The organism is Ensifer sp. SL37 (genome assembly GCF_026672675.1).
GTDB lineage: Bacteria > Pseudomonadota > Alphaproteobacteria > Rhizobiales > Rhizobiaceae > Ensifer > Ensifer adhaerens.
Genome location: NZ_JAPPRN010000006.1, coordinates 954,860 through 1,012,075 on the forward strand (window position 1 = coordinate 954,860; position 57,216 = coordinate 1,012,075).

A 57,216-nucleotide genomic window follows, 5' to 3' on the forward strand; every position below is an offset into this window, starting at 1 on the left:
GCGCGCGCATGTAGGTATCGTAAAGCGGCGTGGTTGCAGTCATGCGAGGCTCTCCTTCACTCCAGATCGACATCGATCCCGCGCCTCACGCGGGCCGATAAAAATCAAAAATGCCGCCTTTCGGCGGCGCAGGCACTATTCCCATTTCGCGCTGCAATGTCAACAAAACCAAGCCTTGCAGCGCAACATGAAGGGTCGATTCCTGGCAGCAGAAAAATCGTCCGGGAGGGCTTGCAAAAATGCAACGCTGGCCGAGCAAGTTGGGGAAAACTACGAAATCGATTCGGCCTGATTCCTGGGACTCTTGCCACAGAGTCCAGCGGTCAGTACGTTAACATTCAATTACTAGACGCATGCGGCGGACCTAGTCACCAAAAGAGTTATCGCGTTTGCAACCCCGGGGTTTAGCCGGGGTGCGGTGAGGGATTCTGCCATCCCCAACGCTGAGAACGGAGAGTGCAGAAATGAACTGGACTGACGAGCGGGTGGAGAAACTGAAGAAGCTTTGGTCCGAGGGCCTGAGCGCAAGCCAGATCGCGGCGCAGCTCGGCGGCGTCAGCCGTAACGCTGTCATCGGCAAGGTTCACCGCCTGAGCCTGCCAGGTCGCGCCAAGGCCGGCGGCAGCACCACGACGGCAGCCCGTCCGAAGCGCCCGACTTCGGCACCGCGCGCACCGAACTACGCTTCGCGCGTTTCGACCCGCCCGGTTGCACGCGCGGCCGGCGCTGTCGTTCTCAAGGAAGAAATCGAAGTCGATCTCGTTGCCGAGCAGGATTTCAGCACCCGCACCGACGTTGTCGTGCCGATGTCGCGCCGCCTCGAGCTGACCCAGCTCACCGAGCGCACCTGCAAGTGGCCGATCGGCGACCCGCTGAAGGAAGAGTTTCACTTCTGCGGCAACGATTCCCCGGAAGCCTCGCCTTACTGCACCTTCCATGCTCGGCTGGCCTACCAGCCGTCGGGGGAGCGCCGCAGGGCTCGCTAAGAAGCTGGACCGCATTGATAAAGGAAGGGGCCGATCGGCCCCTTTTTTTGTTGGCGACTTTCAGACCGCTCAGCTTTCGAGCGAATAGCCGGCGCCGCGAACGGTGCGGATGACGTCGGGCATGTTCGAGAAGTTCAGAGCCTTGCGCAGACGACCGACATGCACGTCGACGGTGCGCTCGTCGACATAGATGTCATGCCCCCAGACGCCATCCAGAAGCTGCGAGCGAGAGAAGACGCGGCCCGGCGAGGACATGAGGAACTCCAGAAGACGGAACTCGGTCGGGCCGAGGCGCACTTCGCGGCTGCGGCGATGAACGCGGTGGGTCTCGCGGTCGAGTTCGATGTCGCCGCAGCGAAGCAGCGTCGAGAGCACCTCGGGCTTTGCCCGGCGCAGCATCGCCTTGACGCGCGCCATCAGCTCCGGCGTCGAGAAGGGCTTGACCACGTAGTCGTCGGCACCCGTCGCCAGACCCCGGACGCGCTCGCTTTCCTCGCCGCGCGCCGTCAGCATGATGATCGGCAGACGTTCGGTCTCCGGACGCTGGCGCAGCCGACGGCAAAGTTCAATGCCGGAAACACCGGGCAGCATCCAGTCGAGGATAAGCAGGTCGGGCAGCCGCTCCTGAAGCCGGATCTCCGCCTCGTCGCCCCGCAGGATCGTATCGACGTCGAAGCCCTCGGCTTCCAGATTGTAACGCAGCAGAACGCTCAGCGCCTCTTCGTCTTCGACTACGGCGATTTTTGGCAACATCAGGTAACGTCTCCTTACCGCGGGCGGCCTTTGGGCTCATCGGCCCGGCCGGCGCTCAGACACTCTAAATCTGGAGCACATCCGCCGTTTTCAAAGGCGGGGCGAAAACCGCATGCTTCAGATACAGGAATTCGGGGCCGCGACCGAAGCCGCGACCGGATCAGATTTCAAGGGGCATGCATGCTTACGGCGCGCTTGGCGCTCAGTCGTTGACCGAGCCCAGCGTCGACGTGGTGTCATCCTTCGGACGCTCGCCTTCCGGCTGAGCACCCGTCGCCATGTAATAGATCGTCTCAGCGATATTGGTCGCGTGGTCGCCGATGCGCTCGATGTTCTTGGCGCAGAACAGAAGATGCGTGCAGGGCGTGATGTTGCGCGGATCTTCCATCATGTAGGTCAAGAGCTCGCGGAACAGCGAGGTGTAGATCGCGTCGATCTCCTCGTCACGCTCGCGGATGCTGTTGGCCTTTTCCGGCGAGCGCGAGGCGTAGACGTCGAGCACTTCCTTGAGCTGGACGAGAGCGAGCTCTGCCAGATGCTCGAGGCCACGGGCGAGCTTGCGCGGAATGCCGGAGCCGGCGACCGCGATCACGCGCTTGGCGGTGTTCTTGCCAAGGTCGCCGACGCGTTCCAGATCGGAGGCGATGCGGATCGACCCCATGATCTCACGCAGGTCGGCGGCGACCGGCTGACGCTTGGCGATCGTGACGATCGCCTTCTCACCGATCTGGCGCTCGGCGTCGTCGAGGACGGTGTCGTCCGAGATCACCTTCTGTGCGAGAGCCAGGTCGGAGTTGACCAGCGCGCGAACGGACTCGGCGACCATCTGTTCGGCGAGGCCGCCCATCTCCGAGATGCGGCGCGTCAGGTACTTCAGTTCTTCGTCATAGGCGGACATGATATGCATGGACATGATCGTCGATCCTTACGGGCGCTTTGCAGTTACTGTTGCAGCCTTATGCGGCCTCAGCCGAAGCGGCCCATGATGTAATCCTGGGTGCGCTGGTCATCCGGATTGGTGAACATCTTGTCGGTGTCGTTCTCCTCGACGAGATTGCCGAGGTGGAACATGGCGGTGCGCTGCGAAACGCGGGCGGCCTGCTGCATCGAGTGGGTCACGATGACGATCGTGAAGTTCGTGCGCAGCTCGTGGATGAGCTCTTCGACCTTGGCGGTCGCGATCGGATCGAGAGCCGAGCACGGCTCGTCCATGAGGATGACTTCCGGGCTGACGGCGACGGCACGCGCGATGCAGAGGCGCTGCTGCTGACCACCGGAAAGGCCGGTGCCGGGCTCCTGCAGACGATCCTTTACCTCGTTCCACAGACCGGCCTTCTGCAGGCTGGTCTCGACCACTTCGTCAAAGTCGGCCTTGGTGCGGGCAAGGCCGTGAATCCGCGGGCCGTAGGCGACGTTGTCGTAGATCGACTTCGGGAACGGGTTCGGCTTCTGGAAGACCATGCCGACGCGGGCGCGAAGCTCGACGACGTCGATCGTCGGGTCGTAGATGTCGTCCTCGTCGAGCGTGATCTTGCCGGTGACGCGGCAGTTCTCAATCGTGTCGTTCATGCGGTTCAGCGTGCGCAGGAAGGTCGACTTGCCGCAACCCGAAGGACCGATCAGCGCCGTGACCGTGTTCTCGCGGATGTTGAGGTTGACGTCGAAAAGCGCACGCTTCTCGCCGTAATAGACCGACACATCCTTGCCGATCATCTTGTAGGGCACGGTGTTCATTTTCTGATCCAGAGCCTTCTCGACTGCTGCTTCTGACATGATGTTCATAGTAATTACCTCACTACCAGCGGCGCTCAAAGCGACGTCGCAACAGAATGGCTCCAAGGTTCATGACGACCAGGAAGATGAGAAGAATGATGATTGCGCCGGAGGTGCGCTCGACGAAGGCGCGCTCCGCCTCATTGGCCCACATGTAGATCTGCACCGGCAGTGCCGTCGACGGTTCCATCGGCGAACCGGGAAAATCGACGACGAAGGCGACCATGCCGATCAGGAGCAGCGGCGCGGTTTCACCAAGCGCGTGGGCAAGACCGATGATGGTGCCGGTCAGGATGCCCGGCATCGCCAGCGGCAGCACGTGGTGGAAGATGGTCTGCATCTTCGACGCACCGAGACCGAGGGCCGCCGAGCGGATCGACGGCGGGACCGCCTTCAACGCCGCACGGGTGGCGATGATGATCGTCGGCAGGGTCATCAACGTCAGCACGAAGCCGCCGACGACGGCTGCCGAGCGCGGCATGCCGGCGAAGTTGATGAAGACGGCGAGACCCAGGAGGCCGTAGACGATCGACGGAACGGCCGCGAGGTTGTTGATGTTGACCTCGATCAGGTCGGTCAGCCGGTTCTTCGGCGCAAACTCCTCGAGGTAGATCGAGGCGGCGACGCCGATCGGAAGCGACAGCACCAGCACGATCAGCATCATGTAGAGCGAGCCGAGGGCAGCGACGCCGACGCCTGCCGCTTCGGGACGGCTGGAGGCGCCGAAGGTGAAGATGCCGGTGTTGAAGCTCTTCTTCAGGATGCCGGCGCTCGCCAGCTCGTTCATCCAGGTGACCTGCTGGTCCTTGACCTTGCGCTTGCCCTCATCGACCGAGAGATCGATCTGGCCCTTGAAGGCGGAGTCGATGTTGGCCTCGGCCAGCAGCGTGACAGGAACCGTCTTGCCGATGATCGACGGGTCGGCGGCGACCATGTCGCGCAATAGCGTGCGGGAGCTCGCGGAAACCATGTCGGTCGCCTGCTTGACCTGCGGCCGCTTGGTGGCGTCGATGCCGAGCTGCTTGACGAGCGCGTCGCGCACCAACAGCGGATAGTTGGCGGTCATCAGCACCTTGCCGTCGGTCGCGCGTTCGCCTTTGGGGTCGATGACCTTTTCGGTGAATTCGATCGGCAGCGTAATCGTCGTCTGCTGGAATGCGGTGTAGCCGTTGGAAAAGACGGTCCACAGCAGCAATGCCAGGAAGAAGAGACCGGTGCTGATCGCGGCCATGCCGTAGAAGCGGAACCGGCGTTCGGCAGCATAGCGACGCTTGATGCCGATATCGCGCTTGGCGGATGCGGGACGGGCGGAGATCCGGACGGTCGGGGAAGCGATGTCGGTCATTCGTACTGTTCCCGGTATTTGCGCACGATGTAGAGCGCATAAATGTTGAGGCCGAGCGTGATGACGAAGAGCGTGATGCCCAGTGCGAAGGCCACCAGCGTCTGCGGCGAGGTGAACTCGAGGTCACCTGTCAGCTGGTTGACGATCTTAACGGTCACCGTCGTCATCGGCTCGAAGGGATTGATCTGCATGCGGGCCGCCACACCGGCTGCCAGCACCACGATCATGGTCTCGCCGACGGCGCGCGAGGCGGTGAGCAGCAGCGCGCCGACGATGCCCGGGAGGGCTGCCGGAAGGATGACCTTCTTGACCGTCTCCGAGCGGGTGGCGCCAAGGCCGAGCGAGCCGTCACGAAGTGCCCGCGGCACCTGGGTGATGATGTCGTCCGACAGCGACGACACGAATGGGATCAGCATGATGCCCATGACGATGCCCGCCGTCAGAACGCTCTGTGCCTGGATGAAGTTCTGGTAGTTGCCGGTCATGAGACCGTTCATCTGGGCGGAGATGTCACGCAGGAACGGGCCAACGGTCACCAGCGCAAAGAAACCGTAGACGATGGTCGGGATGCCGGCGAGCACTTCGAGCAGCGGCTTTGCGGTCGAACGCAGGCGCGGGCTTGCATATTCCGCCATGTAGATCGCCGCGAAGAGGCCGATCGGCACCGCAAACAGCATGGCGACGAAGGCGATGTAGAGCGTGCCGGCAAGAAGCGGGATGAGGCCGAACTGGCCCGAAGCGCCGCCGCTGCCGGCAGCGGCAAACCGCGGATCCCAGACCGTGCCGAAGAAGAACTCGAACGGCGAGACCATGGTGAAGAAGCGTCCGGCTTCCGACAGCATGGAGGCGACGATGCCGACCGTCGTCAGGATGGCGATGGAGGACGCGACGATCAGTGAGCCGAGAATGACCCGCTCGACCTGGTTGCGGGCGCGGAAGCGGGTCGCGACGTTGCGGATGGCGTAGACGCCGCCGGCAATCGCGATCAGCAGAACGGCGACCGTCATCAGCCAGCGGTTGGTCGCGGTCATCGCGTTGAAGTGCTTGGCGACGGTGACCATGTAGGGATCGCCTTCGCCAGCAAGGGCAACGCCCTTGGACGCAAGCGTCGCGCGAAGATTGGCGGAGCCGCTCTCAAGGGCTGCGAGTTCCTCGCCGCTCAGGCGCAGAAGGCCACCGGCAACGGATTTGACCTGACCGAGCGCGAGCTGCACGGCGGCAGGGCCCTGGCTCTGGACGGTATCCGGCAAGGCCGCGCGCGTGCTTCCGTCGATATACACGGGAGCGGCGAACAGCCAGGTGCCGAGAACGAGTGCGGCCGGAAGCATCGCCCAGATGGCGACGTAGCTACCGTGATAGCCCGGCAGTGAATGCAGGTTGGAGAGCTTGCCGCCGGACTGCGCCAGCGAACGGGCGCGGCCTGCAAAATAAGCAATGAAACCAATAACAATAATGAGCAAAAGAAGGAGCGAAGTACTCATCCGCACGTCTCCCCGGCATCGCCCGTCATGGGTGCCGGCAAATCGAATGAAGGCATGCCCCGGCGCGAAGACATCGCGCCGGGGCTTGTCATTATCAGAGCATGTTGCCGGCAGAGAAAGCCTTGCGGATTTCTTCGCGCTCAGCGTCCGGAGCGGCAACGAGGCCGTATTCGGCGAGCGGGCTTTCCGGGCCGATCATCTGGTCGTCGAGGAAGAACTCAACATATTCCTTGAGGCCCGGGATAACGCCGAGATGTGCCTTCTTGACGTAGAAGTACAGCGGGCGGGAAACCGGGTACTCGCCGGAAGCGATCGTTTCGGTCGACGGTACGATGCCGTTGACGGTCGCGACCTTCAGCTTGTCGGCGTTGTTTTCGTAGAATGACAGGCCGAACACGCCGATGCCGTTCTTGTTGGCAGCGATACGGGCGAGCGTTTCGGTGTAGTCGCCGTCGATGTCGACAGCCAGGCCGTCCTTGCGGACTGCGACGCACTTGCTGTGCTGCTGCTTTTCATCGGCAACGGCAGCCTTGATCACGTCAACGGCGCCAGCGTTCTTGCAGCCTGCAGCGAGGATCTTCTCTTCGAAGACTTCGCGGGTGCCGTGCTTTTCGCCCGGGATGTAAGCGGCGATTTCGACGGCCGGCAGGGCGGCGTTGACTTCGGACCACTTCTTGTAGGGGTTGGCGACGATCTTGCCGTCGACGACGACTTCAGCAGCGAGCGCCTTGTAGAGGTCTTCCGGCTTCAGGGCGAGGTCGGCATTGCCGGCGTCGGTCGCAAAGACGATGCCGTCATAACCGATCTTCACTTCCTGGATTTCGGTGACGCCAGCGGCCTTGCAGGCCTCGACTTCGCTGTCCTTGATCTTGCGCGAGGAGTTGGCGATGTCGATGGTATCAGGGCCGACGCCCTTGCAGAATTCCTTCAGGCCAGCGGAGGAGCCGCCGGATTCGACCACCGGGGTCTTGAAGTCGGGGAACGTCTCGCCGAACGTCTCGGCGACGATTTTGGCGTAGGGAAGAACGGTCGAGGAGCCAGCGACCTGAACCTGATCGCGAGCAGCGGCTGCGCCGGCAAATGCGGCCGAAGCGACCAGCGCCGCGACAGTGAGTTTAAGAGCTTTCATAAAAGTTCTCCCGGAATGGGCTTGTGTTGGTGTGCGCCAAGCGTTGCAGCGCTCTTCGCCGTCTTATCGGCTGCCCCTAACTAGCTGCCGATGGCCACACCTTTTATGTCAGTTCGACGAAACATTTATGACAGCTCATGTCATTGAAAATGCTAATGAAAAATGAACACCCCCGGGTTTTCCCGCGCCAATATGTCAGAAGCGGACCGTAAAGGTCGTGCCTTTGCCGACCTCTGAATGGATGAGGAGCCGGGCACGATGCCGCGTGAGAATGTGCTTGGCGATGGCAAGGCCCAGGCCGGTGCCCTTCTTCGAGCGGCTGGCCTCGACATTGACCCGGTAAAACCGCTCGGTGATGCGCGGCACATGCTCGGCCGGAATGCCCGGGCCATAGTCCTTCACGACGACTTCGGCCTCGCCTCCCTCGCCGCCATGCAGGATTACGTCCACCTTCTTGCCTTCCTGGCCGTACTTGCACGCATTCTCGATCAGGTTCTCGAAGACCTCGATGAGTTCGTCGCGTTCGCCGCGGACGACCACGGGCTTGTCCGGCACCACGAGCGAGACGGTGACATCCAGATCCTTCGCCAGCGGCAGCAGGCTGTCGCGGACATGCCCGAGCAGCGGCGCCAGATCGACGGGGTCATCGGGCGCGATATGCGAGCGCAACTCCAGCCGCGACAGCGACAGCAGATCGTCGACAAGCCGGCTCATGCGCGTCGCCTGCTCGTGCATGATGCCGAAGAACTTTTCCTGCGCCTTCAGATCGTTGCGCGCCGGACCCTGGAGCGTCTCGATGAAGCCGCGCAAGGATGCCAGCGGCGTGCGTAGCTCGTGGCTGGCATTGGCGACGAAGTCCGAGCGCATGCGGTCGATACGGCGCGCCTGAGAGATGTCGCGATAGGTCAACAGGAAGATCCGCTTGACCGGCCCGTCGCCCGGAATTTCAGCCGGAGCGACCCGCACCACATAGACGGCGTCGGACGGCAACTGCTCGTTATGCTCGATCTGGTTCGCCTTGCCGGTCGCCATCGTCTCGCGGACCATGTCGAGGATGCCGGGCGAACGCACCCGAGCGGCAAGATAGGTGTTTGGCGGAATGGTCCCGAAGGCCTTCTCGGCTGCAATGTTCTGGAACACCACCGTCTCGTCGGCGGCAATCACCAGAACCGGCATGTCGAGCGCGTTCAGCGCGGGCACCAGCGGGTCGCTCGCCGGGCCGGCAGCGACCACCGCCTTGGCCGGGCTCAGAATAACCGAGGTTGGCGCGCTACGGTTGAGCAACGCGGCGACGAGAACGATCCAGAAGGGCAGGACAATCAGGAAATGAATACCCGCGACGGTCGCAAGGATCGCCAGGAGCACGGTGAGCCCCAGCAGCCAGCGCTCTGCTTTCAGCCGCGGAACCAGGTTCCGCCAGAACGCCTTCGAACCGTCCACCTCGACATCCTCATGAATCACTTTCTTTTCCTCCCGGACCAAAATGGTCGAGGAATAGCGATCCTTCATGACATGATTTTCACGACCGGCTTGAATCCGCAACGCAATTATGGCCTCCTCCAACGAAATCGGGTCGCGAGCGCCTTGTATATCCGATGACAGGCGCAGGCCCGAAAGTTTGAAAACGCGCATGATCCTTCCGATGATCGAAGCCGGTTTTCGGGCCCGTGCGCCAAGCCGAAAGGGCGAACCGATGGCAGCGACGGATACGGCGGACAAGGCGGAGAACCGCGCGGTGGAACTCGAAATCGGCGGCAAGAGTCGCGTTTTCGACATCGACAATCCCGAGTTGCCGAAGTGGATCGACGACGCGGCATTTTCCTCCGACGACTACCCCTACAAGAAGAAGCTCGACGACGACGAATATCTGGAAACGCTGGAAAAGCTGCAGGTCGAACTGGTCAAGGTTCAGCTCTGGCAGCAGAAGACCGGCAAGCGCATGATGGCGTTGTTCGAGGGCCGGGACGCCGCCGGCAAGGGCGGTGCGATCCATGCGACTATGGACAACCTCAACCCTCGCTGGGCGCGTGTCGTCGCTCTGACCAAACCGACCGAAACCGAACGCGGGCAATGGTATTTCCAACGTTATGTCGCGACCATGCCGACGGCCGGCGAATTCGTGCTGTTCGACCGCTCCTGGTACAACCGCGCCGGCGTCGAACCGGTCATGGGCTTCTGCACGCCCGAAGAGCACAAGCAGTTCCTGAAGCAGGCTCCCCGCTTCGAGAAGATGATCGTGCATGAGGGCATCCAGTTCTTCAAATTCTGGATCAACATCGGCCGCGAGATGCAGCTGAAACGCTTCCACGATCGCCGCCACGACCCACTGAAGATCTGGAAGCTGTCGCCGATGGACATCACGGCGCTCAACAAATGGGACGATTATACCGCCAAGCGCGACGAGATGCTGAAGGAGACCCACACGGATCATGCACCCTGGACGGTGGTACGCGGCAACGACAAGCGGCGAGCCCGACTCAACCTGATCCGCCACATCCTTTCCTCGCTCGATTACGAGGGCAAGGACAAGGGCGCGATCGGCGAGGTCGATGACAAGATCATCGGATCCGGCCCCGGTTTCCTGAAATAGACGCCGGCCCTGTCAAAACCGATGACGCCGATGGGGCCGGCAGGTTTTCCCGCCGCCCCACCTCGGAAAGCCTTGGCGACCGGGCTTATTGCCCCGGCAGGACGCGGATGGCGTAGAGGCTGAGGCTCTTGCCCTCACCGCTGATATCGCTGTTGATCACGATCTGGCCCGGCGAGCTCGGCGCCAGGCTACGGTCGAAGGTGATCTTGAAAAGCATGTCGAGCCGCTCGTCATGCACGGTAAAGCGATGGCGCCCACATTCGCCGAGCGAGGAGAAATTGCACTCGACCGCGAACTCCGTGGTCTTGCCGGGCTCGGCCTGCACGGTCAACGCCAGCGTCGACGTCTTGCCGGAGAGTTCCGCCAGGACCGCGGCCGGGATTTCGATGGTGATATCCCCTTCCGCGTCGGCGACCGCCGATGTCAGCTGCACGCGTCGCCCGCCTTCGTCGTCCACCGGCTCGACCTTTGCCTGCGCTCCGGGTGCGATCACGCCGGTTTCCTTGGGCGTGAAGACCTCGACCCAATCGCCGGTAAAGCCCTGCTGCGCGCCGAGTGTCCGCAATCCCGCCGCGCCATCGAAGTCTTCCGACGCAACCGATGCCGGGGGATTGGCAACATTCGTGTCGCGTTCGGCGGCAGATTTCAGCAGGTCATTGGTCTGCACCCACCAGGCCGCGGCCCCTGCTGCGGCGGCAAGCGTGACGACGACCATGGTGAAGGACAGAAAGCGGCTGCGCTTACGCCGGCGTTTGCGCGTATCTCCGCGGACCGTGGGCGCGATGCTCGCAGCTTCGCCAGCATCTGCCGTGCTCTCGGCGGCTGCACGCGTCGATACCACCGGACCGTCGCGATCGGCACGCAGACCACCGAGACCGCCATCGCTCGCCGCCTGGCGCGGCGCGTCGCCGGCAAAACCGGGTTCCCGACGACCGGCCGCCGGGGCCTGTGGCTGGCTCTGGGGCGGAGTCTGGGCTTGAGGTTGGGGTTGGGCCTGCGTCGGTGACCGGACTTGCGGCTCGACCCGTGGCTGTGCCGGCCCGCGTGCCCGCGCGGCATCGTCGAGACTGACCACCGGAGGTGCCGGTTGTCGCGTCCTCAGTGCCGCTCTCTCTTCCGTTTCGATCGCATGGATGACGGCTTCGAGCCGATGGCGCTGCTGGGCGATGACGTTGCCGTCCTCGATCCCCTGTTTCTGCAACCCGGTTTCGAGCGCCTGACGGGCAGATTGATAGATGCGCGCCCGCGTTTCCGCATTGGCGCGATCGGAGCGCTCAAGGGCATTTCTGATTGCAGTCTCAAGTCCGCTCACATCAAGTCCTTCTGTGTAGGCAGGGCTTTGGACCTGCCGGCGCGCCGCGGTTGACCACCGCTCTCGATCCAACCGCAAGGGCATAAGGGTTAAATCTGGAGGCACGCCGTTGGTTTTGTTAACAATTGCGTAACCGCTGCTGCCAGAATCCGCAAGTCCGGCGACGGGCGCGACCGGCCAAGGCCGGGGAAAACGCTTTCCTTCACGGCGCCTGTGCGAAAAAAGAGGCGGCGACATCGCGGCCAAACCACCCTTTGCAAGCGGCAAACTTGCTGCTATCTATTTTGACGTTTACGCAAACGTCAAAAATTTGGCGCGCCTTACCGAGGGATGGAGAAACCGATGCCGCTTCCGCCAATTCTTTCCGGAACGACGAGACTGCCGGTTGTCGGCGCCCCCCTGTTCATCATTTCCAATCCGAAGCTGACGATCGCGCAGTGCAAGGCTGGCGTGATCGGCGCCTTCCCGGCGCTGAACGCCCGCCCGCAATCGCAGCTCGACGAATGGCTGGCCGAGATCACCGAGACGCTTGCCGACCACGACGCCAAGAATCCCGGCCGGCGGGCCGCCCCCTTTGCCGTCAACCAGATCGTGCACAAATCCAATGCGCGGCTCGAGCAGGATCTGATGCTCTGCATCAAATATAAGGTGCCGGTCGTCATCTCCTCGCTCGGCGCCGTGCCCGAGGTTAATGCCGCCATCCATTCCTATGGCGGCATCGTGCTTCACGACGTCATCAACAACCGTCACGCCAATTCGGCAATCCGCAAGGGCGCCGACGGCCTGATCGCGGTGGCCGCCGGCGCCGGCGGCCATGCTGGCACGCTTTCCCCGTTTGCGCTTGTCCAGGAAATCCGCTCCTGGTTCGACGGGCCGCTGCTTCTCTCGGGCGCGATCGCTACCGGCGGCGCCATTCTGGCGGCCCAGGCGATGGGCGCCGACATGGCCTATATCGGCTCACCCTTCATCGCGACGGAGGAAGCGCGCGCCAGCGACGCCTACAAGCAGATGATCGTCGACAGCAACGCCGCAGACATCGTCTACTCCAATTACTTCACCGGCATCCACGGCAACTACCTGAAGCCCTCGATCTCGGCCGCTGGCATGGATCCGGACAATCTGCCCGAGGCCGACCCGTCGAAAATGGACTTCGGCGCGGCGACCGACGGCGCCAAGGCCTGGAAGGACATCTGGGGATGCGGCCAGGGCATCGGCGCGGTCAAGGAAGTGACATCCGTCGCCCGCATGGTCGACCGGCTCGAGCGCGAATACGATGCGGCGCGCACCCGCCTCGGCCTGCACTCCGCAGCCGCAGCGACAGCCAACAAGGAATTTTCAAGTTCTCGCAACTGATGGCTTGAAATCTCGGCGCTTTGCGTTTATCAGCGCCTCACATTCGTTCCGCGGGCTTCCGCGGAACTGCCTCCGGGCCGCTTTAGCTCAGTCGGTAGAGCACATCATTCGTAATGATGGGGTCACGTGTTCGAGTCACGTAAGCGGCACCATTCCTCCTTGAAAAGAAAAGCACGATCGCCAACGGCGAAAGTACCACTCTGTCGTCGGACAATCGATTGCCGAGATTGCCCTATCTCGCTCGGACGCTCCAGCCGTGCTGGGCATCAGACACGGTTCCAGGTGACTTCACGTCGGTCACCCAAATCTCCAGTCCATTGGCACCCGGTCGTTGACGCTTTTGCGGAAACCACGGCCGGTTCGGGTCGACGGCAATCAGCATGCCTTCATCATTGCCGATCGCGGCAAAGCTGGACGAGGCTGGCCCCACCGTTCCGACACCGAACGTCCAAGCCGCCTCGGCCACCATGCCCTCGACATCATCGGAGGGAACGCCGACCTCGCTCAGGCAGGACAGGTCAGCGCCGCTGAACGGTCGCTTGTCCGCAGGATGGATCAGCCTGCGGCGGCCGATCAATTCGAGCACGGCATTGTCGGGGCCGTCGAAGTAGATCGACTTCGATTGCCAATCTCCTTCAAGGGCAAAGCACGCGTCTCCACCCGGCTCCTTTTGGAGCAATGTCCGCCCCTCCAGCCAAGCGACGGCCATGTCAAAACGCGCAAAGGGGACGTTGAAGGCCAGGTGCACGCCGTGTGGCGCTCCCTCAGCGGCCGGGATCAGCTGGATTTCGCTCCAGCCCACCTGGATGGAGTTCCCGGCCGTCGGCAGTTCGAGGACATCGCGAAAGAAGGCAGCACTATTGGCGACGTCCGATGCCGGCAGAATTAATCTGGAGATGTGCATGAAGTCCGATCCGTCACATGGCAATTGGCTCTATCGGACAAGTTCATAAGACCTCAACTTAAGTTGAGGTCAAGACGCTTCCCCATCCTGGACCACGGAAAGCCGGATTTTCTGTTTCGAACCTCACCACAACGGGCCCAAACAGACAGGCCGAGCCTGATCGGGGTACGGCCTCCCCGACGAAGCGACGCTCGTCACAGCAGCAACAGCTTCTTCAGCACCGAAAACACTTCCTTGTAAGGCAGCCTTGTCGCGCCGGCGACGGCGAAGGGAATGAGAGCGGCGGCGGCGACCGGCACGACGGCGTCGCGGCTGATGAGCATGGTCGAAAGCTTCTTGGTCGCATCGAACAGTTTGCCGGGGTCGGCCACGTCGTCGTCGGGTTCCTCGGTCGCGTCGGCTGCCACGTTGCGGCCGAGCACCTTGCGCTCTGCTGCGCGCTGGAAGCGGGTCGCCTGCACGCCGAACATCAGCAGCCCGGTTTCCTTCAGCCGTGCCAGCGGCTTGGAAAAGGCCGACAACGGATAGGCGAAGAAGGCGATCACGATCGCCAGCCACCCGCTCATGATCATGCTGAACGTCGTCATCGACAGCGTCTCCTGCAGCAGGTGCTTCATGACCGCTGCCGCGATCGCCGCGCTCATGCCGAAGACGAAGAACATGTAGGCGTTCGGATATTGCGACAGAAAGCCGAGGCCACCCTTGCCATCGGGATGGGCGGCGACGAGGCGAAGCTCCAGTTGAGCGATCTTGCGCAAAAGTCGCGCCCAGACGAGGTGCCGCCATACGCCGCGCAGGAACAGGAAGACGAAGAGCGGTAGGCTGACGCAGATCGACCACCAGCCGGCAGCGGTAATCCTGTTGCCCTCGGCCGTATGCTCGACGGCCCAGAACGAGGCGTCTGTCGTATGGAAGTTCAGGAAGGAAAGCAGCGCCGCGACCGCGGCGAGTGCCAGGCAGACGGTTTCCGCCAGCCCGGAATCGCGTTGTTTCAGCGCGTTGGAAATCGCGCGCGCGGCTGATGGCATCGAGGTCGGAGCGATGAGCGGCGCGCGCGAAAACTGTCCGAGCTTGATGCGAAGCCCCCGCTCGACCTGCTGTTCGGCCAGCACGAAAGCGGCAATCGCGACGAAGAACTTTGCCCACACGCCCGGATCGGTCAGATAGGCGCCCTGGCTATGGTCGAGCGACAGGCTGTCGGGCAGGCCAAGCAGAAAGGGAACGCCCCAGGCAAGCGCGACGAAAAGCAAAGCCCGCTTTCCTGACTGCAGCGCGTTCGCACGCAACAGCTTCAGCCTTGCCTGCAGCTCGAAGAACGGGCCGCCATGGGACGCGAGGTACTCGGCGATCTTTCCCTGCCGAGCTGCCGGCGCGGCATCCGCCGCGTCGCCGCCGGATGCCTTGGCGCCTGGGTCCGCTCCGCTCATGGCGCTCAATCCTCCACGACCTGCCAGTTGTCGTTGGGATTGAACTGCCGGATCCCTTCAGCAACGCTCTCGGTCTTGTCGCCCAGATCGGCCTGGTAGACGGTGCCGTTACGGTTGACGACGAAGGTGTGGACGCCCGTTGCGCCATACTTCACCGGCCAGGCGACCAGAGCGAAGCCCGCAATCATGTTGCCGTTGATGATGTAGTCGAACTTGCCGCCGGCGATGTTGTCGCCCTGGCTCGTCAGCACGCGGTAGCGATAACCGAAATAGCCCTTGCCGGCCTGGGCCCTGGCAAGCACTGCGCCATCGGCGAGCGCTTCACCCGCGGGGCTCTGTGGCTGGCCCTCGCCCGCGGGCCAGTAGAGCCCGTCGGTCTTGCCCTCGCTGCTGATCAGCTTCTGCGCGTATTCGAGCACGCCGTCGCCGTCATGATCTTCCTGCGCATATTCCTCCTGCGCCTCGACATAGGCGCGGACCGTCGCGATCGTGTCGAGTTCGTTGCGGCCGACCAGGCGATTGGCGATCTCCTCGAGACCGGTATAGGTGTCGAAGGCCCATTTTCCGTCGTCGCCCTTGGCAATCGGGAACGGGAAGGGCCAGAGCACTTCGCCGATCTCCAGTACTTTTCGGTTTTCGACGTCCTGTACGGCCACCTTCTTCTTTACGCCCGCCTGGATATCGGCGTAGGCGTCCATCACCCCGTCGCTGGTCTTGGCCTTGGCCGCATCCAGCCCCACCAGGTTCGCGAGCTTGTCGAAATCGCCCGAACCAACGGCGGCCTTGAACGCATCGATTGCCTGTTCCGGTGTGTCGAACGCCGGCGGATCGCTTGCGGCCGCATAGTCGGAGAGCGGCGTGTGCGCCGCGGGATCCTGCGCAGAAGCGACCGTCGCCGAGCCGCTGGCGAGCACGGCGGCTGCAAAGGAAGACAGGAGCAGATCATGTACGCGCTTGGTCATTTTCGTTCTCCTCCCTCGAGTTACCGGTGCCGTCCGCCGCCGCCGCCACCACCACGCCTGATCTCACGGTGCGGCTGGCCACCGCCGCGCTGGCCGCCACCAAGCGCCTGGCGGCCGCGGTCCGACTGCATCTTGGTCACCCGTCCGCTCTGGACCTGACCAAGGGCGGATGGTTTTCCGCCACCGCCACGATCGATCTTGCCGCCCGGCTTCGGCTTGGCGACCTGGCGATCGGCCCGGGCCGCCGGCTTGGCATTGCCGATCTTGTCGCCCTGAGGCCTCTGCTTGACCTGGTTGCCCGGTTTGCGGTCGCCAGGAGCTGCGTTGGTTCGCCCGAGATTTTCCCGCTGGCGCGCCTCGACCTTGCTCTTGCGGACATCGTCGACCGAGATCCGGCTACCGGATCTATTTGCCGCCGCGCCGATCTCGTTGGTGCGGGCCACCTTCGCCCGGTTGGCGATGTTGTTGCCTTTCGCCGACTTGAAGTCCCGCTCCATGGAGGTGCGATCGATCTTGGCGAACTGGTTCTTGTCGAAGCTGATCTTGCTGCGGTCGACATTTTTCCAGTCGACGTCGTTGAATTTCACCTTGCCGTTGACGTTGTTGAAGCAATTGTTGCAGTCGATATCGACATCGCCGCCGTTCCAGCGCCCGCCCCAGACGCCCCAGTCGTCCCAGTCGACGACCGCGGCAAAGGCAGCACCCGTGACCACGCCGGCAAAGAAGGTCGCCGTCGGATAGTAATAGTTCGGATAGGGCTCGGGATAATAGGCGATCGGGGCCGGCTGATAGCCCGGATCATAGAGCATCTGCGGCTCGTATTGGGGGACGTAGATTTTCTCCGGATTGGCGGCCTGGATCACGACGTTGTCGTTTTCCTGCTTCACCACCACCTTGTCGTCCGACTTGATGACGCCGTCGGCGACCGCCTTGTCGCGCAATTGCTGGATGGCGACGAGCACGTCCTTCTGCTGATAGGCGAGCGCGTCGCTGAGCGACTGGGTCCAGTCGAGGTCGTCGCTCATCATCTTGACGATCTGAGGATAGTTCAGAAGCGAGACGATGCTGCCGTCCCAGCTGTCCTTCGGCTTCATGTCCTTCTTGGTCTGCGAAACCTCGAGGAAGCGCTCGGCCTCGACGATCTGCAGCGGGTAGAGCGAGGCAGAGGTCACGAGTGCGACGAGTTCGTCGGGATAGAGCGCAATGCGCGCGACGAGGACCTCGAGCTCATCTTCGCTGAGCGGTTGCGGCGCCTCTTCGGTCGCCGCCTGGGCGGCGGCCTGCTCCTGCGCCAGCGCAGTGCCCACCGCAAACGAACCCGTCAGCAAGGCAAGCAACGCCACCGTTGGCGCACGCAAAGAACGAGGTCGGTCGAACATGGTCTCTCCTATCCAGGCACAACGATCAACAAACGAGCCCGGGAGATCCCCCGGCTTGGACGTCACGGCGCCGGCCATACGCGGCCGGCGGGGCAATCGCGAGAATTCCCATTCGCTGTCATCGACGTCCCCTTCCGCACGCTTGCGTGGAGAACCTGGTCGCTTGTCAGAAAGCCGAATGGGACAATCAGGAAGAGCGGCATGAGCACCGGCAGCCAGCTGGCCAGCTGCCGGTGAATTTTAGACATGAGAAACAGAACGCCCGGCAATTGCAACCGGAAAATGAGGACGTGCGCGCGCGCACGCCGTCTTTGCTTGCGCGAGAGCCGGGCCGAAGCCCGTGCCCGCCAGCCGCGAACGTCCCGGATCAAGGGCGGTCGGCATCGGCTCCGAGCATCATTTCAGGCTGCCGTCGCCGCTTCGATCCGCGGTCTTGAAATCCGCCATCACCCGATCAAGAAACTCGTTCCGGCTGATCTTGCCGTCACTGTTGGTATCCGTGGCGGCAAACTGCTGAGCGTTCAGCGCCTGCTTCGTCTCATCGGACGTAAGATTTCCGTCCTTGTTCTTGTCGAGATTGTCGAAGGCGCTCGCCATGAAGGCCTCGTACTCGGACCGCTCGACCGCGCCGTCCTTGTCGCTGTCGAGCGCGCTCATCTGTCCCTGGTTCATCGTCGCAGCTTGCTGCGCGATCGCCGGTGTGATCTGGCCGAGCGCAAGCACGCTCATGAGAACGATTTTCTTCATTCTGCTCTGTTCCTCGATCAATAATAGCGGCATGTCAGCGCGTTGCCGGCAGCAGCGCCGAGTGTCGCTCCACCACCAACGGCCCATAGCTGACCGGTGCCTGAACCAATGGTCGAGCCGATCAGGCCGCCGACAATGGCCCCACCAACGGTTCCGGCAATGCAGCCGAATTCGTTGCCGGTCGAACCGCTCTTGGACATATAGGCCGATTGGCACCCCGATAAGGCTAGGGCGCCGGCAAGAACGATAGTTATGGTCTGCTTGCTCATCTTATCCTCCAATATGGCCGTCTGATTGCAATAGAGATCGGCGGAGGCGCCATTGAGTGGCGTCGGACGTAAATAAGCTTCCGAATATTCTCCCGGAATCGGGGGAGACTCTTCTGTTGGATCAGAAGCAGCTCGCGGATAGACATGCAGTCTGGCAACAACAGGGCCTTGAACTGCCGGCGAATACTACGCCCGAGAACCCCCGATGACAACGGACAGCGTGATTTTGTAGATTGCACGGCGCCGGCGCCCCTCCCCGCCGCCCTTTCGACCTCTGGAAATCGTCTCCCGCACGGCGACATCTCACCTTAGATTTTCTAGGGTCTCCCTCGAAATATCGTCATTTGTGCCGTCGGGCCGGGCGGTCTAGCTCTTTGCCGTCCCGTTGGGCACTTCTTGCAGGGTCTCCATGGCCTGGCGGGACATGGGCCAGCAAAGCGCCGGCTCGGATCCGACACACCATCTCCGACCGTGGCCGGCCGGCCTCCCACGCCCGCGCCACCGACAGCATACCTATCGAGAGAGAACACATCGAATGGATAGAATGGCGACAATTAAATTAGGTCTTTCTACTGCAATCCTTGCGACCCTGGCGTCCAGCGCCTTCGCCGAAGGCGGCGAGCGGGCGCAGATTGCCGCTGCCGTGGACAAGGCGATCCGCCCCATCATGCGCGAACACAAGGTGCCGGGCATGGCCGTCGCCGTCACCGTTGAAGGCCGGCACTACTTCCTGAACTACGGCGTCGCTTCCAAGGAAACGAACGCACCGGTTACCGAGAATACGCTGTTTGAACTGGGCTCGATCAGCAAGGCCTTCGCCGCGACACTGGCGTCCTATGCGCAGGTCACCGGCAAGCTCTCCTTCGACGATCATCCCGGCAAGTACATCCCGGCCTTTGCGGGCACGCCAATCGACAAGGCGACCCTCCTGCATCTTGCCACCTATACGGCTGGCGGACTGCCGCTGCAGTTTCCCGATGCGGTCAAGAGCAACGCCGACATGGTCGGCTATTTCAGCACATGGAAACCGGAGGCCAAGCCCGGCAAGAAGCGTCGCTATTCCAACCCGAGCATCGGCCTCTTCGGCCACACCGCGGCTTTAGCGATGGGCGGTAGCTTCAGCGCGGTTCTCGAAAGCGAGATCTTTCCCAAGCTCGGCCTGAAGCACAGCTATGTCCGCGTTCCCGATAGCCAGATGGGCAGCTACGCCTGGGGCTACGGCAAGGCCGACAAGCCAATTCGCGTCACTGCCGGTACGTTCGACGCGGAGGCCTATGGCGTAAAGTCATCGGCGATAGACATGATCCGCTTCGTCGAAACCAACATCCAGCCTGAACTTCTCGACGGCGCGATCCGCAAGGCGGTCGAAGGCACCCATGTCGGATATTTCGATAGCGGCAAGATGGTGCAGGGGCTGGGCTGGGAACAATACCCCTACCCCGTTTCGCTGGAGCGGCTGCTCGACGGCAATTCGCGCGACATGGCCCTGAAAAGCAACCCGGTCAAGGCATTGGATCCCCCGAAGCGGCCCGATGGCTCGACGCTCTACAACAAGACCGGCTCCACCAACGGCTTCGGCGGCTATGTCGCCTTCGTACCGGAGAAGAAGATCGGAATCGTGCTGCTTGCCAACCGCAACTACCCGAACCCCGAGAGGATCAAGGCTGCCCACGCGATCCTGAAGTCGCTGGAAGCGGCGGCGAAGTAACGGCAGATCGCCCGCGTCGGTTTCGTGTCGCGGCAAGCCCGCGACACGGGAAACGACATCCATCAACAACTCTGTAGCGAATCTTCAATCAGCGCCTGCTTGCATATTGACGCCGAGTATTGTCATCTGCATTTCGCGAAAGCGCGATCAGATGCAGTCGAGTTCAGGCGTATGTGGGGATGCCGATGTTCGAATGGGTGGGAGTTCAGGGTTCGTTACATCGGGGAGGCGCAGGCAGGGGGCGGACAATGTTCGTGCTTGCTGCGCTGACGCTGCTTGCCGGCTGCGGCGGCCATGCCAAGGGTGTGATGGCGCCCGTCGCACTCACCACTCCGGTCCCGGGCGCATCCACCGTCGACATGCTTGTCGCAACCACGCGCGAACCCTCCGGCGATCCGGCAACGCTCTTTTCCGGCGAGCGCGACGCCAATACTTTCCTTACCGACGTCGCGGTTTCGATCCCGCCGGAAACGGCACGCAAGTCGGGCACGGTGCAATGGCCGCGCAAGCTGCCGCCGGATCCGGCCAAGGAATTCGCCGTCACGCGGGTGAACGAGCTCAAGTCGCTCGATGAAGCCAAGTCCTGGTTCCTGCAGCACGATGTCGGCGGCAATGCCTTCGTCTTCGTGCACGGCTTCAACAATCGCTACGAGGATTCGGTCTACCGGCTGGCGCAGATCGTGCATGACTCGGAGGTCCAGGCAACGCCGGTTCTCTTCACCTGGCCTTCGCGCGCCAACGTGTTCGACTACAACTACGACAAGGAAAGCACGAACTATTCGCGCACGGCGCTCGAAGACATTCTGAAAAAGCTATCCGACGCGCCGAAGGTCAAAAGCATAACCATCCTCGCCCATTCCATGGGTACCTGGCTGACGATGGAATCGCTCCGGCAGATGGGCATCCGCGACGGCAACGTGCCGTCCAAGATCGAGAACGTCATCCTCGCCTCGCCCGATATCGATCTCGATGTCTTCGCCAAGCAGTTTGTCGAGATGGGCAAGAAACGGCCGAAGTTCACCATCTTCGTTTCGCAGGACGACCGCGCCTTGGCGCTTTCGAGCTTCATCTCGGGCGACGTTTCACGCCTTGGCGCAATCGACCCGTCGGCAGAGCCTTATCGCACTCAGCTTGAAAGGGCCGGCATCACTGCCATCGATCTGACAAAGGTCAAGTCTGAGGACGGCCTGCACCACGGAAAGTTTGCGGAAAGCCCCGAGATCGTCCAGCTCATCGGCACGCGGCTCGCCACGGGGCAGACGCTCACAGATTCCGATATCTCGGTTGGAACCGGCATTGCCGCGGTCGTTGCCGGCACGGCGAGAAACGTCGGCAACGTCGCGGCCGTGACGGTCTCGGCGCCTGTGTCGATCCTCGAAAACCCGCAGCCGGCGAAGAAGAAGAAGGTGGTCGTCGGAGACACGCTCGCAACCGACATGCCGACGCCGGTGAAGATAAAGTAAGGGCTTGGCGGCAGCCCGCCGTCAGCCCTCGTCGCCGACGAAGCGATAGCCGACGCCCGGCTCCGTACGGATGATCTGCGGATCGGCCGGATCGCGCTCGATCTTGCCGCGCAGCTGGCCGATGAAGACGCGCAGATAATGCAGGTCTTCGCCGTGCGCGACGCCCCAGACCGAAGTAAGCAGCGTCTTGTGGGTGACGACACGGCCGGCGTGATGCGCCAGCATCACCAGGAGGTCGTATTCCTTTGGCGTCAGCCGGACGGGCTCGCCGTCCTTCGTCACCACCCGCTTGATCGTGTCGATCGCCACGCCATCGGCGGAAAGCTGCGTCTGGCCACCTTCCATCTGCACCCGGTGGCGAAGGGCCGCACGGATGCGGGCCGTCAGTTCGCCGATACCGAAGGGCTTTTCGATGTAGTCGTCGGCGCCGAGATCGAGTGCTGCGATCTTTTCGCTTTCCCGGTCGCGGGCCGACAGGATGATGATCGGCACCTGCGACCAGCCGCGCAGGTTGGCGATGACCTCCTTGCCATCCATATCGGGCAGGCCGAGATCGAGGATGACGACATCCGGCGCCATCGTCGCCGCCGCCTTCAGCGCCTCGGCGCCGGTCATCGCCTCACGAACGTCATAGCCGGCAGCACTCAGCGCGGGTTTCAGGAAACGCTGGATCTGGGGTTCGTCGTCGACGACGAGGATACGCTCCACGCTCATGCACGGTCCTTTTCGGAGATTTCAGCCTTGGCGGCGGGAAAGCGCATGGAAATGCGCGTGCCGCGGCGGCGAAGCGCCGGGCTCTCCGCCTTAATCTGCCCGCCCATCGCTTCGACGAAGCCCTTGGCGATCGACAGTCCCAGCCCCGTTCCCGGAGTGCGGCCATCCGCCTTGCCGCGGCGGAAGAATTTCTCGAAGACCTGCTCGAGGTCCCGCGGCGGAATACCCTTGCCGAGGTCGGTCACTGACAGCACGATCTCGTTGCCGTCGGTACGGGCATAGATGCTGATCGGCTCTTCGCCGCCATATTTGTTGGCATTGTCCAGCAGGTTGAAGAGCACCTGGCCGAGCAGCACGCTGTCGCCCCGCATCAGGGGCAAGTCAGGGGCGATGCTGGTTTCGATCTCGCGCTCGGGAAAATATTTGCGAGCGCGATCGACCGCCGCCCGCACCACGTCGGCGACATCGACCCAATCGCGCTTGGCATTGACGGTACCGGCCTCGATGCGCGTCATGTCGAGCAGGTTGGCGACAAAGCGCGTCAGCCGACCGCCCTCCTCCTCGATCGACTGCAACAGGTCGTCGCGGCTTTCCGGCGGCATGCGATCACCGAGCTGGCGCAAGCTGGTGACGGCGCCGGTAATGGTCGCAAGCGGGGTTCTCAGATCATGCGAAATGGATGAAAGAAGGGCAGCGCGGAAGCGCTCGCCCTCGAGCTTTGCGGCCTGGTCGAGGCTTTCGCGTGACAGGCGGGCGCGGTCGACGGCGATCGCCGTCTGGTCGAGGATCGCTGCCAGCGCCCGCTCCTCGTTGATCTCCAGTGGCTTGTCGGCCTGGACGAAGCCGCAGACGCCGACGACGCCGTGCGGGCTCGTCAGCGGCCGGAAATGGAAAGGGCTGTTCGGCAGGGTTCCCGTGCCGTTGCCGGCCGGCTCGCGTTTGTCCATCGCCCAACGCGCCGCCATGATGTCGGTGACGTCGAGCTCGGTGTCCGGCGGCCAGGCGGCTTTCAGCTGCAGGTCTCCGTCCTCAGGCAGAAGCAGCGCTGAACTGCGTTTCAGCGTCGACTGCATCTGCGTCACCGCCGCCCAGAGCACGTCGTCGGCCTTGGCGGTGCCTGAAAGTTTGCGCGAAAAGTCATAGAGCGCCTGAGTCGCGGCGGCGCGCTGGCGGGCGGTCTTTGCCTGCTCCCGTACCCGCGATGCCAGGCTGCCGGCAAGGGCTGCGGCAGCGAGGAAGACGACGAGCGCAAAAACCTCGTGCGGCTCGGCGATGGTGAAGGTGCCGGTCGGTTTGATGAAAAAGAAGTTATAGGCGAGCACCGAAAAAAGTGCTGCCGCGATTGCCGCGATGTGACCGGCATAGGTCGCCGAGGCCAGCACCGCGAGCAGATAAAGCAACGAGATGTTGGGCAGGACGACGAAACGGCCAAGCAGCAGGCCGACGGCGGTCGAGACGACGACCGACCCGGCGGCGATGCCGATCGCGCGCCCACTTCCCGGCGGCAGCGTCCGTTTCATCTTCGTTCGCCGTTTGACGGGCACCGTCTCGCGATCGGTCACAAGGTGAATGCCGATGCCGGACACGCGCTCGGCCAAGGCGTCGGGAAGCGACTGGCGAAACAGCCGCATCGGGAACGGCTGGCGGCGCGCGCCGATGACGATCTGCGTCGCGTGTTCCCGGCGCGCGAGCTTCAGGATTTCCTCGACGAAGTCGTTGCCGATAATACGGCGCGTCTCGGCGCCGAGCTGTTCGGCAAGACGGAAGGTTTCGTCGAGCCGGCGCACGTCTTCGCCGTCGCCGCTCTCGCGGTCGGCGCGCTCGATGAAGACGACGATCCAGGGGGCATTCAATCCCTCGGCGAGCCGGCTTGCCGTGCGCACGACCTTTTCGGACAACGGGTCCGAACCAATGCAGACGAGCAGCCGCTCGCCGCTTGCCCAGATGCCTTCGATGGCGTTCTGCTTGAGGTAGTCGACCATCTGGTCGTCGACCCGGTCGGCTGTCCGCCTGAGCGCCAGTTCGCGCAGTGCCGTCAGGTTGCCAAGGCGGAAGAAGCGGTCGACGGCGCGCTGTGCGCTGTCGGGCAGATAAACCTTGCCCTCCTTCAGCCGCTCGATCAGCTCGGCCGGCGACAGATCCACAAGTAGTACGTCGTCAGCGCGCTTCAATACGGTATCCGGCACCCGTTCGCGCACGGGTACACCGGTGATCTGGGCGACGATATCCGAGAGGCTTTCGAGATGCTGGATGTTGAGCGCCGTCCAGACATCGATGCCGGCGGCGATCAGTTCCTCAACATCCTGATAGCGCTTGGGGTGCCGGCTTTCGGCCGGATTGCTGTGGGCCAGTTCGTCGACGACGATGATCCGGGGACGCCGCGCGAGGGCCGCATCCAGGTCGAACTCGGAAAGCATTCGGCCGCGATGGTTCACATCGCGGCGCGGCAGTATCTCCAATCCGTCAATGAGCGCAGCGGTCTCGCTGCGCCCGTGTGTCTCGACCAGACCGACGACGATATCGACACCGTCGTCCTTCAGCCGGCGGGCCCGCGACAACATCGCATAGGTCTTGCCGACGCCGGGAGCGGCGCCGAGGAATACGGTCAGTTTTCCCCGGCGGTCCTGCGCGGCAAGCGCCAGCAGTGCGTCTGGGTCCGGGCGACCTTTGGCGTCGCGTTCACTGTCGGGCATGCATTGTCTCAGGCGTGATCGATTCTAATAGCTTAGAGCGGGATGCGGGCGGAAAACCGCAAGTACTTTTCCTCATCCCGCTCTAGGTTCGAGGCGCATCAAGGGCCAGGTTGAGTTCTAGCACATTGACGCGCGGCTCGCCTACGACCCCGAACAGCCGATCCTCCGTCGCCTTGGCGACCAGGGCGGCAACATCCGCTTGGCTCAAGCCCCGCGCCTTGGCGACGCGGGCGACCTGGGCTTCGGCGAAGGCCGGCGTGATATGCGGGTCGAGCCCGGAACCTGACGTGGTTGCCGCATCCGCCGGAATTTCCCCCGCAAGGCCGGCAGCTTTCAGGCGCTCGACATCGGCTGCGACACGATCCCTGAGCTTGACCGAGGTGGTACCGAGGTTGGAGCCGCTCGAAGCCCCCGCGTTATAGGCGTCCGGACCGGTCGCGGAGGGCCGCGGCCAGAAGTATTTGTCGGATGTGAAGTTCTGGCCGATGAGGGCGGAGCCGATGAGGGTGCCGTCCTTTTCGATCAGGCTGCCATTTGCCTGCGCGGGCATCAGCACCTGCGACGCGCCAGTGATGGCAAAGGGATAGGCAAGGCCGGTGATCGCAGTCAGGAGCACGATCATGACGATGGCGGGGCGAAGTTGGTTCAGCATGGTTACACCAGATTGAGTGCGTTGACGGCGAGGTCGACGAGCTTGATGCCGGCAAAGGGCAGGACAATGCCGCCGAGGCCGTAGACAGCCAAGTTGCGGCGCAGAAGGGCAGCCGCACCGACGGGCCGGTACTTGACGCCCTTCAGCGCCAGCGGGATCAAGGCGACGATGATCAGCGCGTTAAAGATCACCGCCGAGAGGATCGCCGATTGCGGCGAGGCGAGGCCCATGACGTTCAGCGCCGCCAATGCCGGATAGGTGGTGATGAACAGCGCCGGGATGATGGCGAAGTACTTGGCCACGTCGTTGGCGATCGAAAACGTCGTCAGCGACCCGCGGGTCATCAGCAGCTGCTTGCCGATCTCGACGATCTCGATGAGCTTCGTCGGACTGGAATCGAGGTCCACCATGTTGGCGGCCTCGCGGGCGGCCTGGGTCCCCGTCTGCATGGCGACGCCGACATCGGCCTGGGCGAGTGCCGGCGCGTCGTTGGTGCCGTCGCCGCACATGGCGATCAGGCGGCCGCCCTGCTGCTCCTTGCGGATATAGCCAAGCTTGTCCTCCGGGGTCGCTTCGGCAAGGAAGTCGTCGACGCCGGCTTCGGACGCGATGGCGGCCGCGGTCACCGGGTTGTCGCCGGTGACCATCACCGTGCGGATGCCCATGGCGCGAAGAGCGGCGAAGCGCTCCTTGATGCCGGGCTTCACCACATCCTTCAAATGGATGACGCCGAGCAGGCGCGGACCATCGGCAACGGCGAGCGGCGTGCCGCCGGTGCGGGCCACCTGGTCGACGGCGCGGCGAAACTCGTTCGGCACGTTCTCGTCGCGGATACCGGTGAACTTCAGGATCGAGTCGACGGCGCCCTTGCGCAGCCGGCGGCCGCCGAAGTCCACGCCCGAAAGCCTCGTTTCCGCAGCGAAGGGAATGACCGCGTCGATCCGGGTCGCGCCGGCCCGGCTTGCGCCGCCGCCGACGGCGAGCGCCAGGACCTCGCCCTTGTCGGACGCGGGCAGCGACACATCCGGCGTCTGGCGGCCAAATTCACCGGTGGCAAGCGCCGCGATCGAGCGGCCCTCAGGCGTTTCGTCGGCAAGGCTTGCAAGCAGTGCGGCATCGGCAAGCTCGGCCTCGGTAACGCCGGGCACCGGCATGAAGTCGGCCGCCATGCGGTTGCCGAAGGTGATGGTGCCTGTCTTGTCGAGCAGCAGCGTATCGACGTCGCCAGCAGCCTCGACAGCGCGGCCGGAGGTGGCGATGACATTGAAGCGCACCAGACGGTCCATGCCGGCGATGCCGATGGCTGAAAGCAGGCCACCGATCGTGGTCGGAATCAGGGTGACGAGCAGGGCTGCGAGCACGGTAACCGAGAGCACGGTACCGGAATAGCCGGCGAGCCCCCAGAGCGTGGCGACGGCCACCAGGAAGATCAGCGTCAGGCCCGAAAGCAGGATCGACAGGGCGATCTCGTTCGGGGTCTTCTGGCGCTGCGCGCCCTCGATCAGCGCGATCATGCGGTCGACGAAAGTGTCGCCGGGTGCCACGCCGATGCGGATCTTGATCCAGTCGGACAGCACCTGCGTGCCGCCTGTGACAGCCGAGCGGTCGCCACCGGATTCACGGATGACGGGCGCCGATTCACCGGTGATGGCGCTCTCGTTGACAGAGGCGACACCCTCGACGACTTCGCCATCGCCGGGGATCAGTTCGCCAGCCTCGACGAGCACGAGGTCGCCGACCTTCAGCGATGTCGCCGGGATCGTCTGGGTCTCGCGGCCTTCGTCGGCAACGAGCTTGCGCGCCGTCAGTTCGGACTTGGTGCGGCGCAGGCTGTCGGCCTGGGCCTTGCCGCGGCCTTCGGCGACGGCTTCGGCAAAGGTGGCAAAAAGCACCGTGAACCACAGCCAGGCGGCGATCTGGCCGGAGAACAGCGGGCTGCCCGTGCCGGTGGCGATGTCGCGCACGAAGAGACCGGTGACCACGGCTGCGACCACTTCGGTGACGAAGATCACCGGATTGCGCACGAGCTGGCGCGGGTCGAGCTTGATGAACGCCGCCTTGATCGCCGGCAGCAGGATCGCCGGGTCCAGAAGACTGGGTGCGATAGGTTTGGAAGACATGTGTCGAATTCCTTTAGAAGGTCTGACCGGCAAGCATCGAGAGATGCTCGACGATGGGACCGAGCGCGAGCGCCGGGAAGAATTGCAGCCCGCCGAGAATGAGGATGATGCCGACAAGCAGGCCGACGAAGAGCGGCGTGTCGGTCGGGAAGGTACCCTTGGACGTCGGCACGCGGGTCTTCACCGCGATCGAACCGGCGATCGCCATGACCGGAACCGCATAGGCGAAGCGGCCGAGCAGCATCGCGAACCCGAGCGTCGTGTTGTACCAGGGTGTGTTGCCGGTGAGCCCGCCGAAAGCCGAGCCGTTGTTGCCGGCCGCCGACGTGAAGGCATAGAGGATTTCGGACAGGCCGTGCGGGCCCGCCGTGCCGATGCTTGCGACGGCAAAAGGCAGCATCGCGGAGACGGCGGCAAAGCCGAGGATCGTCACCGGCAGAATGAGGACGGCGAACATCGCGTATTTCATCTCGCGGGATTCGATCTTCTTGCCGAGCAGTTCCGGCGTGCGGCCGACCATCAGGCCGGCAACGAAGACGGCGAGGATCGCAAAGACCACCATGCCGTAGAGACCGGACCCGACGCCACCCGGCAGGACTTCGCCAAGCTGCATCAGGAACATCGGCACGAGACCGCCGAGGCCCGTCAGCGAGCCGTGCATGCCGTTGACGCCGCCATCCGACAGACCGGTGGTGACAGCCGCATAGAGCGCCGTCATCGCCTGGCCGAAGCGGACTTCCTTGCCTTCCATGTTGCCCTGGGCGGCATCGAGACCAAGGGCGGTCAGGATCGGGTTGCCGTGGGCTTCCGCCCAGTAGACGACCGCAACGCCTGAGATCAGCAGGATCGCGGTGACGGCGATGAAGGCCCAACCCTGGCGGCGGTTACCGACCATCTGGCCAAACGTGTAGACGAGCGCCGCCGAGATCGACAACATGGCGAAAATGTTGAGATAGTTGGAGAAGGCCGTCGGGTTCTCGAAGGGATGGGCGGCATTGACGTTGAAGAAGCCACCGCCATTGGTGCCGAGCTGCTTGATCGCTTCCTGACTGGCGACAGGGCCGAGCGAGATCGTCTGCTTGGCGCCTTCGAGCGTGGTTGCCGACAGATCGGCGTGGAAGGTCTGCGGCAAGCCGGTCCAGACCATGGCAAGGGCCATGACGACGGCGATCGGCAGCAACACGTAAAGCGTCGAACGGGTGAGATCGACCCAGAAGTTGCCGACGGTCGAGGCGTTCGAGCGGGCGAAGGCGCGGGTGACGGCAAGCGCCATGGCGATGCCGGTCGCGGCGGAGACGAAGTTATGCACCGTCAGGCCGGCCATCTGGCTGAAATGGCTGAGCGTGGTTTCGCCACCGTAGTTCTGCCAGTTGGTGTTGGTGACGAAGCTGACCGCCGTGTTGAAGGCGAGATCGGACGGCATGCCCGAGAAGCCCTGCGGGTTCATCGGCAGGTAGGCCTGCAGCCGGAGGATCGCATAGAGCGAGACAAAGCCGGCGAGGCTGAAGGCGAGCATCGACATCGTGTAGGCGAGCCAGCCCTGTTCCTTCTTCGGATCGACACCGGCCGCAAGATAAAGGCCGCGCTCGACGGGACCGAGGACGGGTGAAAAAACGTTGCGTTCACCGGAGAAGACCCGCGCCATGTAAAGCCCCAGCGGCTTGATGACGATCAGGACGGCGATGAAGAGGAGGCTGATCTGCAGCCACCCGATGATAGACATGAGATTACTCCGCTAAGGGCGGCCGGACGGCGCAAAGGCGCCCGGCTGATGCGAACGGCCAACGGGTTCGATCCCCGTCAACCGGGTCAGAACCGTTCCGGGCGAACGAGGGTGACGACGAGGTAGGCCGCAAGACCGATGGCGACGGCAAGACCGAGCAGGGCTTCGAACATGACGCCCTCCTAAAGCCGGCTCAGCGCGCGCGCATAAAGCGCGAACACGACAAAGCCGCCGATTCCGGCGGCAAGAAAAAGAACATCGGACATGCAAATTCTCCGGACTGTTGAAGTCCGGATCTTGCGCCCGCAGCGGGTCAATTATCGATTGCGATGGTCGGAAGGAGGCATAAGGAAAAGATAAAGACGCCCGCAAAGATCCGTTCGGGAGCGCGGGAGGCGACCTTCATAGGCGCAGGACCAGTCCGGTATCGGCCTATCTGCCACAAGCTGAAGAGATCCCGAGGCCGCCCGTATGCGACCGCCGGTTCGGCAAAAGAGCACCTAGCCCTTGATAATCTCGTTCACGCTCGTTTCGGTGGGCGTGGTGGCTTCGCGCATCCATTCGCGCCAGATCGCAACGAGCAGCGCCATCAGCACCGGACCGACGAAGAGGCCGAGGAAACCCATGGTCTTCACGCCGCCGACGAGGCCGAAGAAGGTCGGCAGGAAGGGAAGCTTGATCGGGCCGCCGACGAGGCGCGGACGCAGCGTCTTGTCGACGATGAAGAGTTCGGTCGTGCCCCAGGTGAACAGCGCCAGGCCGTGAATGGGCGAACCGCTGGCGACGAGATAGACTGAGACCAGCGTGAAGCAGAGCGGCGCGCCACCGGGGATCAGCGCCATCAGGCCGGTGATGATGCCGAGCGTGACCGGCGACGGCACGCCGGCAAGCCAATAGGCGACGCCAAGCACGATGCCTTCGCCGATGGCAATGATGCCCATGCCGGTGACCGTCGAGCTGATTGTCAGCGGCACGACGCGCGACAGCCGTTCCCAGCGCATCGGGAAGATGCGCTCGCCGAGCTTGTCGAGTTGGCCGGAGAAGGACTGCCCATCGCGATAGACGAAGAACAGCGTGATCAGCATGAACAGCAGCGTCAGGAAGGCATGGAACGTCGAGGCACCGACGACCAGAACGCCGCGGTAGATATTGCCGATGTTGGAGCCGCTGACGAGCTGGACCAGTTCGCCGAGCGCGCCCGGATGGCCGATATGCTTGACCCATTGCTCGCCAAGCCAGACACCGGCGATCGGAATGCTCGACAGCCATGCGGGCACGACGGCGCCGTTGGCATTGGTCTCGACGGCCCAGACGACCCAGTCGCGCACTTCGTCGACCGCATAGACGGCGGCAATCGAGATCGGCACGACGATGAAGGAGATGACGCAGACGATCGCGATGGTGGCGGCAAGCGTCCGGTTGCCGTTCACACCGGCGAGCAGCCGGCGATAGATCGGCCAGCTGGCAAACCCGATGACGACAGCGGCCAGAACCGGAACGACGAAACCATGGAAGAAATAGACGCCGGCTAGCAGAACGAAGACCAGCATCCAGCGGGCAGCGGTCATGGGGCCGACAAGGGCATGGCGCGAAATGGCAGTGTGCCCGAGGAGCCGTGGCTCCACGGCGAAATTCTCTCGTTCGCGATTACCCAATTGCACCAATGATCCTCCGTCTTCCGACGAGCTTACAGCAAACCCGCGGCCTTGCCAGCCACTCTGACACCGCGCGCCGCCCCTTTGCCCCTGCTTTACGGTAGTTTCAGGGCCGTGGCCGACGCTAGCGGCGGGACATGACAGAAAAATTTAGGAGGGTTCAAGAGCCCCCGGCTTTCTTTCGATAAAGCCGGTCATTCCGCCGCAGGTTTTGCAGCCATACGCGCAGGCTGTGCGCGATCGACGAAGACTGAGGCGAGAAAGATACCGAAGCCGGCAACGCCGAGAACGGCACCGACGAGACCGGTGGAGGTCCAGCCATAACCCGCAGCGATCGAAACGCCGCCGAGCCAGGCGCCTAGCGCATTGGCGAGATTGAAGGCGGAGTGGCTAAGGGCAGCAGCCAGCGTCTGGGCCTCGCCGGCGACATCCATCAGCCGGGTCTGCACGCCAGGGACGACGGCAAAGCCACCGCCGATGAAGAGCACGTTGACGATGGCGATCCACGGATTGCCCATGGTGAAATAGAAAAGCACATAGGCGAAGATGTTGAAGACGATGGCAATACCGATCGCCGGCATCAGCGCCCAGTCGGCAAGCCGCGCCCCGACGATGTTGCCGAGGATCATGCCGGCACCGAAGACCGAAAGCATGATCGGCACATTACCAAGCGAAACACCTGCGACTTCGGTCAGCGCCGGTGTGATGTAGCTGAAGACGGCGAACATGCCGCCACAGCCGATGGCGCAGATGCCGAGCATCAGCCAGACCTGCAGCTTGCCGAGCGCACCCAGCTCGCGAAGCGGCGTCGCCTTCGGGTTGCCCTTGTCCCGCGGTACGTGGGCGAAGGTGAGCGCCATGGTCAGGAGGCTGATGGCGCCGACGATGGCAAACGCGGAGCGCCAGCCGAGCGCCTGGCCGAACCAGGCGACGAGCGGCGTGCCGAAGAGAGTGGCGATGGTCAGTCCCATCATCACCCGGCCGACGGCGCGGGCCCGCTGGTTCGGCGCGGCAAGGCCGGCCGCCACCAGGGCAGCCACGCCGAAATAGGCGCCATGCGGCAGACCGGCGAAGAAGCGCGCGGCAATCAGCGTGTAGAAATCCGGAGCGACGGCACTCGCGAAGTTGCCGACGGCAAAAACCAGCATCAGGACCAAAAGCACCCGGAAGCGCGAGAAGCGGGCGGCAAGCACCGCGATCAGCGGCGCACCGACGACGACGCCGAGCGCATAGGCGCTGATGACCGCACCAGCCTGGGGCACCGATACCGATACGTCTTCGGCGACTTGCGGCAGGAGACCCATGATCGCAAACTCGCCGGTACCGATCCCGAAGCCGCCGACGGCGAGCGCCACTTCGGCGGTAGAAACACGGGCGCGGCGCGGATCGACGGCAGAGGAGAAGGCTTCGTCACACATGGGCTCACTCATGGGCAATGGCCAGTGTCGCCGTGCCTTGCGGCCGGAGAAAAATCTGGGGGATATGTCGGCGGATGTTGGATTGGACCAACAGGGATATGCTGCAATGCAATACAGGCTTTTCCTGCGGCAGGCAAAGCTTTTGCGGTTCTCGTCATACTTTTTCGCAAGGCTCGCAGAAGCCTGTTAACCGTAAGCTCAGTTGACGTTTACGTCAAAGTTATATAATTCCGAATCTCAGCTTGAAGAGGTGTCGCAAAAGCATCATCCTCATCGGCGTGAGAGGATCGGGAGGGATTTTCTCAGGCCGCATCAGGCCAGCCTGTGGCGACCAGAGGGAGAGAGGTCATGGCGGAAGTCAGCGCACAACAGACGGGTATCAGCCCAGGCAAGATCTGGCTGAAATCCTATCCACCCGGAATAGCCGCCGAAATTGGCCCCCTGCCCTACAAGTCGATCGGCGAATTCTTCGACCACGCCGTTGCCCGCTATTCGAGCCGTCCGGCCTTCACCTGCATGGGCAAGACGCTGACCTTTGCCGACCTCAACGCCCAGTCCGCCAGGATCGGCGCCTGGCTGCAATCGATCGGCCTTGCCAAGGGCGACCGCGTCGCGGTGATGATGCCGAACATCCTCCAGAACCCAGTGATCGTCTACGGCATCCTCAGGGCCGGCTTTACCGTCGTCAACGTCAACCCGCTCTACACGCCGCGCGAACTGCAGCACCAGCTCACCGATTCCGGCGCCAAGGCGATCTTCGTTCTGGAAAACTTCGCGCACACCGTGCAGCAGGTGGTCGACAAGACCGCGGTCAAGCACGTCGTCGTCGCGACCATGGGCGACATGCTGGGCCTGAAGGGTGCGATCGTCAATCTGGTGGTCCGCCGCGTCAAGAAGCTCGTTCCCGCCTGGTCGATCCCCGGCCACCTCTCGTTCAAGGACGTTCTTTCCAAGGGCGCGCGAGCCAAGCTGACGAAGCCCAACGTCGCCGCGAGCGACGTCGCCTTCCTGCAATATACCGGCGGGACGACGGGCGTCTCGAAGGGCGCGACGCTGACCCATTCGAACCTCTTGTCGAACATGGCGCAGATGGAAATCTGGTTCCAGACGGCGTTCCGCTCGCGCACCCGGCCGGACAATCTCGTCTTCATGTGCGCGCTGCCGCTCTACCATATCTTCGCGCTGACCGTGAATTCGCTGATGGGCCTTGCCACCGGCGGCAACAACATCCTGATCCCCAATCCCCGCGACATCCCGGGCTTCGTCAAGGAACTCGGCAAGCACAACACCAATATCTTCCCGGGCCTCAACACGCTGTTCAACGCGCTGATGAACAATGCGGAGTTCCAGAAGCTCGATTTCTCGTCGCTGATGTTGACCTTCGGCGGCGGCATGGCGATCCAGCGCCCGGTCGCCGAACGCTGGAAGCAGATGACCGGCTGCTCGATCGCCGAAGGTTACGGCCTGTCGGAGACCTCGCCGGTGGCAACAGCCAACATCCTCGACGCGACCGAGTTCACCGGCACGATCGGCATGCCCATCCCATCCACCGATGTCGAGATCCGCGACGACCAGGGCAATACGCTGGCGATCGGCGAAGTCGGCGAGATCTGCATCCGCGGGCCGCAGGTGATGGCCGGCTACTGGCAGCGGCCGGACGAGACCGCCAAGGCGATCTCGCCGGATGGCTTCTTCCGCTCGGGCGACATCGGTTTCATGAACGCCGACGGCCTCGTCAAGATCGTCGACCGCAAGAAGGACATGATCCTGGTCTCCGGTTTCAACGTTTTCCCGAACGAGATCGAGGAAGTGGCGATGACCCATCCGGGCATCCTCGAATGCGCGGCGATCGGCATTCCGGACGAGCATTCCGGCGAAGCGGTCAAGCTCTTCGTCGTCAAGAGGGATGCAGCACTGACGGAGGAAGAGGTCAAGCGCCACTGCGCCGCCAACCTCACCAACTACAAGCGTCCGCGTTTCGTCGAATTCCGAACCGAACTGCCGAAGACCAATGTCGGCAAGATCCTGCGCAAGGATCTGCGCGGATAAACTACTCCGAAATTCAAACGATTTAAAAAATCCTGAAAACCGCCGCCTCGGCGGTTTTCCAGTCTTGATTTGGTCCACTTAAAGCGAATAGCTACGCAGGCGATTGTCCGACACCCCTGTCCGACCAAGGAGCCCCGCGATGAAAGCGCTTGTCGACCAACTCAAAGCCACCGCCGCTCAAACCAACGCAACCGATATCCGCGCGGCCTTCGCCGCCGACGCAGAACGTTTCGCGCGTTTCAGCACCACGCTCGGCGACCTGCTGCTCGACTATTCGAAATGCGCCGTCAACGACAAGGTGCTGGACGGATTGGAGGCGGTCGCCAGGGCCGCCAAGGTCGAGGAGAAGCGGGACGCCATGTTCCGCGGCGACATCATCAACATCACCGAGGAGCGCGCCGTGCTGCACACGGCGCTGCGCAACCGCGGCAACCGCCCGATCCTCGTCGACGGCAAGGACGTGATGCCCGATGTCAACGGCGTGCTTGCCGCCATGGGCGCCTTTGCCGACGGCATCCGCTCGGGCGCGCTGAAAGGTGCGACCGGCAAGAAGATCACCGACGTCGTCAACATCGGCATCGGCGGCTCGGACCTCGGTCCTGTCATGGCGACGTTGGCGCTTGCGCCCTTCCACGACGGCCCGCGCCTGCACTTCGTTTCCAACATCGATGGCGCCCATATCGCCGATACGCTGAAGCTGATCGATCCGGAAACCTCGCTCTTCATCATCGCCTCGAAGACCTTCACCACCATCGAGACGATGACCAACGCGGCGACTGCCCGCGCCTTCATCGCCGGTAAGCTCGGCGAGGCTGCCGTCGGCCATCACTTCGCAGCCGTTTCGACCGCGCTCGACAAGGTCGCCGCCTTTGGCATCGACCAGGCCCGTGTCTTCGGCTTCTGGGATTGGGTCGGCGGGCGCTACTCGATCTGGTCGGCGATTGGCCTGCCGCTGATGATCGCCGTCGGCAAGGAGAATTTCGGCCGCTTCCTCGATGGCGGCCACGCCATAGACGAACATTTCCGCACCGCACCGATCCGTCAGAACATACCGGTCCTGCTCGGCCTTCTCGGCTTCTACCATCGCAACGTGCTCGGCTACCCGTCGCGGGCGATCCTGCCCTATGACCAGCGCCTGTCGCGCTTCCCCGCCTATCTGCAGCAGCTCGATATGGAATCGAACGGCAAGGCGGTGACGCTTGAGAGCACGCCGGTCGAATACTCGACCGGCCCGGTCGTCTGGGGCGAGCCCGGCACCAACGGCCAGCACGCCTTCTACCAGCTGATCCACCAGGGCACGGACGTCATTCCCGCCGAGTTCATGATCGCCGCCAACGGCCACGAGAAGAACCTGCGTCACCAGCACGAGCTGCTGATCGCCAATTGCCTGGCCCAGTCGGAAGCGCTGATGAAGGGCCGCACGCTCGCGGAAGCCAAGGCGCAACTGACCGCCAAGGGTATGGCCGATTCCAAGGCCGACAAGATTGCGCCGCACCGCGTCTTCACCGGCAATCGCCCGTCGCTGACGATCGTCTATGACCAGCTCGATCCCTTCGCGCTCGGCCGCCTGATCGCGCTTTACGAGCACCGCGTCTTCGTCGAGGGCGCGCTCTTCAACATCAATTCCTTCGACCAGTGGGGCGTCGAGCTCGGCAAGGAGCTGGCGACCGGCCTGCTTCCCGTCGTCGAAGGTAAGGAAAGCGCCGATGGTCACGATTCGTCGACGGCGGGTCTGGTGGCAGCCTTGCTGAAAGCCGCCCATTAAACAAATCCGCTCGGTTCTCCCCGGAACCGCACCGCTCCAGACGATAGAGGCCTGAGGCGCTTGTCGCGTCTCAAGCCTCGTCATTTTGCACAACCCGGCAACGTCGTGGCGCCGGGTTTCAGCACCTGCATCAGATCGAGCTTCAACAGCAGCGGAAAATAGTCCGTGTCCGACCCCATCTGCATCCAGGCATTGGCCATGACCTTTGGCCTGACGGGAAGGCGCCACGCCAGCAACGTCCGGAGAACCCGGCCGACAGGCTGCCGTGGTTAGGCTCGCCCCGTTTCGAGCGTGCGATCTTTTCCTGCAACAGCCGCAAGCGCGCAGCATCCGCTTCGGCGAGAGCCAGGAGATAGAGCGTTTCTCCCGGTGGCACGCGGCTCCCGAGCGCCGCAGCCGGCCCACCGCCCGCGTGAACGTCGAGCGCATAGCTCTGGCTTTCCGCAGGCGCGCTCCCCTCCTGCCAGGAAGGCTCCAGGGTCGCGTCCAACATCACAATTGACGGCAATTATTTATTGTTTTACGATAAAAATACAAGTGAAACGATAAGGGACTTTGTATGACGAACTCCGCTGAAAGGCTGCGCAAGCTCAGCCGCTTCATGAAGCTCATGATCATATTGTGCGGAGTGTTGTTCTGTTCGGCGGTCGTCTACACGCATTGGCAGATCTTCTTCGACCGGCAAGGCTTCGAACAGGGCGTTCGCGACATCGTCTTCCCTCGGGTCGAGATCATCACTCTGTCCTATCGAGCCATCGGGACCGTCGCCTTTCTGACTGCGATCAACAACGCGCTCGTCATTGCCGGCCTCGCATTCGCCTGGCAGCTTTTCGACAGCTTCCAGCGCGGCGAGATCCTGTCCGGCCGCAATGGCGTGCTGTTGCGGCGGGTGGGACTGACCGCCCTTTTCGGCTCGCTGTGCATGACCGTCAGCAATGGGATCGGCATCCTCGCTGTCACCTATGACAACCCGGGCACCACGGGACATGCGGTGATGTTCGACATCAATGGCGGCAGGATGATCGTGCTTCTAATGGCCGGGCTCGTCGTCGGCCTCGGCCATGTCATGGTCATCGCATCGGGGGTCGAGGCGGAGAACAGGAGCTTCGTCTAGCGCATGCCGATTGTCGTCAATCTCGATGTGATGCTGGCGAAACGCAAGGTTCGTTCACGCGATCTTGCCGAACAAGTGGGGATCACCGAGCAGAACATCTCGCTGCTGAAATCCGGAAAAGTGAAGGGCGTGCGCTTCGACACGCTGGAAAAGATCTGCGCAGCACTCGACTGCCAACCGGGCGATATCCTGGAATACCGCCCGGAACCGGACTAACGATCAAAGGCCGATTTCGTGCTTCCACGGCGGGTTGGCGCCGGCACGCGAGACGGTGACGGCCGCCGCCTTGGCACCGAGCGCCAGCGCGTTGCGAACCGCCGTCTCGCCAAGGTCGGCGACATCGGCCTTGCTCAGGAGACCGGCGAGCTTCAGCGATGCCAGCACGCCGGCATCGAAAGTGTCGCCGGCGCCAACCGTATCGACCACGGTCACGCGCTCACCGGCAACCTCGACCTTGTGGCGGGCGGTATAACCGACGGCGCCATCGGCGCCCTTGGTAATCAGCACCAGCTTCGGGCCGCGCCTCAGCCATTCGGCGGCGAGATCGTCGTGACTTCCCTCCATGCCGAACCAGGCAAGATCCTCGTCGGAGAACTTGATGATATCGGACATCGCCGCCATGCGGTTCATGCGGGCGAGATGAGCCTCTCGGTCCTTGATGAAACCGGGGCGGATATTCGGATCGAAAGAAATGACCCGCTTTTCATGCTCGCGCGTCATCAATGCTTCGTAGGTCGAGCCGCAGGGCTCGGGGATCAGGCTGATCGCGCCAAAATGCAGTGCCTCACAGAAATCGCCGAGCGTTGGCAGGTGCTCGCGGGTGATCATGCGGCCGGCAGTGTTTTCATCGAAGAAGGCGTAGCTGGCATGGCCGTTGACCAGCTTGACGAAGGCAAGCGTCGTGTGCAGCGACAGCGTCGCGCAGGGGCCGAAATCGACATTCGCTGCCTTCAGCGTGTCGCGCAGGATATCACCGAACATGTCGTCGGAGAGACCCGTGAAAAAGCCGGTCTGGATGCCGAGGCGGCCAAGGGCGATCGCCGTGTTGAAAATCGCGCCGCCGGCATAGGGCGCAAAGGCACTCTCGCCCGCGGTCGTGTCCCGCGGCAGCATGTCGATCAGCGCTTCTCCGCAGCATACGATCATCGGCTTATCCTCCTCGACAGATTTTCAATCGATTTAAAAATTATGACTGAAGACGCTACGAGGCCCCGGCAGAACCGGGGCCTCGCCAGAGATTACGCCAAGGCGCTGACGCCGCCGTTGCGGCCCGACCAGGCGAGCGGCGCGTTGAGGAAGGCCTCGACCTCACCGAGCGTCTTTTCGTCGAACAGCTTCTGCTCGCGGGCGACCGCAAGCACGTTGCGCCATGTGGCGATCCAGTGCAGGTCGACGCCCTTGCCTTTCATCTCGCCGACCGCTTCCGGAAAGATGTCGTAGTAGAAGAGCGCAATGCCGTGGTCGACGATGCCACCGGCTGCGCGGATCGCGTCGATGAACTTGAACATCGAGCCACCAGCCGTCGTCAGGTCCTCGATGACGAGAACGCGGGCGCCTTCCGGCATATGGCCTTCGATCTGGGCGTTGCGGCCGTGGCCCTTGGGCGCCTTGCGCACATAGATCATCGGCAGACCGAGACGTTCGGCAAGCATGGCGGCGAAGGGAATGCCGGCGGTTTCGCCGCCTGCAACCACGTCGAACTTCTCAAAACCGGCTTCGCGCAGGATCGACGCTGCAGCAAAATCCATCACCGCCGAACGGATGCGCGGATAGGAAATCAGCTTGCGGCAGTCGATATAGACGGGGCTCGCCATGCCGGACGACAGCTTGTAGGGCTTGTCGGCGCTGAAATGCACGGCCTTGATCTCCCAGAGCATCTTGGCGACCAGCTCGGCCATGACGGCCTTGTCGGTGAACGCGTTGGAAAACATCAAACTCTCCTTCAAAACTTCAAGCGATCAAACGACGGCCCAGTGCAGCGGGAACATCGGATCGAAAACGGTGACCGGACCGGCACCGGTCTCGATCTTCTTGGGATAGGTGATCGCCTCTGCCTGTTTCCTGAGCGTGATCGTTTCCTCGTTCACCGGCAGCCCGTACCAGGCGGGACCGTTCAGCGAGGCGAAAGTTTCGAGCTTGTCGAGCGCGCCCTCCTCTTCGAACACATGCGCCAGGCAGCTCATGGTGTTGATCGAGGTGTAGATGCCGGCGCAGCCGCAGGCGCATTCCTTCAGCGGATCGACGTGCGGTGCGGAGTCCGTGCCGAGGAAGAAGCGCTTGTCGCCGGAGACGGCAGCCGCGCGCAATGCCAGGCGGTGGTTCTCGCGCTTGGCGACCGGCAGGCAGTAATAGTGTGGCTTGATCCCACCGACGAGAATGGCGTTGCGGTTGATGATCAGGTGATGGGTGGTGATCGAACCTGCAAGGTTCGCCTTCGACGCCTTTATGTAGTCGATGCCGTCCTTGGTGGTGACGTGCTCCATCGTCACCTTCAGTTCCGGCAGGCGCTTGCGCAAGGGATCGAGCACGGTCTCGATGAACACGGCCTCGCGGTCGAAGATGTCGACGTCCGAGCTGGTGACTTCGCCATGCACGCAGAGCGGCAGGCCGATCTTTGCCATGCGCTCCAGCACCGGCATCGCCTCGTCGATGTTGCGCACGCCGCTGTGCGAGTTGGTCGTCGCACCTGCCGGGTAGAGCTTGACCGCCTTGACGAGACCGCTCTTGTGGCCGGCTTCGACGTCGTCGGGATTGGTGCCTGCGGTCAGGTAGAGCGTCATCAGCGGCTCGAACCGGTCCCCGGCCGGAATCGCCGAGACGATACGTTCGCGATAGGCGGAGGCGTCTGCGGTCGTGACGACAGGCGGCACCAGGTTGGGCATGATGATCGCGCGGGCGAAATGGCGGCTGGTATCGGCGATAACGCCCTTCAGCATGTCGCCGTCGCGCAAATGAAGGTGCCAATCATCCGGGCGGCGGATAACGAGGTCTTGCATGGTCAGCGTTCTCCTAGGTCAGAGCAGGCGCAGACGGAAAACCGCAGCCCCGGGCTCGCGCCCGATCCGCGCGCGCAGCTTTGCGAGCCGGCGGGTACGCGGGTGGCGGGCGGTTTCTCATGTGGTGGAACCGCGTCTCGATATCACCAATGCGCCCGCAAACACAATCCGCAATCCGACCATCGCTCAGAAATCCGCAAGCACCAGATCCGCCGCCCGCTGATGGTCGACCACACGATGCGCGTTCGGGATGTCGTTACCGAGAGCCTTGCGCTTCGCCGCCTCCTCGTCATAGCCGTGATCGTACCAGCGCTGCAAAAGCCGCCGCTCCAGTTCTGCCACGCCGGGATTGATGAAGATCGAGAAATCGAAGGCGCCTTCGAGCCCGTCCCACGGCGCCTCGTCGAGCAGCAGGTAGTTGCCCTCGACCAGGATGATGCGGGTCTCGGGCGCAACGATCCTGGCAGAGGCGATCGCGATCTCGCGCGAGCGGTCGAAGACCGGAACCAGCACCTCGCCGTCATTGGCGCGCACCGCGGCGACCGTCGAAAGAAAAGCCCTGACGTCGAACGTCTCCGGCGACCCCTTCCGTGGGAGGAGACCTTTTTCCTCAAGAACGGCATTGTCCATGTGGAAGCCGTCCATCGGCAGAACCGCCGCCCTTTCGCCGCCGGCAACCAGGGTTTCGCCAAGCGCCTCGGCCAGCGTCGACTTCCCGGCACCGGGCGGCCCGGCGATGGCGACGACGAAGCGGGCGGCACCGGCCGCCCGTTTCAGGATTTCGTTTGCAATCGGCTCGACATTCATGCCGCAAGCGCCTCGCGCGGCGGCTCCTTCGCCCCGGTCATGAAGGCAACCGCATCCGACATCGTATGCTCCTTCGGATTGATGACACAGAGCCGCTTGCCGAGACGGTGAACGTGGATGCGGTCGGCCACCTCGAATACATGCGGCATGTTGTGCGAGATCAAGACGATCGGCAGGCCGCGCGAGCGCACGTCGAGGATCAGCTCCAGCACCCGCCGGCTTTCCTTGACGCCGAGTGCCGCCGTCGGCTCGTCCATGATCACCACCTTGGAGCCGAAGGCCGCGGCCCGCGCCACGGCCACGCCCTGGCGCTGGCCGCCCGAGAGCGTTTCCACCGCCTGGTTGATGTTCTGGATGGTCATCAGCCCGAGTTCGGACAGTTTCGCCCGCGCCCGCTTTTCCATTTCCGCGCGATCGAGAGTGCGGAAGAGCTTGCCCATGATGCCAGGTTTGCGGATTTCGCGGCCGAGGAACATGTTGTCGGCGATCGACAGCGCCGGCGACAGCGCCAGGTTCTGATAGACCGTTTCGATGCCGGCCGTTCGCGCTTCCATCGGCGAACGGAAGTTGATCAGTTGGCCCTCAAGCCGGATCTCGCCCTCATCCGGCGTGATGGCGCCGGAGATCGCCTTGATCATCGAGGACTTGCCGGCACCGTTGTCGCCGATCACGGCGAGGATCTCGCCGGGATAGAGATCGAAATCGGCATGATCGAGGGCGGTGACGCGACCGTAACGCTTGACCAGGCCGCGCGCGGTGAGAATGGGTTCCTGAGCCATCAGCCTGCTACCTTTCTGATCCATTGGTCGATTGCGACGGCGGTGATGATCAAGACGCCGGTGAGGAAGACTTTCCACTGCGGATCGGCGCCGAGCATGTTGAGCCCCATGGAGACGACGCCGACGATCATCGCGCCGATCAGTGTGCCGAGGATCGAGCCGCGGCCGCCGAAGAGCGATATGCCGCCGATCACGGCTGCGGTGATGGCCTGCAGATTGTAGTCGGTGACGGCGGCGGACGGCGAGATCGAGCCGTTGCGGCCGATCGAAACCCAGGCGGCAAGCGCCGCGATCAGACCCGCCAGCGTGTAGGCGCTCAAGAGCACGCGGCTGGTGCGGATACCCGAGAGTTTCGCCGCTTCCGGATCGTCGCCGACGGCATAGAGGTGGCGGCCCCAGGCGGTGTGATTGAGCGCGTACCAGAGGCCGACGACCAGCACGACCATCATCACCACGCCGAGCGTGAAGACGGCGGAGCCCACCTTGAAGCTGACGCCGAAGAGGTGGAGCATCTGGGTGACGGCCGTCACGTCGGCCTCGCGGATCGTCGCGTTGGCCGAATAGATGAAGTTCGTCGACATGATGACATACCAGGTGCCGAGCGTGACGATGAACGGCGGAAGCTTGACCCTGGAGACGAGGAAGCCGTTGAGGAAGCCACAGGCGCCGCCGACGACGAAGCCGATGAAGATCGCGATCGGTGCCGGAAGGCCGTAGGTGACGGCGCAATTGCCCATGATCACAGCCGACAGCACCATGATGACACCGATCGAAAGGTCGATGCCGGCGGTCAGGATCACCAGCGTCTGTGCGGCACCAAGAATGCCGACGATGGCGATCTGCTGAAGGATCAGGGTCAGGGTGTAGGACGAGAAGAACTTACCCCCGATGGCGATGCCGAAGATCAGGATCGCTGCAATCAGCACGATGAACGGCACAGCGGCCGGCGTCGAATGCAGGAAATGCTGGATCTTCTGGACCGCTGTCTTGTCATGCGTATCGAACGACGCGACCTGCGTCGAACTGTTGACCAGGACTTTTTCGAATTCCTGGGATGGCTGCGCGGCTGTGTTGGGCTCGCCCATGGACCTTCCTCCCGTGAACCCCACTCCCAAGGGGTTGCGATGGTGTCGTGCACAGCCCGCCCACAATGACGCGGGCAATAGCACTCTTTAAAAGCTGCGCGGTTTTCGTCGCCTTGTCAAAGACATCGGCGCTTACGCGAAGGGCGGCCGGGGCCGCCCTTCCGTTGCCTTTACATGGTGACGGTAGAAGGCGGGCAATCAGCCCCAGCACTTCTCCGTGCCGACCTTGGTATCGATCGATTCGACGCCGGCTGCCGGCTTGTCGGTGACGAGCGAGACGCCGGTATCGAAGAAGTCCTTGCCTTCCGTCGGCTTCGGCTTCTCACCGGTGTCGGCGAACTTCTTGATCGCCTCGATGCCGAGAGCCGCCATCATCAGCGGGTACTGCTGCGAGGTTGCGCCGATGACACCTTCGGCGACCGACTTGACGCCCGGGCAACCGCCGTCGACCGAAACGATCAGCACGTCCTTTTCCTTTCCGACGGCCTTCAGCGCCTGATAGGCGCCGACGGCGGCCGGCTCATTGATGGTGTGGATGACGTTGATATCAGGATCCTTCTGCAGAAGGTTCTCCATCGCCTTGCGGCCGCCTTCCTCGTTGCCGTTGGTGACGTCGTGGCCGACGATGCGCGGATCGTCCTCGTCGCCGATCTTGTTCGGATCCTTCGTGTCGATGCCGAAGCCCATCATGAAGCCCTGGTCGCGCAGAACGTCGACTGTCGGCTGCGACGGCGTCAGGTCGAGGAAGCCGATCTTGGCGGTCTTGGCACCATCACCCATGGTGGCGGCGGCCCATTGGCCGATCAGCTTGCCGGCGAGCAGGTTGTCGGTGGCAAAGGTCGCGTCGGCGGCGGTTGCCGGATCGAGCGGCGTGTCGAGCGCGATCACGAGCAGACCGGCTTCCTGCGCCTTCTTGACCTGATCGACGATCGCCTTGGTGTCGGAGGCGGCGATCAGGATGCCCTTGGCACCGTCTGCAATGCAGGATTCGACCGCAGCCACCTGGCTGTCATGGTCGCCGTCGATCTTGCCGGCATAGGACTTCAGCGTCACGCCGAGTTCCTTGGCCTTGGCAGTCGCGCCCTCTTTCATCTTGACGAAGAAGGGATTGGTGTCGGTCTTGGTAATCAGGCAGGCGCCGACATCGGCGGCTTGCGCGGGCATGGCGAAGACAACGCCAAGCGACAGCGCGCCAAAAGCAGCGGAAAGAACAGTCTTCTTCATGAAATCCTCCCAAGGATTGAAAATCGTGCCGGCGGACCGGCCCTGGCTACACCACCGCAGCATTCTCCTCCGCTGCAACTGGCGCTTCCGAGACAAAAACAAACACTAAATTTCCGGGGTGTCAATAAATAAATCAAATTGAATTATTATTTCGATGTGGCATTCTTGGGATAACAGCGCTCCACCGGAGGATTGGCGCGCCGACCAAATTGACAGAGCCGCGACAAGTGGAAACAAGAGACCTGCGCCAAGCGGGCGGCAGAACGGGATGAGGAACTATGCAGGCGGCTTGCGCCCGTATCCCGCTCACATAATCCAATGCCAACGGGAGGAGACGGTGGCATGTCACTGACAGACGGCCCCGACCGGGGACCGACGCAACCTGAAGTCATCGACCCGAGCGGCGGCGCCAACCAGACGCGCGTGCGCGCCTATAACGAACGGCTGGTCATGTCGCTTGTCCGGCGCCACGGCGGCCTCTCCAAGGCCGACATCGCCCGGCGCTCCGGCCTGTCGGCGCAGACCGTTTCGGTGATCATGCGCGCGCTCGAAAGCGACGGCCTTCTGGTCAAAGGCGATCCCGTCAGAGGCAAGGTCGGCCAGCCCTCGACGCCGATGCGGCTCAACCCAGACGCGGTCTATTCCTTTGGCGTCAAGATCGGCCGGCGCAGCGCCGATCTGGTGCTGATGGATTTCGTCGGCAACATCCGGCTGCATCTGCACCACGTGCATCCCTATCCGTTGCCCGGCGATCTCGTCGATTTCATCATTTCCGGCATGGCGAAGCTCGAACAGCAGCTTGGCCCCGACCAGCGCAAGCGCATCGCCGGCATCGGCATCGCCACACCCTTCGAGCTCTGGAACTGGGCCGAAGAAGTGGGCGCGCCGCGCGAAGAGATGAACAGGTGGCGCGACGTCGACCTGCAGGCGGCGATCGCTGCCCGTACCACCTATCCGGTGTTTCTGCAGAACGATGGCACCAGCGCCTGCGGTGCCGAGCTCGCCTTCGGCGTCGGCGCCAGCTATCCGGATTTCGTCTATTTCTATATCGGCTCGTTCATCGGCGGCGGTGTTGTGCTGAACTCCGCACTCTTCTCCGGGCGAACAGGAACGGCTGGCGCCGTCGGTCCGCTGCCGGTCTCGGGCAAGGACGGCAAAACCATCCAGCTGCTCAAGATCGCCTCGGTCTTCGTGCTCGAAAACCTCTTGCGCGAACGCGGCATCGATCCGCGGCCGCTCTGGTACTCGGCCGACGACTGGATCGACTTCGGCGAACCGCTCGACATCTGGATCGACGACTGCGGCGCAGCCCTCGCCCAGGCCGTCGTCTCCGCCGTTTCGATCGTCGACTTCTCGGCCGTCGTCATCGACGGCGGCTTCCCGCCCTGGGTGCGGGCGCGGTTGCTTTCCGCCACGCGCAAAGCGCTCTACGACCTCGACCTTCAGGGTGTAACCATTCCCGAACTGGTGGAAGGCATGGTCGGCAGCCATGCGCGCGCCATCGGCGGCGCGAGCCTGCCGCTCTTTTCCCGCTACCTGCTCGACACCAATGTCCTCTTCAAGGAGCTCGGCTGATGCTGAAAGGCCTAAACCCGATCCTCAGTCCCGAACTGCTCGCAACGCTGCGAGCGATGGGCCACGGCGACGAGATCGCGCTGGTGGATGGCAACTACCCCGGCCAGGAACATGCGCGCCGTCTCATCCGGCTCGACGGGCACCCGCTGATCCCCGTGCTCGACGCTATCTTGAGCGTCTTGCCGATCGACGATTTTGTGCCCGAGGCGATCTTCCGGGCCACTGTCAAACAGGACAAGGACACGCTCGACCCGGTCCACCAAGAGATCGTCGCGCGCTGCGGCAAGCACGAACCGAACCGCCGCGTTGTGCCTCTGCTCGGCGCCGATTTTTATCCGCGCGTCAGGGCCGCCCACACTGTGGTCCAGACGAGCGAGCCACGGCTTTACGGCAACGTCATCCTGCGCAAGGGCGTGATTTATCCCTGAGACTTCGCACACAACGAAAAAGCCCGCCGGCGAACCGGCGGGCCCTGCATTTCATCAAGTGAAATCCGTGCCTCAGGCGCCGCGCTTGTCGATCGACAGCGCGCCCGGGCCAAAGGCGGCGAGCACGAGGAAGCCACCGGCGACCGAGATGTTCTTCATCATCATCAGGCTGTTGAAGACGCTCAGCAGGCCGTTGGCTTCCGGCGGGAAGGTCGGAATGTTGATCGCACCGCTATGGAAGACGAAGGCGGTCACGAGCGTGAAGGCCGCCAGCAGGTAGGCCGCAATCTTCGTCTGGAAACCGACGAGAACGGCAAGACCGGCAACCAGTTCGAAGGCGCCGGCGAGATAGGCAAGCAGCGTCGGCGCGGGCCAGCCGGCACCGGTGATCATTCCGGCGGTCGCCGACGGATCGGTGAGCTTGCCGAAACCGGCCGTGATAAACATGATCGAAAGCAGGATGCGTCCGACGAGGACGACAACATTCTGAGACATGGAAGACTCCTGTGAGAAACGGTTCGTTGGCAACAGAAGTATCAGTATTTTCAAAATCATCTAGCCGTTGCGCGGGCGACAGATCGTTCACAAAAATGAAACGCCGATGACGCATCGTCAACCTTCTATCGGCCACTTCTCGACGCAGGACTGCAAGGCAATGCGGAACTACAACGACGACGCCTCGTTCTTTTATGTTGCAACGACGGAGCGGCTGGGCGAAGAATTTCGGCGCGGCAGGGGACGCCGCGCGGGGGAATGTCATGAACGAAATCAACAGGAGCCCGGCATTCTGGCGCTCGTTTCCGATCTTTGAAGAATTCGACAAGGACGCTATCGCCGAACTTGCCAATATCGCGACCTATCGGAAATGGCCGGCCGGCACCGTGATCTTCCAGCGCGGCGACGAAGGCAACTACATGATTGTCGTCATCTCCGGGCGCATCAAGCTGTCGCTAATCACGCCGCAGGGCCGCGAACTGATGCTGCGCCAGCACGAAGCCGGCGCGATCTTCGGCGAGATGGCGGTGCTGGACGGTCAGACCCGTTCGGCCGATGCGACCGCCACGACCGCCTCCGAGGGCTATGTAATCGGCAAGAAGGCCTTTCTCGACATCGTCACCAATCGACGGGAGGCGGCCGAAGCGGTCATCCGCTTTCTCTGCGCCCAGCTTCGCGACACGACGGAGCGGCTGGAAACCATCGCGCTTTACGACCTCAACGCCCGGGTGGCGCGCTTCTTCCTCGCGACCCTCCGGCAGATCCACGGCAACGAGTTGCCGGAAAGTGCCAATCTCAGGCTGACCATGAGCCAGACGGACATCGCCGGCGTGCTCGGCGCCAGCCGACCCAAGGTCAACCGCGCCATCCAGTGGCTAGAGGAGAGCGGCGCGATCAAGCGCAACGAAGGCATCATCGCCTGCAAGGTCGGTCGCCTGCAGAGCATCGCTGACCCCGAGGAGGACTAGACCGCATGGTCGTTGAGCCGCGCCGGCGTTTGCGTTTCACGCCGCTCGCCGGCGGTTGCCTCACGAGCCTGCTTGCGGCCATAGCACTCTATCTCTACGCCGGACCGCTGTTCGAAACCCAGCGCGAGTTGTTCTTCGACAGTCTGACGCAATGGGTTCCTGCCCCCCAGTCGCCCGACCTCGTCGTCGTCGACATCGACCGGCAGGCCCACCAGTCGCGCCCTTCGGGTGAATGGGACCGGACAGCGACCGCCGAGCTTCTGTCGCGACTCGCGACCGCGGGCGCCAAGGTGATTGCAGTCGATTTCGTCTTCAGCGCCGATTGCGACCCCAGCTCCGACGGCAACCCGGCGCTTGCCGCAGCACTTTCGAAGACCGCCGTCGTTCTCGGTTTTCTCGTCGCCGATACGGTGCAGGAGCGGCCGCGTCCCGTGCCGCCGCTGGCGCTCAGCCGACCCTTCACCGCACCCGAACTGTGGTTTCTCGACGGCGCGGAAACGTCATGCCGGGCCTTCATGGATCAGGCGCGCGCGGCGGCGGCCTCGTTTCTCGTCGGCGACGAGGATGCGCGCATACGCCGGGTTCAGGCCTATGCCATCCTCGGCAACGACGCCTATCCGACGCTGGCGATCGAAGCGGCCCGGCAGATGCGGGGCGGCGGCACGCCCATCCTCGGCGGCCAGCCGGCCTGGATGCGCATCGACGGGCAAACGATCTTGCTCGACGACACCGGAAGCCTGCGTTTCGTCGCAAGTTCTCAGGAACGGCTCAGCGAACGTACGGTTTCGGCGGCCGACGTCTTGTCCGGCAAGGCTTTGCCCGAACGCTTCGCCGGCAAACTCGTGCTGATCGGCAGCAGCCTGCCAAGCCTCGGAGGCCTCAGACCGAGCGCCTCGATGCCGCTCGAACCCTCGGTGCAGATCCACGCCGACATCGCCAACGCGATCATGACCGGCTTCCTGCCGCAGCGCGACGGCCGATTGCCGCTTGCCGAAGCCGTGGCCGCACTTGTCGCCGGCCTCGGCATCGCCTTTGCCGCCACCCGCCTGCGGCCGCTGACATCGGCGGCGCTCGGCCTTTGCACCGTCGCCGCCGCAGTCGCTGCATCTGCCGTCGTCTACGATGCCAGCGGCTGGCTCATCGATGCCGTCAGCGTCTCGGTCGCGCTTATTGCCGTCCTCGCGGTGACCAGCGTCCTGCAATTTGCCCAGGTCCGGCGCGCGGAAGCGACGGCCCGGCAGAAGTTTTCGCAATATCTGCCGCAGTCGGTGGTCGCTCGCTACATCGACAATCCCGGACTTGCCCGCATGGCTGGCGAGGAGCGCCAGGTGACCGCGCTCTTTACCGACATCGAGAGCTTTTCCACTCTGTCGCAGAGGCTCAAGCCGCGGGAGCTCATCGCCTTGCTCGACATCTATTTTGCCGAAGTCAACGCGCTGGTGGCCGACCATGGCGGCATGGTCGACAAGGTGGTGGGCGATGCGGTGCACGCGTTCTTCAACGCCCCGGAGGATCTGGCTGATCATGTCGACAGGGCCATCGATTGCGCCAAGGCGATCCATGCGCTGACGGAAGAGATACGCAGGCGTCCGCAGTTCGCCTCCAACGGTTTCGGCCGTACGCGGATCGGGATCGAGACCGGACCGGCCGTCGTCGGCGAGGTCGGCGCCGGCGGCAAGCTCGACTACACGGCCCACGGCGATGCGATCAATCTGGCGGCACGCCTTCAGGAGGCAAACAAGTTTCTCGGCACGGCGATCTGCGTCGGGCCCGCTGCCGCTCAGGAAAGCAAAAGGCCGCTTCGCCCGCTTGGCAGCCACGAGATCCGCGGGTTCTCGACGATGGAACTGTTCACGGTCGCCGACTGAGGCGGCGCGCCGTCTGCACCCGCCGCTTCGGATAATGTCGGCGTCAGCTCAGCGCGTCAGGCCGACGCTGGCATAGGCCTCCTTGATGCGCGCCTCGCCCCAGTTGGCGGGCTCGCTCGGGGCGTCCCCGCGATGATGAAACTCCACCCCCTGCCCCGCAGCGACGATCTTGGTTACGCCGCCGCGCGCGACCGAAACGCTTCCATGTTCGACGAAGACGGCAAAGGCGGCCCGGCTCGGACCACAGAAGAACTTGGTGCCGCGCACGCCGATCATGCCGAAGGCCGTGCGGACGGCGACATCGACCTTCGGCAGCCCCTCAGGCCGGTCGAAGACCATGCGACCCGTTCCAAGCTCGAGCGTGCCGCCCTGCCCGGCAATGAAGCTATCGACGAGCAGTTCGGTTTCGGCGCCCAGAAGCACGCGCGTATCCGTGCCCAGATTCAAGGTTGCAAAACTCTCGGCGTTCGTGTGCACGCGGTCGTTCTCGAACAGCTGACCGCCGACGGCGAGTGGCTTATCCTTTTTTGCCTGCCTCAGCCGGACATCGCCGCGGATCTCCGTTGCCTCGCCAAGGGCTGAGCCTGCCCAGGCGGGCGTAGCACCACCGCCGGCCGCCGTCAGCAACAGACCGCCGACGACGACGCGCCGGCTCACCAGCATCTTGCGCATCGACGCTGCCAGATCTTCCATCGCTTATCTCCCGTATCGCTGCCGCCTTGCGAGGATAGCCCCGGCGCTCCCGGATGCAAGCGGGCGCAGGGCCGGCCCGCAGCAATCCCTCGCCACTTCGCCCGAGCTTTCGTTGCCGGGCTGTTCCCGCCGGAACAGCCGTCTCCAATGAGCAGGGATAAGTTCACCGTCAAGAGAAGGGAGAGCTTCATGGAAAATCGCAGCGCATCCGGCACCCGCATCATCAACGCCGTATTCCTGGCTGTCGTCAGCTTGCTGGCGGTTGCTGCGATCGCACTTCCTTCAGCCCGCGCCGCCGAGCTTTCCGCAGCCGACGTCTGCGACCGCGAGGCAGGCAGCATTTTCGACCTGCAACGCAATATGGCCTTCCCGGCCGTTGCCACTGAGGACATCAAGATCGGCGTCGCGCTGTCGGCCTGCCGCGAGGCCTATAACCAGAAGAGTGGCGCCCGCACCGAGTTTCAGCTGGCCCGCGTTCTCGACAAGGCCGGCCAGAAGATCCAGTCGCAACGCATTCTCGGCGAAGCCGCCGAACATGGCCACGCGCTGGCCATGACCAACTATGCCGTTCTCGTCGGCGAAGAAGGCGATACCGCAACTGAATTCGCGCTGAACCAGAAGGCCGCCGCCGCCGGCAACATTCTCGCCGCCTACAATCTCGGCGTCTCCTATCGCGACGGCATGGGAACCTCGGTCAACGGCGAACTCGCGATCGCATGGTTCGAGCGGGCATCCCTCGCCGGCGACGACGTCGCCGCCTTCAATCTCGCGGTCATCCTGGATGAAGGAAAGCTGGTCGCTGAGGACAACGCGAAGGCCGCCAAGTTCTACCGGCTTGCCGCCGACAGGGGCAATGTCGATGCCATGGTCAATCTCGGCCTGATGCTCGAGAACGGCGAAGGCATCAACAAGGACATCCCCGCGGCACGGGAAATCTTCCGCAAGGCCGCCAATGAAGGCGATGCGTTTGCCGGCCAGAAGCTCGCCGCACTCAGCGTAAGCGATGGGTTTGAGACAGCCATGCTCCCCAAGGCAAGCCGCATCAAGTAATCGAACACGCCTCCCAAGGGCCACGCGGGTCGGGGATCCCATGATCTTCGGCCCGCGTTTTCGTTTAGAACACCCCCTAAGAACGCGGCCGACTAGCGGATTTCGCCTGCCTGCGGCCCCCAGGTATCGGTGAGCGCGAAGCCATCGGCCAGCGGATCGAACGGGTCGAGCGCCACCTGGTGCAGACCGAAGGTCCAGCCGCGACCGGCAATGGTCGGGATGATCGCCTCGCGACCGGCAACAGTCGTGACCCCTTCGAGGCCCACTTCGAATTCCGAACCGATGATCGAGCGGGACTTCAGGACGTCACCGACCTTGACCTTGCCGCGCGCATGCAGGGTCGCAAGGTTGGCCGAGCTGCCCGTGCCGCAAGGCGAGCGGTCGACGCGGCCCGGCCACATCGTGGTGCAGGTGCGGATCGTGCCGTCAGCCTCGACATCGCGGAACATCACATAGGCGACGCCCTTGATCTCCGGGATTTCCGGATGAACGACGGGGATGGTGCGGTTGACGATATCCTTCAGGATCATGCCGGCTTCGACGATCTCGCGGGCGTTCGCCTTGTCGATCGTGGTACCGATCTGGCCGACATCGACCAGGGCGTAGAAGATGCCGCCATAGCAGAGATCGAGCTTGATCTTGCCCCACTTCGGCGTCTCGACCTCGACGTCGAGCTCATGCACGAAGGACGGCACCATCGTCAGCTTCACCTTTTCGCAGCGGCCGTCGCGGCAGGTGGCGGTCGCCTTGACGAGGCCGGAGGCAGTGTCGAGCATGACGACGGTCTCGGGTTCCTTCATCTCTATGATGCCGGATTCCAAGAGCGCGGTCGTGACGCAGATCGAGTTCGAGCCGGACATGGCATGGGCCTGGTCGGCCTGCAGGATGATGAAGCCGGCATCAGCTTCCGGCCGCTTCGGCGGCACCAGAAGGTTGACCGATCCGATCGAGCCGGAGCGCGGCTCCAGGCACAGGAACCGGCGCAGGCTGTCATCGACCGTGTTGATATGGTTGAGCTGCTCGGCGATCGAGTTGCCCGGGATCTTCGGCACGCCGCCGATCGCGACCTTGCCGATTTCACCCTCGCAATGAACGTCCAGCAACTGGATCGTGCGCTTCCACCGCATGCCGTTTCTCCAACGCGTTTGCCATAGCCTTAGCGGCGACCATGGCTGATATATCAGATGCGCCTGCATTACCGCTTTCCGCGGGCGCCCGCAAGAAAAACCGCGGGCCGCAGTTCGTCTGTCGAGCCCAAAGATGCGGCTTGACGCACGCCCGTCGGCGCGACAGCTTGGGCCAATCGGACGCAACCCTCTGGAACTCCATGACAAAGCTGATCATCTTCACCGACCTGCATATGGTGCCCGAGGGTACGACAATCATCGGCCTTGACCCCCATCAGCGGCTGGCCAACGGCATCGCGCATGTCAACCGCTACCATGCGGACGCAGACCGGGTGGTCTTCATGGGCGACCTCACCCACTACGCGGACCGCGCGTCCTACGAGCGCCTGAAGCGGCTGATCGATCAGCTTACGCCGCCGGTCGCCATCACCATCGGCAATCATGACCGGCGCGAGGTGTTCCGCGACGTCTTTGCCGATGCCGAGACCGACGAGAACGGCTTCGTGCAGCAGGCGATCGATTTTGCCGACTGCCGCGTCCTCCTGCTCGATACGCTGTTTGCCCCGCCCTATGATTATCCGACCAGCCATGCCGGCGTACTTTGCGCCAAGCGGCTCGCCTGGCTCGACCGGCAATTGGCCGATGCCGGCGACCGGCCGGTGCTCATCTTCATGCATCACCCGCCGCACAGGACCGGCTTTAGCGGCATGGACATGATCCGGCTCGCCAACGAGGCGGAGTTTTATGATCTCGTCAAACGGCACGGCAATGTCCGGCACATCTTCGCCGGCCATGTGCACCGCACGATCAGTGGTTCTTCCCGCGGCATTCCCTTCTCGGTCTTCAAGAGCCCGGTGCACCAGCAGCCGATGCCCTTCGACGCACCGGACGCGTCGCTGTCGGTCGACGAGCCGGCAGCCTATGGCATCGCTGTCGTGACCGCCGATGGCGTGCTGGTGCATACGGAGGACTACGAGATCGCTCGCCGGGATGCCGCCATCGCGTAAGGCCATTTCGAACGCACGGCCTTCATGCTAGTTTGACGGCATGACCGAACCCGTATCCCTCGACGAAAGCTTCGATTGCCAGAGCTGCGGCGCCTGCTGCGCCTATTCGGCCGACTGGCCGCGTTTCTCGCTGGAGACGGACGAGGAGCTCGACCTGATCCCGGCGGAGTATGTGTCCGCCGATCTCGGTGGCATGCGTTGCGAGGACGATCGCTGCTTGGCGCTCAACGGCAAGCTCGGCGACCATGTCGGCTGCAAGATCTACGCGATCCGACCGATCGTCTGTCGCACCTGCATGCCGGGCGATGACGAGTGCCTGATGGCCCGCGAGAAGCATTTCGGCAAGGCCGCATAACACCGGATCATCCGGCGATATTGCGAACATTCCGCATCCTCTGCGGCGCCGTGCGCGTGGGACGGTGAAACATTCCGCCAAAGATCAAATTTGCCGGATGGATGTACGGCGAAAGGAAGCGTATTTTCCGCCCACGATCGAGGGCGCGCCGCGCCTTCAAAACCGCTTCCCGGAGGATAGCGCTCGATGAGCCAGACACCGCTTCACAAGACCACTGCAGAGACCGGCGCGCCTCAGGCTCCCTTTGCCGAGTTCGCCCCGCCAGTCCGACCGCAGAGCACGCTGCGCCAGGCGATCACCGCCGCCTACCGCCGGCCGGAAACGGAAGCGCTGCCGGCGCTGGTCGAAGCCGCAACGCTCGACGCCACCACCCGCGCGGCCGCCGCCAAGACGGCGCGCAAGCTGATCGAAGCGCTACGCGCCAAGCACAAGGGTTCGGGCGTCGAAGGCCTCGTGCAGGAATATTCGCTCTCCAGCCAGGAAGGCGTGGCGCTGATGTGCCTGGCCGAAGCGCTGCTGCGCATTCCGGACACCGCGACGCGTGACGCGCTGATCCGCGACAAGATCGCCGACGGCGACTGGAAGTCGCATATCGGCGGTGGCCGCTCGCTGTTCGTCAACGCCGCCACCTGGGGTCTCGTCGTCACCGGCAAGCTGACCTCAACCGTCAACGACCGCAGCCTTTCCGCCGCGCTCACCCGCCTGATCGCCCGCTGCGGCGAGCCGGTCATCCGCCGCGGCGTCGACATGGCAATGCGCATGATGGGCGAACAGTTCGTCACCGGCGAAACCATCGACGAGGCGCTGCGCCGTTCGCGCGCACTCGAGCAGAAGGGCTTCCGCTATTCCTACGACATGCTCGGCGAAGCGGCGACGACGGCTGCCGACGCGGAGCGTTACTACCGCGACTACGAGCAGGCGATCCATGCCATCGGCAAGGCATCGGCCGGCCGCGGCATCTATGAAGGCCCCGGCATCTCGATCAAGCTTTCGGCGCTGCACCCGCGCTACGCCCGTTCGCAGGCGTCGCGTGTCATGGAAGAGCTTCTGCCGAAGGTGAAGGCGCTCGCCGTCATCGCCAAGAAATACGACATCGGCCTCAACATCGACGCCGAGGAAGCCGACCGTCTCGAACTTTCGCTCGACCTGCTCGAAGAACTCTGCCTCGACAAGGATCTCGCCGGCTGGGCCGGCATGGGCTTCGTCGTCCAGGCCTATGGCAAGCGCTGCCCCTACGTGCTCGACTTCATCATCGACCTTGCGCGCCGCGCCGGCCGCCGCGTCATGGTGCGCCTCGTCAAGGGCGCCTACTGGGACGCCGAGATCAAGCGCGCGCAGCTCGACGGTCTCGAAGACTTCCCGGTCTATACCCGCAAGATCTACACCGACGTCTCCTACATCGCCTGCGCCAAGAAGCTGCTGGCTGCAACCGACGTGATCTTCCCGCAGTTCGCGACCCACAACGCCCAGTCGCTGGCGACCATCTACGAAATGGCCGGCAGGGACTTCAAGGTCGGCAAGTACGAGTTCCAGTGCCTGCACGGCATGGGCGAGCCGCTCTATGACGAGGTGGTCGGCAAGGGCAATCTCGACCGTCCCTGCCGCATCTACGCGCCTGTCGGCACGCACGAGACGCTGCTGGCTTACCTCGTTCGCCGCCTGCTCGAAAACGGTGCGAACTCCTCCTTCGTCAACCGCATCGCCGACCCGAAGGTCTCGGTCGACGAACTGATTGCCGATCCGGTCGAGATCGTGCGCGCGATGCCGGTCGTCGGCGCACCGCACGACCAGATCGCGCTGCCCGACAACCTCTTCGGCGACACGCGCCGCAACTCCGCCGGTCTCGACCTTTCGAACGAAGCCGGCCTGACCTCGCTGACCGCAGCGCTCCAGGCAAGTGCGACGGTTAACTGGAAGGCCGTTCCGCAGCTGGCAACGGGGCCCGCCTCCGGCGAAACCCGCGCCGTCGTCAACCCCGGCGACCACCGCGACGTGGTCGGCTCGGTCACCGAGGCATCGGAAGCCGACGCCCGCCAGGCAGCGACGCTTGCCGCCAAGGCCGCCGCGAGCTGGGCCGCCGTCTCGCCCGCCGAGCGCGCCGCCTGCCTTACCCGCGCTGCCGACCTGATGCAGGCGCGCATGCCAACCCTGCTCGGCCTCATCGCCCGCGAAGCCGGCAAGTCGCTGCCGAACGCCATTGCCGAAGTGCGCGAAGCGATCGACTTCCTACGCTACTACGCCGAACAGACGCGTCGCACGCTCGGCCCGGCTCACAAGGCGCTTGGTCCCATCGTCTGCATCAGCCCATGGAACTTCCCGCTGGCGATCTTCGCCGGCCAGATTGCCGCCGCGCTCGTCGCCGGCAACCCGGTGCTGGCGAAGCCCGCTGAAGAAACCCCGCTGATCGCCGCCGAAGGCGTGCGCATTCTGCACGAGGCCGGCATTCCCGCCGACGCGCTGCAGCTGCTCCCCGGCGACGGCCGCATCGGTGCGGCGCTCGTTGCCGCGCCTGAGATCGCCGGCGTGATGTTCACCGGCTCGACCGAAGTCGCCCGCCTGATCCAGGCGCAGCTTGCCGATCGACTGTCGCCGGCCGGCCGGCCGATCCCGCTGATTGCCGAAACCGGCGGCCAGAACGCCATGATCGTCGACAGCTCGGCACTTGCCGAACAGGTCGTCGGCGACGTCATCGCCTCGGCCTTCGACAGCGCCGGCCAGCGCTGCTCGGCGCTGCGTGTACTCTGCCTGCAGGAAGACGTTGCCGACCGCACGCTTTCGATGCTGAAGGGTGCGCTGCATGAGCTCAAGATCGGCCGCACCGACCGGCTCTCGGTCGATGTCGGCCCTGTTATCACCGCTGAGGCCAAGGGCATCATCGAGAAGCACATCGATGCCATGCGCGGCCTCGGCCGCAAGGTCGAGCAGATCGGCCTTGCTTCCGGCACCGAACAGGGCACCTTCGTGCCACCGACGATCGTCGAGCTCGACAAGCTCTCGGACCTCAAGCGCGAAGTCTTCGGTCCGGTTCTGCACGTCATCCGCTACCGCCGCGACGATCTCGACCGGTTGATCGACGACATCAACGCCACCGGCTACGGCCTCACCTTCGGTCTGCACACGCGCCTCGACGAGACCATCGCCCACGTCACCTCGCGGGTGAAGGCGGGCAACCTCTACGTCAACCGCAACGTCATCGGCGCCGTCGTCGGCGTTCAGCCCTTCGGCGGACGTGGCCTCTCCGGCACCGGCCCGAAGGCTGGCGGCCCGCTCTATCT

The 57,216-nt window shown here is 63.4% G+C and carries 51 protein-coding genes, 1 tRNA gene and 1 pseudogene (2 of these 53 only partly in view); 20 read left to right on the forward strand and 33 right to left on the reverse strand.

Features of this window, described 5'->3' with window-relative positions:
• On the reverse strand, positions 1–43 hold the start of the coding sequence (locus OVA00_RS16775; RefSeq protein WP_060522347.1) for an aspartate aminotransferase family protein. 1,157 nt of this gene lie to the left of the window's left edge; only the first 43 of its 1,200 coding nucleotides appear in the window; the start codon lies at positions 41–43; the stop codon falls past the left edge of the window.
• Between the two features lie 421 nt (positions 44–464).
• On the opposite strand from OVA00_RS16775, the gene OVA00_RS16780 reads away from it, so the two are divergent.
• A complete protein-coding gene (locus OVA00_RS16780) occupies positions 465–986 on the forward strand; it encodes a GcrA family cell cycle regulator (protein WP_034797167.1) in 522 nt (173 codons plus the stop codon).
• A 69-nt stretch (positions 987–1,055) separates the two neighbouring features.
• Here OVA00_RS16780 and phoB read toward each other — a convergent pair whose 3' ends face one another.
• The 7 genes from phoB to phoR all read right to left on the reverse strand — a co-directional run bounded on the left by phoB (position 1,056) and on the right by phoR (position 8,928).
• A complete protein-coding gene (phoB, locus tag OVA00_RS16785) occupies positions 1,056–1,739 on the reverse strand; it encodes a phosphate regulon transcriptional regulator PhoB (protein WP_034797168.1) in 684 nt (227 codons plus the stop codon).
• Between the two features lie 202 nt (positions 1,740–1,941).
• Positions 1,942–2,655, reverse strand: a complete 714-nt coding sequence (gene phoU, locus OVA00_RS16790) for a phosphate signaling complex protein PhoU (protein WP_089043230.1) — start codon at positions 2,653–2,655, stop codon at positions 1,942–1,944.
• A gap of 50 nt (positions 2,656–2,705) precedes the next feature.
• A complete protein-coding gene (pstB, locus tag OVA00_RS16795) occupies positions 2,706–3,521 on the reverse strand; it encodes a phosphate ABC transporter ATP-binding protein PstB (protein ID WP_034797173.1) in 816 nt (271 codons plus the stop codon).
• Between the two features lie 13 nt (positions 3,522–3,534).
• Positions 3,535–4,857: a phosphate ABC transporter permease PstA gene (pstA, locus tag OVA00_RS16800; protein WP_034797174.1), complete on the reverse strand. Its 1,323-nt coding sequence runs from the start codon at positions 4,855–4,857 to the stop codon at positions 3,535–3,537.
• Positions 4,854–6,338 (reverse strand): phosphate ABC transporter permease subunit PstC, encoded by a 1,485-nt coding sequence (gene pstC, locus OVA00_RS16805; RefSeq protein WP_034797175.1) that lies wholly within the window; start codon positions 6,336–6,338, stop codon positions 4,854–4,856. The genes pstA and pstC overlap by 4 nt, the downstream gene beginning before the upstream one ends.
• A gap of 94 nt (positions 6,339–6,432) precedes the next feature.
• Positions 6,433–7,467, reverse strand: a complete 1,035-nt coding sequence (locus OVA00_RS16810) for a substrate-binding domain-containing protein (protein WP_034797176.1) — start codon at positions 7,465–7,467, stop codon at positions 6,433–6,435.
• Positions 7,468–7,662: 195 nt separating this feature from the next.
• A complete protein-coding gene (phoR, locus tag OVA00_RS16815) occupies positions 7,663–8,928 on the reverse strand; it encodes a phosphate regulon sensor histidine kinase PhoR (RefSeq protein ID WP_034797603.1) in 1,266 nt (421 codons plus the stop codon).
• A 232-nt stretch (positions 8,929–9,160) separates the two neighbouring features.
• Here phoR and ppk2 point away from each other — a divergent pair, with 232 nt between their 5' ends.
• Positions 9,161–10,057 (forward strand): polyphosphate kinase 2, encoded by an 897-nt coding sequence (gene ppk2 / locus OVA00_RS16820; RefSeq protein ID WP_268090340.1) that lies wholly within the window; start codon positions 9,161–9,163, stop codon positions 10,055–10,057.
• Positions 10,058–10,142: 85 nt separating this feature from the next.
• On the opposite strand, the gene OVA00_RS16825 is transcribed toward ppk2, so the two are convergent.
• The gene (locus OVA00_RS16825; RefSeq protein WP_268089349.1) at positions 10,143–11,369 is read right to left on the reverse strand and encodes a biotin transporter BioY; all 1,227 of its coding nucleotides are present in this window, start codon (positions 11,367–11,369) and stop codon (positions 10,143–10,145) included.
• 342 nt (positions 11,370–11,711) lie between these two features.
• Between OVA00_RS16825 and OVA00_RS16830 the strand changes: the two genes are divergently transcribed.
• Both OVA00_RS16830 and OVA00_RS16835 read left to right on the forward strand, forming a co-directional pair.
• Positions 11,712–12,722 (forward strand): NAD(P)H-dependent flavin oxidoreductase, encoded by a 1,011-nt coding sequence (locus OVA00_RS16830; RefSeq protein WP_060581853.1) that lies wholly within the window; start codon positions 11,712–11,714, stop codon positions 12,720–12,722.
• A 76-nt stretch (positions 12,723–12,798) separates the two neighbouring features.
• Positions 12,799–12,874, forward strand: a tRNA-Thr gene (locus tag OVA00_RS16835).
• Between the two features lie 80 nt (positions 12,875–12,954).
• Here the strand turns inward: OVA00_RS16835 and OVA00_RS16840 are convergent.
• From OVA00_RS16840 to OVA00_RS16865, 6 genes are all read right to left on the reverse strand, one after another.
• The gene (locus OVA00_RS16840) at positions 12,955–13,626 is read right to left on the reverse strand and encodes a VOC family protein (protein ID WP_089043227.1); all 672 of its coding nucleotides are present in this window, start codon (positions 13,624–13,626) and stop codon (positions 12,955–12,957) included.
• A 194-nt stretch (positions 13,627–13,820) separates the two neighbouring features.
• A complete protein-coding gene (locus OVA00_RS16845; protein WP_192437489.1) occupies positions 13,821–15,053 on the reverse strand; it encodes a hypothetical protein in 1,233 nt (410 codons plus the stop codon).
• A 5-nt stretch (positions 15,054–15,058) separates the two neighbouring features.
• Positions 15,059–16,015: a DUF2950 domain-containing protein gene (locus OVA00_RS16850; protein ID WP_089043225.1), complete on the reverse strand. Its 957-nt coding sequence runs from the start codon at positions 16,013–16,015 to the stop codon at positions 15,059–15,061.
• A 20-nt stretch (positions 16,016–16,035) separates the two neighbouring features.
• Positions 16,036–17,394, reverse strand: coding sequence for a DUF3300 domain-containing protein (locus OVA00_RS16855; protein WP_268089350.1), 1,359 nt, complete (start codon positions 17,392–17,394; stop codon positions 16,036–16,038).
• Between the two features lie 396 nt (positions 17,395–17,790).
• Entirely contained in the window at positions 17,791–18,141 is a 351-nt protein-coding gene (locus OVA00_RS16860; RefSeq protein WP_060581847.1) for an EF-hand domain-containing protein, read from the reverse strand.
• A gap of 17 nt (positions 18,142–18,158) precedes the next feature.
• The gene (locus OVA00_RS16865) at positions 18,159–18,410 is read right to left on the reverse strand and encodes a glycine zipper 2TM domain-containing protein (RefSeq protein WP_034797201.1); all 252 of its coding nucleotides are present in this window, start codon (positions 18,408–18,410) and stop codon (positions 18,159–18,161) included.
• A 535-nt stretch (positions 18,411–18,945) separates the two neighbouring features.
• Between OVA00_RS16865 and ampC the strand changes: the two genes are divergently transcribed.
• A complete protein-coding gene (gene ampC, locus OVA00_RS16870; protein WP_146749499.1) occupies positions 18,946–20,118 on the forward strand; it encodes a class C beta-lactamase in 1,173 nt (390 codons plus the stop codon).
• A gap of 248 nt (positions 20,119–20,366) precedes the next feature.
• Entirely contained in the window at positions 20,367–21,581 is a 1,215-nt protein-coding gene (locus tag OVA00_RS16875; protein ID WP_051659371.1) for an alpha/beta hydrolase, read from the forward strand.
• Positions 21,582–21,602: 21 nt separating this feature from the next.
• Here OVA00_RS16875 and OVA00_RS16880 read toward each other — a convergent pair whose 3' ends face one another.
• The 8 genes from OVA00_RS16880 to OVA00_RS16910 form a co-directional block, all read right to left on the reverse strand.
• On the reverse strand, positions 21,603–22,295 hold the full coding sequence (locus tag OVA00_RS16880) for a response regulator (RefSeq protein ID WP_113079603.1): 693 nt from the start codon (positions 22,293–22,295) through the stop codon (positions 21,603–21,605).
• Complete coding sequence (locus OVA00_RS16885; protein WP_060607157.1) at positions 22,292–24,988, reverse strand: sensor histidine kinase; 2,697 nt, start codon at positions 24,986–24,988, stop codon at positions 22,292–22,294. Before OVA00_RS16885 ends, OVA00_RS16880 begins: the two co-directional genes overlap by 4 nt.
• Positions 24,989–25,070: 82 nt before the next feature.
• The gene (gene kdpC / locus OVA00_RS16890; RefSeq protein WP_060581843.1) at positions 25,071–25,640 is read right to left on the reverse strand and encodes a potassium-transporting ATPase subunit KdpC; all 570 of its coding nucleotides are present in this window, start codon (positions 25,638–25,640) and stop codon (positions 25,071–25,073) included.
• A gap of 2 nt (positions 25,641–25,642) precedes the next feature.
• Entirely contained in the window at positions 25,643–27,760 is a 2,118-nt protein-coding gene (gene kdpB / locus OVA00_RS16895; RefSeq protein WP_060581842.1) for a potassium-transporting ATPase subunit KdpB, read from the reverse strand.
• A gap of 13 nt (positions 27,761–27,773) precedes the next feature.
• A complete protein-coding gene (gene kdpA / locus OVA00_RS16900; protein ID WP_268089351.1) occupies positions 27,774–29,483 on the reverse strand; it encodes a potassium-transporting ATPase subunit KdpA in 1,710 nt (569 codons plus the stop codon).
• A gap of 86 nt (positions 29,484–29,569) precedes the next feature.
• On the reverse strand, positions 29,570–29,656 hold the full coding sequence (gene kdpF / locus OVA00_RS40050) for a K(+)-transporting ATPase subunit F (RefSeq protein WP_034797217.1): 87 nt from the start codon (positions 29,654–29,656) through the stop codon (positions 29,570–29,572).
• Positions 29,657–29,983: 327 nt separating this feature from the next.
• Positions 29,984–31,144 (reverse strand): AI-2E family transporter, encoded by a 1,161-nt coding sequence (locus OVA00_RS16905; RefSeq protein WP_034797607.1) that lies wholly within the window; start codon positions 31,142–31,144, stop codon positions 29,984–29,986.
• Between the two features lie 188 nt (positions 31,145–31,332).
• A complete protein-coding gene (locus OVA00_RS16910; protein ID WP_268089352.1) occupies positions 31,333–32,568 on the reverse strand; it encodes an MFS transporter in 1,236 nt (411 codons plus the stop codon).
• 336 nt (positions 32,569–32,904) lie between these two features.
• On the opposite strand from OVA00_RS16910, the gene OVA00_RS16915 reads away from it, so the two are divergent.
• The 4 genes from OVA00_RS16915 (at position 32,905) to OVA00_RS16930 (ending at position 37,700) form a co-directional block, all read left to right on the forward strand.
• Positions 32,905–34,605 carry a long-chain fatty acid--CoA ligase gene (locus tag OVA00_RS16915; RefSeq protein ID WP_112984418.1) on the forward strand — a complete coding sequence of 567 codons (1,701 nt, stop codon included), beginning with the start codon at positions 32,905–32,907 and terminating at the stop codon, positions 34,603–34,605.
• A gap of 139 nt (positions 34,606–34,744) precedes the next feature.
• Positions 34,745–36,370: a glucose-6-phosphate isomerase gene (pgi, locus tag OVA00_RS16920; RefSeq protein ID WP_113187515.1), complete on the forward strand. Its 1,626-nt coding sequence runs from the start codon at positions 34,745–34,747 to the stop codon at positions 36,368–36,370.
• A 559-nt stretch (positions 36,371–36,929) separates the two neighbouring features.
• Positions 36,930–37,484: a DUF2975 domain-containing protein gene (locus OVA00_RS16925; protein WP_268089353.1), complete on the forward strand. Its 555-nt coding sequence runs from the start codon at positions 36,930–36,932 to the stop codon at positions 37,482–37,484.
• A gap of 3 nt (positions 37,485–37,487) precedes the next feature.
• Positions 37,488–37,700: a helix-turn-helix domain-containing protein gene (locus OVA00_RS16930; protein WP_268089354.1), complete on the forward strand. Its 213-nt coding sequence runs from the start codon at positions 37,488–37,490 to the stop codon at positions 37,698–37,700.
• Positions 37,701–37,703: 3 nt separating this feature from the next.
• Here the strand turns inward: OVA00_RS16930 and OVA00_RS16935 are convergent, their stop codons facing one another.
• From OVA00_RS16935 to OVA00_RS16965, 7 genes are all read right to left on the reverse strand, one after another.
• A complete protein-coding gene (locus OVA00_RS16935) occupies positions 37,704–38,630 on the reverse strand; it encodes a carbohydrate kinase family protein (protein ID WP_268089355.1) in 927 nt (308 codons plus the stop codon).
• 92 nt (positions 38,631–38,722) lie between these two features.
• Complete coding sequence (locus OVA00_RS16940; RefSeq protein ID WP_043618867.1) at positions 38,723–39,415, reverse strand: orotate phosphoribosyltransferase; 693 nt, start codon at positions 39,413–39,415, stop codon at positions 38,723–38,725.
• 27 nt (positions 39,416–39,442) lie between these two features.
• Complete coding sequence (gene pyrC / locus OVA00_RS16945) at positions 39,443–40,480, reverse strand: dihydroorotase (RefSeq protein ID WP_268089356.1); 1,038 nt, start codon at positions 40,478–40,480, stop codon at positions 39,443–39,445.
• Between the two features lie 186 nt (positions 40,481–40,666).
• Complete coding sequence (locus OVA00_RS16950) at positions 40,667–41,287, reverse strand: nucleoside triphosphate hydrolase (protein WP_268089357.1); 621 nt, start codon at positions 41,285–41,287, stop codon at positions 40,667–40,669.
• Positions 41,284–42,066 (reverse strand): ATP-binding cassette domain-containing protein, encoded by a 783-nt coding sequence (locus OVA00_RS16955; RefSeq protein WP_034797240.1) that lies wholly within the window; start codon positions 42,064–42,066, stop codon positions 41,284–41,286. The genes OVA00_RS16950 and OVA00_RS16955 overlap by 4 nt, the downstream gene beginning before the upstream one ends.
• On the reverse strand, positions 42,066–43,151 hold the full coding sequence (locus OVA00_RS16960; protein ID WP_060581835.1) for an ABC transporter permease: 1,086 nt from the start codon (positions 43,149–43,151) through the stop codon (positions 42,066–42,068). The genes OVA00_RS16955 and OVA00_RS16960 overlap by 1 nt, the downstream gene beginning before the upstream one ends.
• 198 nt (positions 43,152–43,349) lie before the next feature.
• Positions 43,350–44,375, reverse strand: coding sequence for a sugar ABC transporter substrate-binding protein (locus tag OVA00_RS16965; RefSeq protein WP_034797243.1), 1,026 nt, complete (start codon positions 44,373–44,375; stop codon positions 43,350–43,352).
• Between the two features lie 342 nt (positions 44,376–44,717).
• On the opposite strand from OVA00_RS16965, the gene OVA00_RS16970 reads away from it, so the two are divergent.
• Positions 44,718–45,950, forward strand: a complete 1,233-nt coding sequence (locus tag OVA00_RS16970; RefSeq protein WP_060581834.1) for an ROK family transcriptional regulator — start codon at positions 44,718–44,720, stop codon at positions 45,948–45,950.
• A complete protein-coding gene (locus OVA00_RS16975) occupies positions 45,950–46,378 on the forward strand; it encodes an RbsD/FucU family protein (protein WP_268089358.1) in 429 nt (142 codons plus the stop codon). The genes OVA00_RS16970 and OVA00_RS16975 overlap by 1 nt, the downstream gene beginning before the upstream one ends.
• A 72-nt stretch (positions 46,379–46,450) precedes the next feature.
• Here the strand turns inward: OVA00_RS16975 and OVA00_RS16980 are convergent, their stop codons facing one another.
• Positions 46,451–46,873, reverse strand: coding sequence for a DoxX family protein (locus OVA00_RS16980; protein WP_034797251.1), 423 nt, complete (start codon positions 46,871–46,873; stop codon positions 46,451–46,453).
• A 106-nt stretch (positions 46,874–46,979) separates the two neighbouring features.
• Here OVA00_RS16980 and OVA00_RS16985 point away from each other — a divergent pair, with 106 nt between their 5' ends.
• Genes OVA00_RS16985 through OVA00_RS16995 form a run of 3 tightly spaced genes read left to right on the forward strand, consistent with a single transcriptional unit; the run spans position 46,980 to position 49,709 of the window.
• A complete protein-coding gene (locus OVA00_RS16985; RefSeq protein WP_146749500.1) occupies positions 46,980–47,189 on the forward strand; it encodes a hypothetical protein in 210 nt (69 codons plus the stop codon).
• Positions 47,137–47,841, forward strand: coding sequence for a Crp/Fnr family transcriptional regulator (locus OVA00_RS16990; protein WP_034797255.1), 705 nt, complete (start codon positions 47,137–47,139; stop codon positions 47,839–47,841). Before OVA00_RS16985 ends, OVA00_RS16990 begins: the two co-directional genes overlap by 53 nt.
• Positions 47,842–47,846: 5 nt before the next feature.
• Entirely contained in the window at positions 47,847–49,709 is a 1,863-nt protein-coding gene (locus tag OVA00_RS16995) for a CHASE2 domain-containing protein (RefSeq protein ID WP_268089359.1), read from the forward strand.
• Positions 49,710–49,757: 48 nt separating this feature from the next.
• Here the strand turns inward: OVA00_RS16995 and OVA00_RS17000 are convergent, their stop codons facing one another.
• Positions 49,758–50,381 (reverse strand): FecR family protein, encoded by a 624-nt coding sequence (locus tag OVA00_RS17000; protein WP_326494149.1) that lies wholly within the window; start codon positions 50,379–50,381, stop codon positions 49,758–49,760.
• Between the two features lie 210 nt (positions 50,382–50,591).
• Between OVA00_RS17000 and OVA00_RS39800 the strand changes: the two are divergent.
• Both OVA00_RS39800 and OVA00_RS39805 read left to right on the forward strand, forming a co-directional pair.
• Positions 50,592–51,137, forward strand: a pseudogene (locus tag OVA00_RS39800) (sel1 repeat family protein); the annotation flags it as partial.
• Entirely contained in the window at positions 51,114–51,452 is a 339-nt protein-coding gene (locus tag OVA00_RS39805; protein ID WP_309139233.1) for a tetratricopeptide repeat protein, read from the forward strand. The pseudogene OVA00_RS39800 and the gene OVA00_RS39805, both read left to right, overlap by 24 nt.
• 92 nt (positions 51,453–51,544) lie before the next feature.
• Here the strand turns inward: OVA00_RS39805 and OVA00_RS17010 are convergent, their stop codons facing one another.
• Positions 51,545–52,579 (reverse strand): proline racemase family protein, encoded by a 1,035-nt coding sequence (locus OVA00_RS17010; protein WP_060581832.1) that lies wholly within the window; start codon positions 52,577–52,579, stop codon positions 51,545–51,547.
• Between the two features lie 200 nt (positions 52,580–52,779).
• Here OVA00_RS17010 and spdA point away from each other — a divergent pair, with 200 nt between their 5' ends.
• The 3 genes from spdA to putA all read left to right on the forward strand — a co-directional run.
• A complete protein-coding gene (spdA, locus tag OVA00_RS17015) occupies positions 52,780–53,586 on the forward strand; it encodes a 2', 3'cyclic nucleotide phosphodiesterase SpdA (protein ID WP_034797261.1) in 807 nt (268 codons plus the stop codon).
• Between the two features lie 40 nt (positions 53,587–53,626).
• Positions 53,627–53,941 carry a YkgJ family cysteine cluster protein gene (locus tag OVA00_RS17020; protein ID WP_034797263.1) on the forward strand — a complete coding sequence of 105 codons (315 nt, stop codon included), beginning with the start codon at positions 53,627–53,629 and terminating at the stop codon, positions 53,939–53,941.
• 186 nt (positions 53,942–54,127) lie between these two features.
• Positions 54,128–57,216 carry the 5' portion of a trifunctional transcriptional regulator/proline dehydrogenase/L-glutamate gamma-semialdehyde dehydrogenase gene (putA, locus tag OVA00_RS17025; RefSeq protein ID WP_268089361.1) on the forward strand. The gene runs 619 nt beyond the window's last position, so only the first 3,089 of its 3,708 coding nucleotides appear in the window; it begins with the start codon at positions 54,128–54,130; its stop codon lies off the right edge, out of view.

Excerpts from the sequence above, each read along its gene's own strand:
- OVA00_RS16780 (WP_034797167.1), top strand. The coding sequence starts at position 465 with ATGAACTGGACTGACGAGCGGGTGGAGAAACTGAAGAAGCTTTGGTCC.
- phoB (WP_034797168.1), bottom strand. The coding sequence starts at position 1,739 with ATGTTGCCAAAAATCGCCGTAGTCGAAGACGAAGAGGCGCTGAGCGTT.
- pstB (WP_034797173.1), bottom strand. The coding sequence starts at position 3,521 with ATGAACATCATGTCAGAAGCAGCAGTCGAGAAGGCTCTGGATCAGAAA.
- pstA (WP_034797174.1), bottom strand. The coding sequence starts at position 4,857 with ATGACCGACATCGCTTCCCCGACCGTCCGGATCTCCGCCCGTCCCGCA.
- pstC (WP_034797175.1), bottom strand. The coding sequence starts at position 6,338 with ATGAGTACTTCGCTCCTTCTTTTGCTCATTATTGTTATTGGTTTCATT.
- OVA00_RS16810 (WP_034797176.1), bottom strand. The coding sequence starts at position 7,467 with ATGAAAGCTCTTAAACTCACTGTCGCGGCGCTGGTCGCTTCGGCCGCA.
- ppk2 (WP_268090340.1), top strand. The coding sequence starts at position 9,161 with ATGGCAGCGACGGATACGGCGGACAAGGCGGAGAACCGCGCGGTGGAA.
- OVA00_RS16830 (WP_060581853.1), top strand. The coding sequence starts at position 11,712 with ATGCCGCTTCCGCCAATTCTTTCCGGAACGACGAGACTGCCGGTTGTC.
- OVA00_RS16840 (WP_089043227.1), bottom strand. The coding sequence starts at position 13,626 with ATGCACATCTCCAGATTAATTCTGCCGGCATCGGACGTCGCCAATAGT.
- OVA00_RS16845 (WP_192437489.1), bottom strand. The coding sequence starts at position 15,053 with ATGAGCGGAGCGGACCCAGGCGCCAAGGCATCCGGCGGCGACGCGGCG.
- OVA00_RS16850 (WP_089043225.1), bottom strand. The coding sequence starts at position 16,015 with ATGACCAAGCGCGTACATGATCTGCTCCTGTCTTCCTTTGCAGCCGCC.
- OVA00_RS16855 (WP_268089350.1), bottom strand. The coding sequence starts at position 17,394 with ATGTTCGACCGACCTCGTTCTTTGCGTGCGCCAACGGTGGCGTTGCTT.
- OVA00_RS16860 (WP_060581847.1), bottom strand. The coding sequence starts at position 18,141 with ATGAAGAAAATCGTTCTCATGAGCGTGCTTGCGCTCGGCCAGATCACA.
- OVA00_RS16865 (WP_034797201.1), bottom strand. The coding sequence starts at position 18,410 with ATGAGCAAGCAGACCATAACTATCGTTCTTGCCGGCGCCCTAGCCTTA.
- ampC (WP_146749499.1), top strand. The coding sequence starts at position 18,946 with ATGGATAGAATGGCGACAATTAAATTAGGTCTTTCTACTGCAATCCTT.
- OVA00_RS16875 (WP_051659371.1), top strand. The coding sequence starts at position 20,367 with ATGTTCGTGCTTGCTGCGCTGACGCTGCTTGCCGGCTGCGGCGGCCAT.
- OVA00_RS16880 (WP_113079603.1), bottom strand. The coding sequence starts at position 22,295 with ATGAGCGTGGAGCGTATCCTCGTCGTCGACGACGAACCCCAGATCCAG.
- OVA00_RS16885 (WP_060607157.1), bottom strand. The coding sequence starts at position 24,988 with ATGCCCGACAGTGAACGCGACGCCAAAGGTCGCCCGGACCCAGACGCA.
- kdpC (WP_060581843.1), bottom strand. The coding sequence starts at position 25,640 with ATGCTGAACCAACTTCGCCCCGCCATCGTCATGATCGTGCTCCTGACT.
- kdpB (WP_060581842.1), bottom strand. The coding sequence starts at position 27,760 with ATGTCTTCCAAACCTATCGCACCCAGTCTTCTGGACCCGGCGATCCTG.
- kdpA (WP_268089351.1), bottom strand. The coding sequence starts at position 29,483 with ATGTCTATCATCGGGTGGCTGCAGATCAGCCTCCTCTTCATCGCCGTC.
- kdpF (WP_034797217.1), bottom strand. The coding sequence starts at position 29,656 with ATGTTCGAAGCCCTGCTCGGTCTTGCCGTCGCCATCGGTCTTGCGGCC.
- OVA00_RS16910 (WP_268089352.1), bottom strand. The coding sequence starts at position 32,568 with ATGAGTGAGCCCATGTGTGACGAAGCCTTCTCCTCTGCCGTCGATCCG.
- OVA00_RS16915 (WP_112984418.1), top strand. The coding sequence starts at position 32,905 with ATGGCGGAAGTCAGCGCACAACAGACGGGTATCAGCCCAGGCAAGATC.
- pgi (WP_113187515.1), top strand. The coding sequence starts at position 34,745 with ATGAAAGCGCTTGTCGACCAACTCAAAGCCACCGCCGCTCAAACCAAC.
- OVA00_RS16925 (WP_268089353.1), top strand. The coding sequence starts at position 36,930 with ATGACGAACTCCGCTGAAAGGCTGCGCAAGCTCAGCCGCTTCATGAAG.
- OVA00_RS16930 (WP_268089354.1), top strand. The coding sequence starts at position 37,488 with ATGCCGATTGTCGTCAATCTCGATGTGATGCTGGCGAAACGCAAGGTT.
- OVA00_RS16935 (WP_268089355.1), bottom strand. The coding sequence starts at position 38,630 with ATGATCGTATGCTGCGGAGAAGCGCTGATCGACATGCTGCCGCGGGAC.
- OVA00_RS16940 (WP_043618867.1), bottom strand. The coding sequence starts at position 39,415 with ATGTTTTCCAACGCGTTCACCGACAAGGCCGTCATGGCCGAGCTGGTC.
- pyrC (WP_268089356.1), bottom strand. The coding sequence starts at position 40,480 with ATGCAAGACCTCGTTATCCGCCGCCCGGATGATTGGCACCTTCATTTG.
- OVA00_RS16950 (WP_268089357.1), bottom strand. The coding sequence starts at position 41,287 with ATGAATGTCGAGCCGATTGCAAACGAAATCCTGAAACGGGCGGCCGGT.
- OVA00_RS16955 (WP_034797240.1), bottom strand. The coding sequence starts at position 42,066 with ATGGCTCAGGAACCCATTCTCACCGCGCGCGGCCTGGTCAAGCGTTAC.
- OVA00_RS16960 (WP_060581835.1), bottom strand. The coding sequence starts at position 43,151 with ATGGGCGAGCCCAACACAGCCGCGCAGCCATCCCAGGAATTCGAAAAA.
- OVA00_RS16965 (WP_034797243.1), bottom strand. The coding sequence starts at position 44,375 with ATGAAGAAGACTGTTCTTTCCGCTGCTTTTGGCGCGCTGTCGCTTGGC.
- OVA00_RS16970 (WP_060581834.1), top strand. The coding sequence starts at position 44,718 with ATGTCACTGACAGACGGCCCCGACCGGGGACCGACGCAACCTGAAGTC.
- OVA00_RS16975 (WP_268089358.1), top strand. The coding sequence starts at position 45,950 with ATGCTGAAAGGCCTAAACCCGATCCTCAGTCCCGAACTGCTCGCAACG.
- OVA00_RS16980 (WP_034797251.1), bottom strand. The coding sequence starts at position 46,873 with ATGTCTCAGAATGTTGTCGTCCTCGTCGGACGCATCCTGCTTTCGATC.
- OVA00_RS16985 (WP_146749500.1), top strand. The coding sequence starts at position 46,980 with ATGACGCATCGTCAACCTTCTATCGGCCACTTCTCGACGCAGGACTGC.
- OVA00_RS16990 (WP_034797255.1), top strand. The coding sequence starts at position 47,137 with ATGAACGAAATCAACAGGAGCCCGGCATTCTGGCGCTCGTTTCCGATC.
- OVA00_RS16995 (WP_268089359.1), top strand. The coding sequence starts at position 47,847 with ATGGTCGTTGAGCCGCGCCGGCGTTTGCGTTTCACGCCGCTCGCCGGC.
- OVA00_RS17000 (WP_326494149.1), bottom strand. The coding sequence starts at position 50,381 with ATGCGCAAGATGCTGGTGAGCCGGCGCGTCGTCGTCGGCGGTCTGTTG.
- OVA00_RS17010 (WP_060581832.1), bottom strand. The coding sequence starts at position 52,579 with ATGCGGTGGAAGCGCACGATCCAGTTGCTGGACGTTCATTGCGAGGGT.
- spdA (WP_034797261.1), top strand. The coding sequence starts at position 52,780 with ATGACAAAGCTGATCATCTTCACCGACCTGCATATGGTGCCCGAGGGT.
- OVA00_RS17020 (WP_034797263.1), top strand. The coding sequence starts at position 53,627 with ATGACCGAACCCGTATCCCTCGACGAAAGCTTCGATTGCCAGAGCTGC.